The sequence below is a fragment of the Halopseudomonas sp. genome (genome assembly GCF_038130085.1).
Taxonomy (GTDB): Bacteria; Pseudomonadota; Gammaproteobacteria; order Pseudomonadales; family Pseudomonadaceae; genus Halopseudomonas.
The window spans coordinates 55,706-110,178 of the sequence record NZ_JAYPMU010000006.1 but is presented as its reverse complement, the minus strand read 5'-3'; the positions used below and the strand labels follow the sequence as shown (position 1 = coordinate 110,178).

Sequence of the window (54,473 nt, the reverse complement as noted above, 5' to 3'; positions counted from 1 at the left end):
AGAATACTGCCGAGCTTGGCGTTCAACTCCAGCAGGATATCGCGCAGAGCAAAGCCCTTGGCAGTCATGGCGTAAAACACCTCGGCCAGGGGCATTGCGCCGATCGCAGCCGACAGACCATGACCGGTGAAGTCGCCCAGCAGCAGATGCATTTCGCCCGATGGCCGATGCGCCGCCAGCAGAATGTCGCCGTTGAACATCGCGTAGGCTGACTGCAGGTAACGCAAATTAACGTCGTCCAAAGCGCCGGCGTGCGCAACCCGGTCAAATACGATCTTGGCCAACTCCTGGTCGCGCAGCAGGCCAGCGTGCTGAGCCGCTATCACATCCCGCTGGCTTTGCAGGGTCTGGTGCATCTCACGCATGCGCCTGAACGCGCGAATCTTGGCTTCCAGAATCACCGGGTTGTAGGGCTTGGTAAGAAAGTCGTCGCCACCAGCCTCAAGGCACTTCACCAGCGCATCGGTTTCGGTCAGGCTGGTCAGAAAAATGATCGGAACTAGATCTTCGCCGGCATGTTGCTTGATCTGGCACGCTGCTTCAAAGCCGTCCATGACCGGCATCAGCGCATCGAGCAAGACAATATCGGGGGAATGTTGAATGAACAGCTCGACGGCCTGCTGACCGTGCTCGGCCTGGCAAACGCGATGCCCCAGCCGCTCGACCAGACGACAAAGAATCATCCGGTCCGCGGGGTTATCGTCAGCAACCAACACCATCAAGGGCAGCTCACCCGGCTCAGATACGGCGCTGCGGGAGCTGGCCTGAGGCATGGATTACTCGATGCTGAACAGCTGTTCGAAGTTGGAGATACTCAGGACCTTGCGCACATCCGGGTTGCAATGAACGATGCGAATATCAGCGGCGTCGCCACCGGCATGATCACGCAGCAGCAGCAACATGCCTAGCGCCGAGCTATCGATATAATCGGTGTCCTGCAGATCAACCACATACTCGCTCGGTGTCAAACCACTGCGCTCGTAGGCGTTGCGAAAATCCTGATGCGCACCGAAATCAAAACGCCCCTTGACGCTGATGGTCAAGACTTGGCTATCGGCTGACATTGACGCCTGAATCGACATGATTTCTCCCTGTCAGGTAATACCGCACAGATTGCGGGCTACCATTTCGTTTTAGCACAGGGCTTGGTAGCTGTCAGGCATTATTTGCCCGCTGGGAGTGGGCGCGCTGAGACAGTTCGTCGAGCAGCTTCTGTTCCTGCCGATCCGCTCTGGCTTGCGCTTCCTGGCGGTATTTTTCGATCAACTTACGCAGTGCTTCAAGACGCTGATAGCGCTGCCGCCAGTTGCTGCGGGCCCGCTCAATGCTTTCTCCATGCCAGCGCACGGTCTGCCGCTGCTGCTCGATAGCGACCTCCATCTGCGCCATGAAGCGCTGATAGTTCATCAGCCAGTCGCGACCAACACCCTGGGCTCCGCGCTGGGTCCAGCCTTTGGCATATTCACTGCAATAGTATTCAAGGTCGCGCAGACGCACTTCGGCATCCTCGAACTGCTTCTGACACTGGCCGAGCACTTTGGCCGCCTTGCGCTCTTCCTCAAGCGCCATATCCAGCACCGGCACCAGGCGGCGAATACGGGTCTCACTCATTGGTCAGAATCTTTTCCAGCCCTGCCTGGCTGTCAGGGAGCGATACGCTTTCGTGTAGCCCCTGGCGCAGGAAACCCTGCATCGACGGCATTTTTTCCATCGCCTTGTCGGTTAGCGGGTCAGACCCGGCGGCGTAGGCGCCGACGCTGATCAGATCGCGGCTCTGCTGATAGCGGGCATACAACTGCTTGAACAGCTGCGCTTTCTGCAGGTAGTCCTGCGACACGATCTGGGGCATTGCCCGGCTGATAGACGCTTCGATATCGATGGCCGGGTAGTGCCCCTCTTCCGCCAGCCGCCGTGACAGCACCACGTGACCGTCGAGAATCGCCCGCGAGGCATCAGCGATCGGGTCTTGCTGATCGTCGCCTTCGGAGAGCACAGTGTAGAACGCAGTAATCGAGCCACCACCCTGCTCGGCGTTACCCGCGCGCTCTACCAATTGCGGCAGCTTGGCAAACACGGATGGTGGATATCCCTTGGTCGCCGGCGGCTCACCAATAGCCAACGCAATCTCGCGCTGGGCCTGGGCAAAACGGGTGAGCGAATCCATCAGCAACAACACGTTCTTGCCCTGATCACGGAAATACTCAGCAATGCGGGTGCAATACATCGCGGCGCGCAAGCGCATCAACGGCGCATCATCAGCTGGCGAAGCGACCACAACCGAGCGAGCCATGCCCTCTTCGCCAAGAATCTGCTCGATGAATTCCTTGACCTCGCGCCCCCGCTCACCGACCAGCCCGACAATGGTGATGTCCGCGTCAGTGAAACGCGTCATCATGCCCAGCAACATACTCTTGCCCACACCACTGCCGGCAAACAAACCGAGACGTTGGCCGCGGCCTACCGTCAACAGGCTGTTAATCGAGCGAATGCCGACATCCAGCGTTTCCTCAATCGGGTGGCGCTTGAGCGGGTTGATTGTCGGCCCGTTGATGTCGACCCAATCCTCGGCTTTGAAGCCGCCCTTGCCGTCCAGTGGACGACCAATGCCGTCGACCACCCGGCCAAGCATGGAGAACCCCATCGGCAGCTTGCCGCCACCGGCCGAGGGCACCACTCGGGCACCCGGTTGCAGGCCTTCCAGTCGATCCACCGGCATCAGATAGATCTTGCTGCCGGCAAAGCCCATCACCTCGGCTTCGATCTGACTCTCACCTTGCAGGGTGTCGCTGATAACCAAGCAACGGCTACCGACCGGCGCCTTGCAGCCCTCGGCTTCCAGGGTCAGGCCGACCATGCGAATCAGCCGCCCCTCGACCACCGGCTGGGACGGCAGCTGCAACGCCTGCTGGTAGCCCGACAAGCGACGGGCAAAGCTGATGCGCTCGGGCTTGTTCATTCCGGCTCCGCGGCACTATCGGGAATAGCCAGATCCGCGGCGGGCGGGTGTGTGCGTTGCTCGCGGCGCTGCTCGTAAAGCTGCTCAATCAATTGTTGCAGCCGGGTCTCCAGTGTCGCGTCCACCTGGCTGTGCTCGGTTTCGATTCGGCAGCCACCCGGCATCAACTGGTCATCTTCGAGCAGGCGCCAGCTTTCATCATGGCGCTCGCGCAGCGCCTTGATGCTGTCAAAGTCGAGGGGGTTTAGGTAAATGCGGATGTTCTCGGCACCCACCGGCAGTGCCTTCAGGGCCGAGCGCAGTACGCCCACGACCTGATCACGATCGGATTGCATCTCTCGCTGCAGTACCGCACGCAGCATCTGCTCAAGCAGCACCAGCAGCATGTCTTCAATCTGCTCATCCTGCTGTTTGAGCGGCGCCATCAGTTGGGCCATCAGCGCGTCCAGCTCGCCGGTACGCTTGGCCAACACTGCCTTGGCTTCCTGTTGCGCCTTCAATTGTCCAGCGTGGAAACCGTCCTTCTCGCCGGTGGCGAAGCCTTCGTTGTAGGCTTCCTCACGAATCTGTTCGAGCTCTTCAACGGTAAAAGGCTTGACCGTTTCCAGCTCGATCTCTTCTTCAAGCTGTTGCTCCGGCGCATCCTCCGGCGGCTGCTCGGGCTCGCGTTCCAGCGCGATCTGATGCGGCTCTGCGTCAAAGCTCGGCAGATCCCAGCGACTGAACGCCGACACATCGCTGCTGCGCAACAGCTCGCTCTCATTCTTGACCTGCGACATGACACCCTACCCCGCTTGGAAAACCCGGCCAGCATACCACCGCGTACTGCACAGGGCAGCGGCTGACAGGGTCAGATCATCTCTTCGCCACCTTTGCCACCGAGCACAATCTCGCCAGCGTCGGCCATCCGACGGGCAATCGTCAGGATCTCCTTCTGGGCCGCCTCGACTTCGCTGATACGCACCGGTCCCTTGGCTTCGAGGTCGTCCTGCAGCAGCTCGGATGCACGCTTGGACATGTTGCGGAAAATCTTTTCCTTGATCGCTTCGTCGGCGCCCTTGAGCGCGACAATCAACACCTCGGACGACACCTCGCGCAGCAGAGCCTGGATACCACGATCGTCGACATCCGCCAGGTTATCGAAGACAAACATCAGGTCTTCGATCTTCGAGGACAGGTCTTCATCAATCTCGCGAATCGACTCGATCAGCTGAGACTCGGTACTGGACTCGAGGTAGTTCATGATGTCCGCCGTGCGCTTGACCCCACCCATCGCTGCTCGCGACGTATTGGAGTTGCCCGCGAACTGCTTCTCCAGAATCTCGTTCAGCTCTTTCAGTGCAGAAGGTTGCACGGTGTTGAGTGCCGCAACGCGCAGCAGGATATCCAGACGTACCTTGTGATCGAAATAGCCGACCACCTCAGCCGCCATGTCCGGATCCAGATACGCCACAACGATGGCCTGAATCTGCGGATGCTCGAAGCGAATGACATCCGCCACTGCGCGTGGCTCCATCCACTTCAGGCTATCGAGGCCAGAGGTGCTGCCACCGAGCAGGATACGGTCAACCAGGCTGTTGGCCTTATCCTCACCCAGTGCCTGGGTGAGCATGGTGCGAATGTAGCTGTCAGCACCAACACCGAGACCCGTCTGCTCGCCCACCACCTCGATGAAGTCACCCATGACTTCCTGCACTTGATCGCGCTGGACCGTGCGCAGCCCCGCCATCGCACTGCCGACCCGTTGAACTTCCTTGGGCCCCATGTGCTTGAGAATCGCCGCAGCATCAGACTCACCGAGGCTGAGCAGGAAAATGGCCGCCTTATCCAGTTTGGACATTTTGGCCGGACGTTTGCTGGCTTCTTCACTCATCGGCGTTGATCCACTCTTTCACGACTTGTGCCACTCGGCCCGGGTCTTCTGCCAACAGGCCCTTGATGGCATTGAGCTGCTGTTCATAACCGGCGCCCGGCGGCGGCAACAGTACCGGATTGGACGACGGGCCAGACAGGCTGACCTGGTCGTCGCGCAGGGCTGCGTCCATACCATCATACCCGCCACCGGCCAGTGCCGGATAACCGTCACTGCCACCTTTGCCGGCAACCGTCAGATTTTTCAGCGCCGGGCGCAGTACCGCGAACACCAGCACCAGAACAAACAGAATACCCAGTATCTGCTTGGCAACGTCCCAGAACCAGGGTTGTTCCCAGAAAGGGATAGCCGGTAGCGGCTCCAGTTCGGTTTCCGGTACAAACGGGCTGTTAATCACACTGACGCTGTCACCACGGCTGGCATCGTAACCAACCGCATCCTGCACCAGGCGGGTCAGGCGCGCCATTTCTGCCTCGCTGATCGGCGTCCGGGTCACTTCACCGGACTGCGGATCAACTTGCGCCGGATCGTCCACCACGACCGCGACGGACAGCCGCTTGAGGCGACCTTGCTGCTGACGGGTATGACTGATCTGACGGTCCAACTCGTAGTTGCGTACCGCCTGCTCGCGTTTGTCCTGCGGCACCGCCGCCGCAACAGGCTGGCCGGTCGCGGGGTCAATAACCTGCTCCGGCACCTGAGTGGCGCCCGGCGGCTGATTTGACAGCGCGCCCGGCACACCTTGCGGGCCGGCGTTGGCAGCACGCTGCTCACTGACGACTTGCTCACTGCGCAGCGCCGCGTCGGGGCTGAACATCTCGGCAGTTGACTCGACCGCACTGAAATCTACGTCCGCCGACACCTCGGCCTTATAACGGCCCGAGCCAAGTACTGGCTGCAGAATGTTATGCACCCGGCGGGTATAGGTGTCTTCCAGACGGCGGGTGTAATCGAACTGTCGACCGGCAATGGTCAGCTCGTTCAACTCACTCTGATTCGACAGCAGATTACCGTTCTGATCGACGACGGTGACTTCGTCCTTGCCCAGCTCAGGGACACTGGTGGCGACCAGATTAACAATCGCCATGACCTGCGCAGGCTCCAAACGGCGCCCAGCGTACATTTCCAGCAGGACCGACGCACTCGGCTTGCGGTCATCACGGACAAAGACAGTGGAACGGGGAATGGCAATGTGAACGCGCGCGCCCTTGACGTTGTAGAGGCTGGAAATGGTCCGTGCCAGCTCACCTTCCAGGCCGCGGCGATAACGGGTGGTTTCCATGAACTGGCTGGTGCCAAGGCCCTGCTCACGGTCGAGAATTTCGAAACCGACGTTGCCGTCGGTTGGCGAGATACCGGCGCTGGCGAGGCGCATGCGCGCATCGGCCAGATCCTCGCTGCGAACCAGCAGTGCGCCGCTGTTAGGCTCTACCTTGTAGTCAATCCGGCTCTGCTGCAGCAGATCAACCACCTGCCCCGCATCAAAGCCGTCCATGCTGTTATAAAGCGGGCGATACTCGGGCTCCTGCGACCACAACACCACTGCAAAGCCGATCGCCACACTGGCTGCCAACCCGACCAGCAGGCCGAACTGACGGAGCATTGGCAAACGCGACAGATTCTCCAGAAAGGTCAGCCCCATCAAAGGCTTGCGGTCAGCGGCAAGCGAGTCACGGGTAGCCGGAGTGTTGCTGGCGGGATCCATTGTCATTTCCTCAGGCGATCGGGCTCAAATGAGATTAGATAGGCATTTTCATGATGTCTTCGTAGGCCGCAACCATCTTGTTGCGCACCTGCGTCATCGCCTGAAAGGCAACCGACGACTTTTGCGACGCAATCATGACCTCAGTCAGGTCGATGCCGTCGACACCACGCTCGTAGCCGGACTGCAATTCGGAGGTAGTCTTCTGCAGTTCGTTGACGCGGTCGACTGCCTGCTTGAGCAGATCGTCAAAGCCGGGACCGTTGACGCTCGGCTCGGCTGGCTTGGCCGGTTGCGGCTTGCCCATCGCCTCCATTTGCATGGTGCGCATTTGCAGCATCAATCGATTGAATTCAACACCCTGAGTCACGCTTGCCTCCAGGCCGTCCAGTTTTTTGACGGCTACAGTCGCTTTACAGGGTATTCAGCAAATATGATGCCAACAGCGCAATTGCCGCCAAACAGCAACGCCGAGACAAGCGTCAGCCGAGTAGCTGACGCTTGATGGGGAAGATGGAAGTAGGTGCGATTAAATGCCGGCGAACAGACTGCCTTCGACATCCAAACCGGCGTCACGCATCTGCGCAAGCTTGTAGCGCAAGGTGCGCGGGCTGATGCCGAGCCGTTCTGCGGCCTCCTTGCGACGCCCACGCTCGGCCCGCAAGACATTGATGATCATCTGAAACTCACGCTGACGCACACCGGTACCCAGGTCACAGCCGCTGCCCGGCAACACCGGTTCAGCAACGGCGCCAGACACCGCAGTTTCCGCCTCCGCGCTCACCGGCACTGTCCGCATCACCGGCGTGCCCGTGCCAGCCTGCAAATCAAGGCACAGGTCTGACGGCTGGATGACACCGCCCGCCTGCAGCACCAGCGCCCGCTGCAGCGCATTATCCAGCTCACGGACGTTACCCGGCCACGGGTGCGCCTCCAACGCCTGAACGGCCTGCGGCGAAAAACTGACGCTCGCCATATTCATCTTGCCCGCATGCTTGCTCAACAAACGCTCGGCAATCGGCAGGATATCCGCCGGTCGCTCGCGCAGCGCCCGCCACTGCAGCGGGAACACGCCAAGCCGGTAATACAAATCCTCGCGGAATCGACCAGCAGCCACCTCCGCCGGCAAGTCGCGGTTGGTGGTGGCGATGATGCGGATATCCAGCTGGATCAGCTTGCGCCCACCAACCCGTTCGACTTCGCGTTCCTGCAACACCCGCAGCAGCTTGGCCTGCAGCCCCAGGGGCATCTCGGAAATCTCGTCCAGCAGCAGGGTGCCGCCGTTGGCCTGCTCAAACTTGCCCGGCTGGGCGGCCACCGCGCCAGTGAAGGCGCCCTTTTCATGACCGAACAGCGTCGCCTCAAGCATGTTGTCCGGGATAGCCGCGCAGTTGATCGCAATGAACGGCTGCTCGGCGCGGGGAGATTGCTGATGAATGTAGCGCGCCAGCACCTCCTTACCGGTACCGGACTCACCTGAAATCAGCACCGTTGAGTCGCTGGCCGCAACCCGGGCGGCTAGCTCAAGCAGTTGCACACTGCCGGGATCAACCGCGACCGGGCCATCGCCGGGCGCCGCACTCAAACGTCCCTGGGCGTGCTGGGCAATCAGCTCCAGCAGCGCCTTGGGCGCAAATGGCTTGACCAGATAATCGGCAGCACCCTCACGCATCGCGCTGACTGCCTGCTGCACCGTGCCGTAGGCGGTCATCAACAACACCGGCAACTGCGGGTATTGGGCACGCAACGTACGCAGTAACGCGTGGCCATCCATGCCCGGCATGTTTACGTCACTTACCACCATATTGACCTGCTCACGCCCCAGCAGGGCCAGCGCCGATTCGGCATCAGCGGCTTGCACACAGCTGTAACCACCCAGCATCAGCGTATCGGCCAGCGCCTCACTGAGGGCAGCGTCATCTTCGACCAGCAGAACGCGGATATCAGACTTGCTCATCGGCTTGCTCCTTCGCGGCAGGCAACGCCCGCAACGGCAGCAGAATTTCGGCACTGGTGCCCCAACCGGCCTTGCTGTGCAGATGGAAAGCACCGCCATGCGCCCTGACCACCGACTTGACGACCGTCACGCCCAGGCCAGTGCCCTGCGGCTTACTGGTATTGAACGGCTCGCCAATGTGGGCCAACTGCTCCGCGGTCATACCCTGGCCGGTATCAACAACACTCAGGCTCAACTGACCTTCCATCAGCCGCGCGACCACTTTCAAGCGTGGCGCAGGCATTCCAGCCTGCAACGCGTTCTCGATCAGATTAATGACCGCGCCAACCAGCGTGTCGCGATTGCAACGCAGCATCGCGTCCTGCGGCAGCAGGTTGACCCAGCGGCACTGACCGCCACGCGAGGTAATCAGGCTCTCTGCCTGAGCCTGCAACCACTCAAGGAAGATAGAGACCGGCATAAGGTCATTGATCGGCAGGTCGCCTTTGGCGAACTGCAGCATGTCGCGAATTTGATGTTCAATGCTCTGCAAGCGGCCATGCAGGCGGCTGGAGAAACGGGTGCGATGCTCGACCGGCAAATTGGCATCGCTGAGGTGTTCGGCATAGAGCAAGGCCGAAGCCAGCGGAGTGCGAATCTGATGCGCCAGCGAGGCAACCATACGCCCCAACGCAGATAGACGTTCATTGCGCGCGAGTTCGGACTGCAGCGCCCGAGTTTCGGTCTGATCCTGAATCAGGATGAGCTGACCGGGCTCGCCCTGCAGCGAGCGTGTTGCCAGCGATACCCGACGGCCGCTGCGCAGCGATACCTCGTGATAGTCGTCCTCGCGTGGCGCAAAGCGCTGCTGAATCAGGTCACGCCAGAGCTGCCCTTCGAGCGGCTCACCAAGCAATTCGCGGGCAGCAGGGTTGGCCTCGCGCACCACACCGCGACCGTCGAGGATGATGACGCCGCCGGGCAGCAAATTCAGCACGTTCTGCAGGCGCCCCGCCAACCTCGCCTTCTCGGCCAGCTCACGAGTCCGTTGCGCCTGCGCGTTGGCCAACTGGCGCTTGAGCAACACAACCTGCTGCTCCAATAGCGCATGAGAGGCACCCAGCTGGGCAGACATCGACTGAAAGCGATCAAACGCCTGCTGCAGCTGATCGCTGTCAGCAGCGCGGTCAGACGCTAGCACCTCGCGAACGATATCGTCGAGGTGGTCTACCGGGTTTTGATTGGGTTGCACATTGGCCGACATGGGGTATCCCCTGAATACATGAAGCACACAGGGGATAAAAAGCAAACCTTATGCCAAAATATTGATTTACTTAAAAATCAAAGGGTTGGAAAAATATTTTCCGAGAGGCGTCAGTCTTCTGACGAATCAGCACCACGGTTGAGGCCGTACTTTCGCATCTTCTCAACCAGCGTGGTTCGGCGGATGCGCAACCGCTCGGCCGCTCGCGCAACCACCCCACCGCACTCATCAAGCGCCTGCTGGATCAGCGTTTGCTCGAGACCAGCCAGATACTCCTTGAGATCCAGACCTTCCGGCGGCAAGAACGCCGGACTGTCGAGGCCGACCAACCCGCTGAACGCGTCCCCGCGCTCATCCTCGGGCTCGCGCAACTGACGCAAATCATCCTGATCATCTTCCACATAGCGGAACTTGCGCGGCAGCTCGCCGACACCAATAACGCCGTGCGGGTGCATGATTGCCATGCGCTCGACCAGGTTGGCCAATTCACGTACGTTGCCCGGCCAGTCATGCTGACACAGCGAAAGAATGGCAGAGGTGCTGAAACGGATGGAGCCGCGTTTCTCGGTCTCCATACGGGTGATCAACTCGTTGAGCAGCAGCGGCAGGTCTTCGATCCGCTCGCGCATGGCTGGCATATCGATGGGGAACACGTTCAGACGATAGTAGAGGTCCTCGCGGAAGGAGCCGTCTTCAATCATTTGTTCAAGATTCTTGTGGGTCGCCGCAATCACGCGCACATCGGCACTTTGCACCTTGTTGCTGCCTACCCGCTCAAAGGTCCGCTCCTGCAACACACGCAGCAGCTTCACCTGCATCGGCAACGGCATATCGCCGATCTCATCGAGGAACAGGGTGCCGCCCTGTGCCAACTCGAAGCGCCCGGCACGGCTGGTGATTGCGCCGGTAAACGCGCCCTTCTCATGGCCAAACAGCTCACTTTCCAGCAGTTCTGCCGGAATCGCACCGCAGTTGACGGGCACGAACGGAGCGTCCTTACGGCGCGAGTGATAATGCAGGTTACGCGCTACCACTTCCTTACCGGTGCCGGACTCACCAAGAATAAGCACCGTCGCTTCAGTATCAGCCACCTGCTGCATCATCTGCCGCACGGACTGAATGGATCGGCTGGTACCCACCAGGCTGCGAAACAGATTGGGCTCGCGCTGCCGCTGACGGTTGGCGTTTTCTTCAAACACCTCGCGGTAAACCTGCGCACGGTGCAGCGCGTCGAGCAAATGGTTGTAACTGAGCGGCGGCTCCATGACCGCCAACAGACGCTGCTTCAGATGATCAGGCCAGTTAGCAGACTGAGCAGGATCAAGCAGGATCACCGGCAGGTTCTCGTCCCACTTGTCGAGCTGCCCGAGCAGCGCTGGCAGCCCCTGATCAAGGTCGCAGCGCCCAAGAATCACGCATTTGATTTCGCTCGCCGACTCGACTTGACCGGTGGCAACCTGCAGCCAATTGGCACTGTCGGCAATGATGGCGTCTTCCCCGAGAAACTCCAGAATGACGCTCAGGTCGTGACGGCTCTGAGCAGAATCATCAATCAGCAGGATATGACTGTTTGGCAGCATAGAGGGGACGCTATTCCTATCAGCGGGCTTGAGCTGTACGCAGCGTCATGATGGCGCTGCGCCACACTCTGTTATGGTCGGTTAATGTAGTCAGAAACGACTATCGAGTCAAATACTTGGCGCGCCTTTATCGGCACCAAACTCGCAGTCAAATGCCCTAGCGGAACATCTGATACACCTTCGCCCCCTGACGGCTGCGCTGCAGTCCCTGCAGCTCTTCAGCCAACTTGCCCTGTACGGCCTGACAGAGTGCTACAACCTCGCGATAGGTCTCGCTCAGCTCTTCCAGGATGGACGCGACCTGAAGGTCATCCCGGGTCGGATCTTCCATCGCCACGCGCACCTGCTCGCGGCAGGCCTTATCCAGCTCACCAACCTGTTGCCAGTCACCAGCATGGACGGCCGCGATCAGCGACGCGTGTGTTTCCTGCAGTTTTTCCACGGCATTGGCCATGCTTGCACCCTCACGATTGGCGGATACCGTCCCAGCCGGCTTTGACTTCGCGCAGCAGTTCGGCCACCTCATCCAACATGCTGACATCGTTCTGCAGGTTGGCCTGCGTCAGACGATCCTGCATGAAAGCATAAAGTCGATCAAGGTTGAGCGCCAGCTCTCCGCCTTTATCGGCATTCAGCGCCTCGCGCAGACCACCGATAATCCCCAGCGCCTTGCCGATCCGTTCGCCCTTGAGCGCAACGTTACCATGCTGCATGGCACCCTTGGCCTGGGCAATACGCTGCAGCCCACCTTCCATCAGCATCTGAATCAAGCGGTGCGGATCAGCTTCGCTGACCTGCGCGTTGACGTTGACGGTCTGGTACTGCTTCATTGCTGCGTAGGCGTTCATCTGCAAAATCCTGCGTTGCTGTGGCACATGCCCCTTTATCGGCTAGCAAGCAGAAAGCTGAAGCGCCTTTTACATAAAAAAACCGACCCATTGGGGCCGGTCTTTCGGGTACGCGTGGCATCAATCGCCATAAATCAGGCAGGCTCGATGGCGTCCCATGCTTCTTTGATCTCACCCAGCAACTGCAACACTTCATCCAGTGAGCGCGGCGTATCGTCGAGCGCCACACCAGCGAGCTTGCGGGTCATATAGTCATAAAGGGCGTCCAGGTTTTCGGCAATCTCGCCACCCATGTCCTTGTCCAGCGATGCCTGCAACGCGCCGATGATGCTGAGCGTGCTGCTGACCGCGACGCCGCGACGCTCCGGATTGCCGATCGATTGCGCGTGGCGCGCCAGCTTCAAGCGCTCAATGGCACCTGCCAGCAGCAATTGCACCGCGCGGTACTGTGATACTTCCTGGGAAACCTTGACCTGCTTATAGGTATCAATGGGGTTTGCCATCAGCTTACGACTCCTTCACTACGCCAGGCAGGTTCGCCAGCTGGCCTTCCAGATAAGTACTGGTGCTCGACAGATTCGCCACCAGCGCGTCCATTGCGTTGAATTGCGCCAGCAGGCGCGATTCGAGATTCACAAGTCGGGTATTGAGCCGCTCACGCTGATCGTCGATAGACGACAGGGTGTTTTGCAGCGAGTTGTTACGAGTCTCGATGATCCCGCCCGATTTGGCGTACGGGTCAATCTTGTTGTTGAGGCGCATCATCAGGCCGTCGTCGCCAGCCAGGAAATTGCTCAGTGCGTCATAGTTATCGGTCAGCGCGGTATCCAGCGCCTCCGCATCCAGACTCAGGGTGCCGTCACGCTCGGTGCGAATACCCAGATCCGCCAGGATGCGAATACTACCCTCGCCCGCAGCCGACATCTCGTTACGCAACCCGGACAGTACCGAGCGTACAGAGGCATCCCCGACCAGAGCGGCAGCCAGCGGCTGACCATCATCCCCACCCACTTCGGTTACCGAAGTAAGCGAATTGATGGTCGACATCATGTTGTTATAGGCATCAACAAACGACTGCAGCGATTTCTTGACGCCCGCCTTATCGGCGCCAACCGTCAAACTGACGGTCGTCGCGGCATCCAGATCTTCCTGGCTTTGCGCTTTCTTCAGGGTGATGGTCACACCGTCGATGGCATCCTCGATGGTGTTGCTGTCACTGGAAATAGTGATGCCATCGATGGCGACGCTGGCGTCACGCGCATAGGAAATAACTTTCGCCTCGCGCGGGTCAGCAGGCACTGTTGGTTCAAAGTCAGTAGTTGCAGGTGGCGTGAAGGCGAGCACACTCAGGTCGCCAGTGTCATCGCCGTCGGTAGTCACATCCACGGTGATGTCGTTGCCAGTGCCTGATGTGGTCGAACTGAGAACCAGACGCGAGCCGGCTGCGCCGCTGGGGTCGGTCACAATGGTGGCGCTGATGCCGCTGTCTTGCCCTGCAGCATTGATCGCATCGCGAATGCCGGTGAGGCTGCTGTTGCCGTCGTTGATATCGATACTGAAGGATTTGTCGCCAGCAGAGATAGTCATACTGCCGGTACCGACGGCAGCCGCCGGGTCGTCTACACCCTGCAGGGCAACCTTGCTGGTCTGCGCCAGGTTAAACACCTGCACGCTGTAGTTGCCGGTACCTGCCGTAGACTCTGCTTTGACGGAGAACAGGCTGGAATCGCCACTGGTCGCGGTGCGCTTCTCGTAGGTTTCAGCGGTACTGAGGTTCTTGAGGGTAGCCTGGAAAGTCGACAACGCACTACGGAAGGATCCGAGCGCGGTGAACTTCTCCGTCGTTGCCGTCTCAAGCCGATTCAGCTGCGCCGTCTTGGGCGCGCCATCGGCGTTCACCAATGCGCTAACGATGGAGCTGATGTCGAGGCCGGAGCCAATACCGGTAATAGCCATAGTACTTACCTCGCGACCGTTTTTTGACGAGTCGCCTGCCGAAAAGAATGTTCCGGTCTATCAGGCAAGTTGCGTGCCAGCAAAACCGGCAAGCAGAGTCAGGCCTCTGCTTCGAACAGCACGCTGCGAATTTCCGACAGGTTCTCTGCCAACCGCAACGCTTCTTCCGAGGGAATCTGGCGAATCACATCGCCACTGGTTGCCTCGGTTACATTGATCACCACCCGGCCACTGTCTTCATCAAGATTGAAGTTGATATCACGGCGTACCGACTGGACAAAACCCTGGATATCCGACACCGCCGCCTGCAATTTCTCGCGCTCGGCTTCGGGCGACTGACCGACCGCAGAACGGGTCTGGGTAGCCACCGGCTCGGATGAGGAAGAACGATTCTGTGCAGCATCCATCTGCTTAACCTGGCTCGCGCCAGCACCCGCTTCCACCGCAGCTGCGCTGTTGGCAGGACGGGTCACTTCAAACGGTTTGATAACACCCATATCCATGGTGCTTACCTCGCAACGGACAAAGCGGGGAGAAGGCCAATGCCCTCCCCCCGCAGTTTACCCCTGATCGTTTCTTAGCCCAAGAGGCTCAGAACCGCCTGAGGCAGCTGGTTGGCCTGGGCCAGGATCGCAGTACCTGCCTGTTGCAGGATCTGGTTCTTGGTCAGGTTTGCAGTTTCAGCAGCGTAGTCGGTGTCCTGGATACGACCGCGGGCAGCGGAGGCGTTCTCGGAAACGTTCTGCAGGTTGCTGATGGTGGAGTCAAAGCGGTTTTGGATCGCACCGAGGGAGGCACGAGTCACGTCCACTTCCTTCAGGGCCGCGTCGATGGTAGCGATCGCGCTCTGAGCACCGTCAACGGTAGTGATGTCAATCTTCTCTACCGAGTTGGCAGCCTGTGCGCCTTCGTCAACACCGGCAGCAGTGTCACCAGTGGTGAAGCCCAGGTTAGCTACGCCACCAACGTTACCAGTGGTATCAGTGATGGTGATGTCCGCTGCAGAACCAGTATCGGTGGTCACGAACTCCAGCTTGCCTTCACTTACGGTGGCGCGAACTTCACCGGCCAGACCGCTGTCAGCCGCAATCTTCTGGTTGATGTTGTCAGCCAGCGATTCCAGAGTGGTGTAAGTGCCAGCATCGATAGTGATGGTGGAAGCAGTGCCACCGTTTACAGCGATGTCGAACTGGTCGTTACCGACAACAGCCGGAACAGCCGGTGTACCTGCAGTACCAGTCGATCCAGAACCAGCACCAAACACTACCGCTGCATCTGCGCCGCCGACAGTAACCGCTTGACCGCTGAACAGGTTCGTGGCGTCGACCTCTGTCAGGGTAACACCAGTGCCGTTATCACTTGCTGTAACCAGACCGTCCAATGTTGTGCCGCTCAAAGCGGTGTTGATTGCCCCAGCGAGTGCAGCGTTATCTGCGTAAACACCAGACAGTGTGACGTTCTCAGTATTGCCATTGAAGGAGATCGAGAACGTAGCGTTAGCGTCGGAAGAGTCACCGTTGCTATCGTCAAAGTCCAAACGAGCCGGAGCAGCGCCTGCATAAGTGGAAGCAGTACCGTCAACCTGTGCAGAGCCCGCAGAACCAGTAGAGATAGTCAGCGAAGTCGGCTCAGCACCGGCAGTCAGAGATGCCTTGGTGGCGTCACGGCTGGCAGTGGTGCCCAGATCGGTAGTACGGAAGCTGCCGATCTTGACGCTGATGGTTTCGTTGGCTTGTGCGCCAACCTGGATGTTCTCGGCGAAGCTACCGTCGAACAGCGACTTGCTGCCGAACTTGGTGGTAGTGGAGATACGGTCCAGTTCGTTCTTCAGCTGTACGACTTCGTCGTTCAGAGCCTTACGCTCGGAGTCGCCGTTACCGCCGTTGGCAGCCTGCAGAGCCAAGTCACGCATACGCTGCAGAATGTTGGTGGACTCCTGCAGAGCGCCTTCAGCGGTCTGTGCCAGGGAGATACCGTCGTTGGCGTTCTTGACGGCAACGTTCAGACCGTTGATCTGGCTGGTCAGACGGTTGGAGATCTGCAGACCTGCGGCGTCGTCTTTGGCGCTGTTGATGCGCGAACCGGAGGACAGACGCTCCAGGGAAGTAGCCAGACTGCTGGAGGAAGAACCCAGGTTACGCTGGGCGTTCAGGGAAGCTACGTTCGTGTTGACTGTAAGAGCCATGATAAGTACCTCGACCTAGTGATGTTTGCCTGAGCTTGCGACCCTCGGGCCGGCTTTGCCCAGGCACCCATTGAGTTCGCATTCGATTACTGTATCGGCGCCTTCCGGGCGACCTTTAGCCTTTTTTGCAATCTTTTTTTCTGATTTGCCATCAATGACTTAGGCCACCTCGGCGTCTTCCTGCTGGCCACTGTCAAAAACCCAGCGCCACAACTGCATCAAAGCTGTTACCTATATCGTTCGAACCACCCCGATCTTTAGCCCTGATTAGCGCAAAAGCATGACCGCTGGTCGGGCAGGACGAACGGGAAGGTCGAGCTCCCGCTCGACCAGCTAGCCTGGATGCAACGACGTGGCCGAGTTGGAACTCGGCCCTCCCGCAACCGCACACCGGATTCGCAGGGCATAAAAAAACAAAACCCCGTTCGACCACGAACGGGGTTTGTCAGTACAGCACGTGAACGCTTTAGCCAAGCAAACTGAGCACCGCCTGCGGCAGCTGATTGGCCTGGGCGAGAATCGCCGTGCCGGCCTGCTGCAGGATCTGGTTCTTGGTCAGATTGGCGGTTTCTGCGGCGTAGTCCGTATCCTGAATCCGACCGCGGGCGGCGGAGGCGTTCTCGGCGACGTTCTGCAGGTTGCTGATGGTCGAATCGAAGCGGTTCTGAATAGCACCAAGCGAGGCGCGGGTAACGTCGATTTCACTCAGCGCCGCGTCGATTGTGCTGATCGCCGCTTGAGCGCCCGCTGCCGTGGTGATATCCAGCTGCTCCACGGAAGTATCACGCGCTCCTTCGTCCAAACCGCTGGCGGTTGCGCCATCGGTAAAGCCGAGGTCGGTCAAACCACTGTTGCCAGCCAACGCGCCCAGAGTAATGGTTGCGTCGGTACCTTTGTCGGTGGTGACAAACTGCAGTTTGCCCTCGCTGACCGTGGCGCGCACCTCACCCACCAGGGTCGCGTTGTTGGCGATCTGCTGGTTGATATTGTCTGCCAGCGATTCCAGCGTGGTGTAGTTGGCCTGATCGATATTGATGGTCTGCGCCGTGCCGGTGCCAAGCGCCAGCGTAAAGCCACCGACGCTACCACCCGTGCCGGGGGTTTCCGTACGACCAGCGCCAAATACCGCATCGGCAGCAGCACCCGTTACAGCCAGCGTTTCACCACCCAAGTTCCCCGTCTGCTGCAGGCTAAGCACGCCACCGGATTCAGATACGGTAACCAGACCATTCAGGCTGCCGCCATTAATCTGAGTCTGGATTGCGTTCGCCATGGTTGCGGCGTCGGCGTATTGCTGATCTAGCGTGATAGTTTGTGAGGTGCCGCCTAAGTCAATGGATAGACTACTGGACTGATCTGCGGGGGAAATTATGCTGGTCGGTAATCCAGCAAACGCTGCAAAGTTTTGGGAGATAAGCAAATCAGCACCAGCATCTGGATTGAGTAACCGAACACCAAAATGCCCGTTACCGTCATCAAACGCCTCAATTAAGTTACCGCCTGGATCAGCACCATAATTAGTCGTGATTTGCTGGTTGAAGTCGTCTACCAAATCCGAAACGCTACTAAACGATCCATAGGTGAAGTCAACATCCCGAATAACCGAACCGGTGGCAGTAGTGGTCACGTCTGAGTTGAAGTTGAAGTTAGAAATATCAATCACCCCCCCCCCACTCAGATCCTCCGTACCAACAACCTCCACCGCAGTAGTACTGAAGTTGGTCTGAGCCACCCCCACACCCTGCACCGATGCCGCCGTCGACGCGCCACCTGCACCCACAGTCAAACTCGCCGGCGCACTCCCCGCCACCAACGACGCAGCAGTGGCATCACGCGAGCCCTTGGTGCCCAGATCGGTGGTGCGGAAGCTGTCGATCTTGACACTGATGGTTTCGTTCGCCTGAGCGCCGACCTGAATATTTTCCGAGAAGCTGCCGTCGAACAGCGATTTGCTGCCGAACTTGGTCGTCGTGGATATCCGATCCAGCTCGTTTTTCAGCTGCACCATTTCATCGTTCAGCGCCTTGCGCTCAGAGTCGCCATTGCCGCCGTTGGCCGCCTGCAGCGCCAGATCGCGCATGCGCTGCAGAATGCTGGTGGATTCCTGCAGGGCACCTTCGGCGGTCTGCGCCAGCGAGATGCCGTCGTTGGCGTTTTTGACCGCCACGCCAAGGCCGCGAATCTGACTGGTCAGCCGATTGGATATCTGCAGGCCGGCTGCATCGTCTTTCGCGCTGTTAATCCGCGAGCCAGACGACAGCCGCTCAAGCGACGTTTGCAGGCTGCTGGATGAACTGCCCAAATTGCGCTGCGCGTTCAGCGACGCGACATTGGTATTGACGGTCAAGGCCATGGCATGACTCTCAGTGAAGACCGACTACAAAATGATGGTATCGCCAGCCTTGCTTATTAGCTGGCGCACCCTCCCCATGCCACCATTTCGGCACCACAAGAGAAAACTTTAGCGCGGCGTCAAATCACCAGCAGATGACACCCTGATGAACACGGACAGACGGCACCCCGATGCAACGCCCCTGTCATCTGGCTGGGGTTAGCTGTGGGCAACCCGCTGGCGCCCTGCGTCGGCAACCCCACTGATATCGAGGTGCCCATGTACGCTGAGAAAGCTGTTATTCGCGTGCACCGTGATTTGAAGGTGCACACCTGGTTCTACCCCAACCCCGCCAGCGACACGACCATCATTCTGGTCAACGGCTCACTGGCGACCAGCGCTTCCTTCGGCCAGACCCTGCGTTACCTGCAGCCACTGTGCAACGTGGTGTTGTTCGATCAGCCGTACAGCGGTCACTCGCGCGCATACAATCCGTCCATGCCGCTGATCGGCAAGGAAGACGAGGCGCTGATTCTGCTGGATCTGATCGAGCACTTTCGTGCCGACCAGATGCTGTCGTTCTCGTGGGGTGGCGTGGCGACGATGCTGGCACTGGCGCAGCGGCCATCGCGCATTCAACGTGCGGTGATTACCTCGTTCTCACCCATCCTGAACCCGCACATGCAGGACTATCTGAGCCGTGGCAAGACGCATCTGGCGGCCTGCGACCGGCAGGCGGTTGCCATGCTGATCAACGACACCATCGGTGAGTATCTGCCCTCACTGTACAAGCGCTGCAACTTTCGCCACGTCAGCAGCCTGGATGAACACGAGTACAGCCAGATGCTGTTCCATATTCGTCAGGTGCTGGAGCTGGATGCTGGGCAATACATGAGCTGCGTGCGCAACATCGATATTCCGCTGCTGTTCGTCAATGGCGCCTGGGACAAGTACACCAGCGCGGAGGACGCACGCTGCTTCGGGGAGTTGGCGACCAATGCGCGCTTTGTCAGCATCGCGCATACCGGGCATTTTTTGGAGATGGAGCACAAGACCGCGCTGCAGGATACCCGTGCGGCGGTGGAAGGGTTTGTGTTAGGGGAGCCAGCGCGAGTCAGCAGGCAGAAGCTGGCGTTGGCTGGCTGAACGCCGGGAAGGCCGAGTTCCAACTCGGCCACGTCGTTGCATCCCTGCCTGCTGGTCGAGCGGGAGCTCGACCTTCCCGGAAACCACCTGCCCTGCCGCCGCAGGGACGCGACATGTCGCGTCCGCGAGGTGGGGTGGTCAACGCACCCTGCCCAGGCCCCGCGTGAGGCCTGGACGTGGCGCGCCCGAGGCTTTACGGATTCATCGAGTCGAACACAGTCTGCTCGTTGTCCGCTGCCTGCGCGCGCAGAGCAATCAGTTGCTTGATCTTGCGATGCGGGAATACGTAGAACTGATCAGCCTCAACCGCCTTGACGGTCATTTCCGCTACGTCCGACGCCTGAATCTTGCCCTTGGCGACCGCGGCCTTGGTCATTTCGGAGCGCTTGAGCGCCGTTTCGCTGAGGGCGACGGTGTCGGCCTTATCGGCCGGACGGTTGCGTTCGGACTCGGAGATTCCCGTGGGGAAGAACGCCGGGCACAGGCAGGTAACGCCGATGTTGGCACCTACGTCGCGCAGGTCCAGCGCCAGCGTTTCTGACAGCGCAACAACCGAATGCTTGGTTACGTTGTAAACCGACATGTTCGGGCCGTTCACCCAACCCGCCGCAGACGCGGTGTTGACGATATGACCTTCACCTTGTTCCAGCATGATCGGGGTAAACACCTTGACGCCCCAGACTACGCCATACAGGTTAACGCCCATGACCCATTCCCAGTCATCGACAGTGTTTTCCCAGGCTGCCCCACCAACGCTGACGCCAGCATTGTTGAACAGCAGGTGCGCGCCACCAAAGCGTGATTTGCACAGATCGGCCAGCGCCTGTACCTGTTCCAGCTTGGAGACATCCAGACGCATGGTGGCGGATTCGGTGCCCGGCGCAGCTTCTTCGACCAGGCGCAGCGTTTCCTGCATACCGCGCTCGTCCACATCGCCCAACACCAGCTTCATGCCGCGTGCGGCGCAGCACAGCGCCAGTTCGCGGCCCAGGCCACTGCCGCCACCGGTGATTACTGCCACTTTGCCCTGAAGGTCCTGCATGCGATGTCTCCTCTTGAAATACGCTGCGTTACTTATGCGCAGTCTTGCTGACAATAAATAGAGTGAATAGCATGCGCCTGTCTCAGCGGCGCCACCAGCGCTATCGGTCTGCTTGATCAGTCAGCAGCAACCGGACTTATCGAAATGTTTCCGTTCGCCGATAAACCCACGGATGTAGCCTATAGTTAGCCTAGAATCCGACAGGAACCGCCATTGATGCCACGTGTGTTGCTGCTGCCACTGCTGCTCCTGCTGTCCTGCACAGGCCACGCGCAGACCATTCGCCTGAACACCGATATCTTCCCGCCCTACCAGGTACGTGAAGGCGATCGCCTGACCGGCAGTTCGGTCAAGGCGCTGGCCTGTATCTTCGACGCCATGCAGGTCGATTACGAGATTCGTGTGCTGCCGTGGGAACGAGCCGTGCAGGACGTCGCAGACGGCAAAGCCGAAGGTTTTTTTTCCGCCACCCGGATGAGTCGCGCAAGCCGCTTTGCCACCCTCTCGGCGCCGCTGGCGCTTGAGAAGTGGTACTGGTTCAGCAACAGCGCTACCCGCCCATCCAGCAACGGTCAGGGCTCGGGCCTGCAAGTCGCCGGAATTCGCGGCAGTAACGAAGTCGAATGGCTGAGCTTGCATAACTACCGTGTCGATCCGCTGGTCAGTGGCACTGGCCAATTACTGCAAATGCTGCAACGCGGGCGCATCGATGCCTTTCTGGCAGACCAACAAACCTTGCGTATCGAACTGACACGCCAACCTACTACCCTGCGCCCGCGCTTCGCACATTTTCTGCAATACACGACGCTCGGCGTCTACTTCTCGAACCGCTACCTCGGAGCCAACCCCGAGTTTCTTGAGCTGTTTAACACGCATGTGTTCAATTGCCTCCCTGAGTACGGCGTGCTGCGGGCCGACGAACGCCAGCAACTGCAACAGATGCACGACCACCTGTTCGAGCATTGGCGCAACGATCCTGGTCTGATTGCCGCAGTCAAAGCGCAGAACGCGCAGAATAAGGCCGTATCCATCCAGCAGATTCACCAACTGGACCAACAGTGGCTGGACGAACAGCGCCTGCCCAAAGACCAGCGCGAACTGACCAGCCGCGTACTCCAGAACCCGCTGGCAGACTGGTTGCGTGAGCAACAGGCGCAGCTGGATGGCATCGTCAGCGAGCTCATCGTCACCGATCAGCACGGCTTGAACGTGGCGATCAGCGAGCCCACGACCGATTACTGGCAAGGCGACGAAACCAAGTTCACCGAACCGTTCTTTTCAGAGCAGCCGTATATGAGCACCCTGACTTACGACCAGTCCACCCGCCGCTTTCAGGTGCATGTCGGTACCCGTATCGGCGACCCGCAAAGCGACGCCACCATTGGCGTGTTGATCATCGGTCTCGATATCGAACGGGCACTGCGCATGGATGAGAGCCCTACCTCCCTGAAGGCGGAGTCCCCATGATCCGCTACGTACTATTGACCTCCGCCGTGCTGCTCGGCGCCTGCGCGCAAACGCCCCTGCCGCCGCTGACGGAAAGTCAGGCACGGGTTGAACTGGACGGGGACGTAGGCAGCACGGTGCGCGCCTACCGCCTGGACGGCACACCGCAGTGGCACCTGCGTTTTGATGACCTCAGCGCTGGCCCGCACGAGCTGCAGGTACGCTACGAGTTCGAAATTCCAACCGGCGGCTCGGTGCAAGGCGTGTTCAGCAGCGGCAGACGCACCTGCATCATGGCCGTCAGCCATGCATTTGAGGGTGGGCAGCACTACCGCTTTGCATTGGCCCGCCGCGGCTGGCGTCCAGCCGGATGGCTGTATGACCAGAGCGGCAACCTGCTCGCCAGAGCCAGCGAGGTGCGCTGCGGCCCCGGGGTCTGATCAGCCGACCCAGCCGGCCGCTCGCCAGCCCTGCAGCCAGCTCAGGGTGTCATCCTCCGTCGGGCGGTATTCGGCGGCCAGCCAACCTTGGTAGTCGACCTGCGCCAGTGCCTGCATGGCAGCGGCAAAATCAATACCCCCGCTGCCCGGCGCGCCACGTCCCGGCGCATCGGCAAACTGCACATGACCGATGCGTCCAGCCAGCCGTTCGATCGATTCCGGCAGCGCCTCGCCCATCCGTACCATATGGAATAGATCAAGCTGCGCGGACAGGTTAGGGTGATCCACCTGCGCCAGCAGCGTGCGTAGTTCACGGGAGCTGGCGATCAGAAAGCCCGGCATATCCAGCCGGTTGATCGCCTCACAGCACACGCCAATGCCTAGTTCAGCAAACCGATCCGCCGCCAAGCGCAGGTTGTCTGCCAGACAGGCCTGCGCGGCTTCCCGCTCAACCCCATCGGCAAGGCGCCCCGGCAGCACATTAACGCGCTGCGGGCGCACAACCTCGGCGTAGGCCAGCGCCTGCTCCAACGCAGCAGCGAACTCGCCGCGCCGCGCTGGCACCGCGGCCAGACCCGCACCACCCTGCATCAGGTCACCTGCTGGCACATTGATCAGTACCAGCGGCAAGGCTAGCCGTTGCAGCTCGGCGCTGAGCCGCTCAGCCGCCAGCTCATAGGGAAACTGAACTTCCACGCCATCGAACCCCGCCGCATGGGCAGCCTCCAGGCGCTCAAGCAGCGGCAGCTCGGAAAACAGCATCGACAGGTTGGCGGCCAGGGACCAGGGCATAATGAGACTCCGCACAAAACCCGCAGTGTAATGGATGGCCGGCAAAATGGGATGACCGCGCCATAGCGCTTCGCCTCGTCGCATTTTTTCACTACACTGCGCACACGCCGCGCCGGGCCAGCAACGTCCGGCGCGAGTAATCCGCTATTGAACCGGAGAAAATCATGTCTTCACGCCGTCGCCCCGTCGCGCTGCTGGCAGGTCTGTGCCTGTCCGTTGCATCCCTGTTTAGTGCTGCCGCTCATGCTGAAACCACTGAGCTGCGCGTTTCTGCCATTCCTGATGAAGCCCCTACCGAGCTGCTGCGCAAGTTCGAGCCACTCGGCCACTACCTGCAGGAGCAACTGGGTATTCCAGTCGTTTTCCAGCCGGTCTCCGACTACGCGGGTGTTGTTGAAGCCCTGGGCTCCAAGCGTCTGGATATGGCCTGGCTGGGTGGTTTCACCTTCGTTCAGGCCAAGCTGCGCACCGGCAACGCCATCCCGCTGGTCCAGCGCGAGCAGGATGAAGTCTTCACCAGCACCTTTATTACTGCCGACCCGAACGTGCATAGCCATGCTGATCTGAACGGCAAGAGCTTTGCCTTTGGCTCTGTTTCTTCCACGTCCGGTCACCTGATGCCGCGCTACTTCCTGCAACAGGACGGTATCGACGCGGATACCTTCTTCAGCCGCGTTGGTTTCTCCGGCGCCCATGACGCTACCGTTGCCTGGGTCGAATCCGGCAAGGTGGATGCTGGCGTGCTGAACTCTTCGGTCTGGGAAAAACTGCTGGAGCAGAACAAGGTCGACACCAGCAAGGTGCACGTCTACACCACCACGCCGACCTACTACGACTACAACTGGACCGTACGCGGCGACCTGGAACCCGAGCTGGTTGAGCGCATCCGCGCCGCCTTCCTGGCTCTGGATCCGGCCAACCCGGCGCACAAGGCGATTCTCGACCTGCAACGTGCCTCACGCTTCGTACCGACCAGCGCCGAGAACTACGTAGGCATTGAAGAAGCCGCTCGCGCAGCAGGCCTGCTGGAGTGAGCATTCGCCTGTCCGGGGTGGGCTATACCCACCCCAACGGGCAAGCCGCACTGCACGCAGTTGACCTGACGCTAAACCAGGGCGAACAGGTCGCCATTATTGGCCCGTCCGGCGCCGGCAAGACCACCTTGCTGCGCCTGCTGGCTACCAGTCTGATGCCCAGCAGCGGCGAGCTGAGCCTGCTCGAACAACGCCCCGCACAGCTGCGCGGCAGTGCACTGCGACGCCTGCGCAGCCGCATCGGCCTGATCCACCAAAGCCCTCCTCTACCGCCACGCCAACGGGTGGTTACTGCGGTGCTAGCCGGCCGCTTGGGTCAATGGTCTCTGCTGCGCGCATTGGTCTCGCTGTGCTATCCGTTGGATATCCCGGGCGCCCGTCAGGAACTGGCTCGACTGGATCTGGCCGAGCGCCTGTTCGAGCGCTGCGACCAGCTCTCTGGCGGACAGCAGCAGCGCGTCGGCATCGCCCGTACGCTGTATCAACGCCCCGACTTGCTACTGGCCGACGAACCGGTTTCGGCGATGGACCCGGTGCTGGCCGATCACACCCTGACACTGCTTGGCGAGGTCGCCCGTGAGCGTCGCCTGCCTTTAGTGGCAAGCCTGCATGCGGTAGACCTGGCGCTAAAACACTTCCCGCGCATTGTCGGCCTGCGCGCTGGCCAGGTGCTGTTCGATAAAGCAGCCTGTGACGTCAGCGAGCAGGACCTTGCCGCGCTCTACGCCAACGATACCCTGGCAGCAAACGCAGCAAAGCCTGTCAGCCACGAAACCGCTCGCCCGGTTCGCTGCCTGTGACCACAGATTCTGCCCACTGGCGCGCCCGCGACCCTGCCGCCCTGCCCCGCGCGCTGCTGACTGCGGTGCTTTTACTGCTGCTCTGGCCTGGCCTGCAGTTAACCGAGTTCCGTCCGCAGACGCTGTTCAACAGTCAGAGCCTGGAGACCATGGGCCGCTTTCTCAGTGGCTTCTGGCCGCCGGCAACCGACGCGGCGTTTCTCCAGCTGCTGGCCCGCGCTACGCTGGAGACGCTGGCGATGGCAACCGCGGGCATGGCGCTGGCGTTGCTGTTGGCGATTCCCGCCAGCCTGATTGCCACCCGCGCGCTGTCGGTGTCCGGCTTGTTGAGCGGCCGCACCGGCTGGCTGGGACGCGCGCTGCGCTATCCGGTACGCCTGCTACTGATTGTCCTGCGCAGTATTCCGGAAATTGTCTGGGCGCTGCTGTTCGTGCGCGCCGTAGGGCTCGGCCCGACCGCCGGGGTACTGGCGATTGCCATTACTTACAGCGGCATGCTCGGCAAGGTCTACGCCGAGATTCTCGAGTCCGTTGATCAGGCGCCGGCCCGGGCACTGCTGCAAAGCGGCAGCTCACGCACCGCGGCGTTCTTTTATGGTCTGCTGCCCAGCGCGGCACAGGAGCTGACGTCCTACAGCCTGTACCGCTGGGAGTGCGCCGTGCGCGCTTCTGTGGTGATGGGCTTTGTCGGCGCCGGTGGGCTGGGGCAGATGATCGATCTGTCGATCCGCATGTTCGCCGGCGGCGAGGTGGTCAGTATCCTGCTGACCTTCCTGCTGTTGGTGCTGGTGGCTGACCAGATCAGCCTCTACCTGCGCCGGAGGCTGGCATGAAACGCTCGCTGACCAACCTGCTGACGCTGACGTTGCTCTGCGGCGCTGTTGCCGCCTCGTTTATCTGGCTGCAGCTGGACTTCAGTTCTCTGGTTACCGCTGACGGTCGTGAACAGATGGCGCGGTATGTGGCCGCATTCTTCCCGCCCAACACCACCCCGGCGTGGCTGGCAAAGCTGTGGCAAGGCGCACTGGAAACTCTCGCCATCTCGGCGATCGGCACGCTGCTGGCAGCCGTGTTTGGCGCGATCCTCAGCCTGTTGGCTGCCGGGCGCATGGGCGCCGTTGCCCGCAGCGCCTGTCGGCTGCTGCTTAATGCGCTGCGATCGGTGCCGGAACTGGTCTGGGCGGCATTAATGGTGTTGGCTGCGGGGCTCGGCCCCTTCGCTGGAACGCTGGCATTGGCGCTGCACACCACCGGCGTGCTTGGCAGACTGTTCGCCGAAGCGCTGGAAAACACGCCTACCGCACCGGCTACCGCACTGCGCGAGGCGGGTGCCGGTCGCATCGCCGCGTTTCTTTACGGAACGCTACCGGGCGTGTTGCCACAATGGCTGTCTTACACCCTGTATCGCTGGGAAAACAACATCCGCATGGCAGCGGTGCTGGGCTTTGTTGGCGCCGGCGGCCTTGGGCAGATGCTGCACGTGACCCTGAGTCTGTTCCAGCAATCCAAAGCCTCCAGCGTCATCATCGCGATGTTGGCAATGGTGCTGCTGGTCGATGCCCTGAGCGGCTGGTTACGGGCAAGACTGGGTTAACAGCAAGCGCGCCCAAGACCAGCCTGCGGCATCCGGGCCGCTGGTCGAGCAGGCGCCCGACCTCGTTCCGACCGGCAGCTGCGGTGCAATCAGCTGGCCCGTTCCTGTACCAGTACCCAAGGCCGAATCACCACAGCCCACAGGGTATCCGGGTTGCGCTCGGCCCAATCGGCGGCGCGACTGTCGGTTGCCACCTGCAACTGACCAGCGTCCATCCAGCCCTTTATGGCTTCGCTGTTGTCTTCCATCATCGCCGCCGCCACCTGCACCAGATCCAGTGCGGCGTCGACCGCCAGCAGATCGCCACGGGCAAAATGTGGCTCCAGCACCTTCCACTCAATCTGCGCCGTCGCGCCGAGAATAGCCGCGTAGGCCTCATCCGATACCGTCATACTCGATCACACTCCCCAGGATTTCAGCCGTCGAATACTAATGAGCTGACGCGTGAACGCAAGCATCGCCCACTGGATAGTTAGAGCACATTCCGGACAAATGGCTATTCTTGAACACAAGATGTCGCCATAAAGACAGATTATTGCAGTTTAAGGACATGGGTTCATTTTTTGCACAAGCCAGATTCCAAGCCCGCAGGACGATTGCTAAACTGCGCCGGTACAGTTCCGAACCGATGCTGCGCTCAGCGCAAACCGCTGCACCGGCAACCTTTTTCGGCATAACAACATAAGTGAGCAGATGACATGAAGATGGCACACAAAAAAGCACTTTCCCGGATGATCGCCGCCGCGGCGCTGGTCGGCGCCAGCACCTGTGCAGTCGCAGCGGACACCATCAAGATCGCTCTGGCAGGCCCGGTCACCGGCCCGGTTGCCCAGTACGGCGACATGCAGTTCATTGGCGCCAAGATGGCCATTGAGCAGATCAACAAGGCTGGCGGCGTGAACGGCGCCCAGCTCGAAGGTGTGGTATTCGACGATGCCTGCGACCCGAAGCAGGCCGTTGCAGTTGCTAACCGGATCGTCAACGAAGGGATCAGCTTTGTCGTTGGTCACCTCTGCTCCAGTTCCACCCAGCCGGCTTCCGACATTTATGAAGAAGAAGGCATCCTGATGATCACCGCGGCCTCCACCAGCCCGGACATCACTGACCGCGGCTACCAGATGGTGTTCCGCACCATCGGTCTGGACAGCCTGCAGGGCCCGACTGCCGGTAACTTTATCGTTGAGCAGATCAAGCCGCAGAAAGTCGCCGTGATCCACGACAAGCAGCAGTATGGCGAAGGCATTGCCACCGCCGTGCGCGATGTCCTGCTGGCCAACGACGTTGAAGTTCCGGTCTTTGAAGGTATCACCGCTGGCGACAAGGACTTCTCTGCCCTGATCGCCAAGCTGCGCCAGGCCGGTGTCGACTTCGTCTACTACGGTGGCTACCACCCGGAGCTCGGCCTGATCCTGCGTCAGGCTGGCGAACAAGGTCTGGATGTTCGCTTCATGGGTCCGGAAGGTGTCGGCAACACCGATATCTCTGCCATCGCTGGCGAATCCTCCGAGGGTCTGCTGGTTACCCTGCCTAAGGCGTTTGACCAGGATCCGAAGAACGCCCACCTGGTAGAAGCGTTCCAGGCCAAGAATGAAGACCCATCCGGCGCCTTCGTCTTCCCGGCCTACGCTGCGGTTCAAGTCATCGCCGACGGCATCAAGCTTGCCGACAGCACCGACACCGAAGCCGTTGCAGAAGCACTGCGCAGCAACAGCTTTGAAACCCCCACCGGCACCCTCAGCTTCGATGAAAAGGGCGACCTGAAGGATTTCAACTTCGTCGTCTATGAATGGCACGCTGACGCCAGCAAGACCGCACTGACCGAGTAATCGACCCACAACGGGCCTGCCCAACATATCGTTGGCAGGCCCGCTTTTTTATTGTCGAACGCACGCCTGTGCGGACCAGCACTGTTTCCCTTGCCCCTTCGGTGTCATGGCCATGCCAGAGTCCCTTTACTACCTTATTCAACAGCTGATCAACGGTCTGACCGTCGGCAGCACCTACGCCCTGATCGCCATTGGCTACACCATGGTCTACGGCATCATCGGCATGATTAACTTCGCCCACGGCGAGGTTTACATGATCGGCAGCTACATTGCCTTCATCGTTATCGCCGCCCTGGCGATGTTCGGTATCGAGTCGGTACCGGTGATGATCGTTGCTGCCTTCGCCATCAGCATGATGGTCACCAGCGCCTACGGCTACAGCATTGAGCGCGTCGCCTATCGCCCGCTGCGTGGCGGCAATCGCCTGATTCCGCTGATCTCGGCCATCGGTATGTCGATCTTCCTGCAGAACCTCGTGCGTATTGCTCAGGGTTCACGCGATATCGCCATGCCCACGCTGATCTCCGGTGGCGTTGATATCGGCCCACAGGAAGGCTTCCACGCCACCCTGTCTTACATGCAGATGATCATCTTCGTGGTCACCCTGATCACCATGACCCTGCTCACCCTGTTCATCTCCCGTTCACGCATGGGCCGCGCCTGCCGCGCCTGCGCCGAAGACCTGAAGATGACCAACCTGCTGGGCATCAACACCAATGCCGTGATCGCCCTGACCTTCGTCATCGGCGCCGCTCTGGCCGCCGTTGCCGGTGTGCTGCTGGGCATGTATTACGGCGTGATTAACCCGTACATCGGCTTTATGGCCGGCCTGAAAGCCTTCACCGCAGCTGTTCTGGGCGGTATCGGCAGCATTCCCGGTGCAGTACTGGGCGGCCTGCTGCTGGGGGTCACCGAATCGATTACTGCCGGTTATTTCAGCACCGAGTATAAGGATGTGGTTGCCTTTGGCCTGCTGATCCTGATCCTGCTGTTCCGCCCGAGCGGCATCCTCGGTCGTCCGGAGGTGGAGAAGGTATGATCCGTGCGAACCTGAAACCGGCGGTGATTTCCGCCGTTGTCGTCGCCATCCTGACCGGCCTGCTGCTGGGCGTGCGTCTGGAACAACAGGGTACGACCCTTGGCCTGACCGGCGCCGGTCCGGATGTGTACTGGAAGATCGCTGCCGCTGCCGCCTTTCTGTTCTTCTTCAACCTGTTCCGCGATCAGCTGAGTGCGCTGTGGAAAGGCCTCCCGGGCCTGCCCAAAGCGCCAGAAAAGCTGACCAACCTCGGCGACAAGCCGGCGCTGCGTCGCCTGTTCTGGTGCTTCATGATCGCCGCGGCGATCATCTGGCCATTCCTGTCCAACCGCGGTGGTACCGACCTCGGCACCCTGGTACTGATTTACGTGATGCTGGGCCTGGGCCTGAACATCGTGGTGGGTCTGGCCGGCTTGCTGGATCTGGGCTACGTCGGCTTCTACGCAGTCGGAGCCTACGGCTATGCGTTAATGGCGATGTATTTCGATGTTGGCTTCTGGACCGGTCTGCTGATTGCCGGCTGTCTGGCGGCCCTGTTCGGCTTCCTGCTGGGCTTCCCGGTACTGCGCCTGCGTGGCGACTATCTGGCCATCGTGACGCTGGGCTTCGGCGAGATCATCCGCATCCTGCTGAACAACATGACCTGGCTTACCAACGGCCCGAACGGCATCGGCGGCATCCCCAAACCAACTCTGTTTGGTCTGGAATTCAGTCGCCGCGCCAGCGAAGGCATGCAGAGCTTCCACGAGTTTGTCGGCATCAGCTACAGCTCCGAGCATCGGGTGATCTTCCTCTATCTGCTGGCTCTGCTACTGGTGCTGATCACCCTGTTCGTGATCAACCGCCTGCTGCGCATGCCGATTGGCCGCGCCTGGGAAGCCCTGCGCGAAGACGAGATCGCCTGCCGTGCACTGGGCATCAACCCGACCGCCGTTAAACTCGGCGCCTTCACCATCGGCGCCAGCTTCGCCGGTTTTGCTGGCTGCTTCTTTGCTGCGCGTCAGGGCTTCATCAGCCCGGAATCGTTCACCTTCATCGAGTCCGCCATCATCCTCGCCATCGTGGTGCTGGGTGGCATGGGGTCACAGATCGGCGTCATTCTGGCGGCGATCATCATGACCATCCTGCCGGAGATGGCCCGCGAATTTGATGAATACCGCATGCTGCTGTTCGGCCTGATGATGGTCCTGATGATGATCTGGCGACCCCAGGGTCTGCTGCCGATGAGCCGTCCGCACCTGGAGTTACGTACATGAGCCGCCCCCTTCTGGATGTATCGGGCCTGACCATGCGCTTCGGCGGCCTGCTGGCCGTTGACGGCGTTCACCTCAGTGTCCAGCCCGGTCAGATCGTCTCGATGATCGGCCCCAACGGGGCCGGCAAGACTACCGTGTTCAACTGCCTGACCGGTTTTTACAAGCCGAGCGGCGGCAAGATCGTGTTCGATGGCCGCGAGATTCAGGGCATGCCCGGTTTCAAGGTTGCCCGTCGCGGCATGATCCGCACCTTCCAGCACGTGCGCCTGTTCAAGGAAATGACCGTGGTGGAAAACCTGCTGGTCGCTCAGCACCAGCATATGAACACCAACCTGCTGGCCGGTCTGTTCAAGACCCCGGGCTACCGCCGCAGCGAGCAGGAAGCCATGGAACGCGCCGCGTACTGGCTGGACCGGGTTGAGCTGCGCGAGTTTGCCAACCGCCCGGCCAACACCCTGGCCTACGGTCAGCAGCGCCGTCTGGAAATCGCCCGCTGCATGGTGACCCAGCCCAAGCTGCTGATGCTGGATGAGCCCGCAGCGGGTCTGAACCCGAAGGAAACCGACGACCTCAAGGCGCTGATCAGCGAGCTGCGCGATGAGCACCAGATCACCGTGCTGCTGATCGAGCACGACATGAAGCTGGTGATGAGCATCTCCGACCACATCGTCGTGATCAACCAGGGCCGTCCGCTGGCCGCCGGCACCCCGGATGAGATCAAGCAGAATCCGGACGTCATCAAAGCCTATCTGGGCGAGACCTGAGGGAAAGCACCGCATGCTGTACATGAAGAACGTGTCGACCCATTACGGGAAGATTCAGGCGCTGCATGACGTCAACCTTGAGGTACGTCGCGGCGAAATCGTTACCCTGATCGGCGCCAATGGCGCCGGCAAGACTACTCTGCTGATGACCCTGTGCGGCGATCCGCGTGCCACCACCGGCAGCATTCGCTATGAAGGCGACGAACTGACCGGCATGACCACGGCCGAAATCATGCGCAAGGACATCGCCATCGTGCCGGAAGGCCGCCGCGTGTTCTCGCGCCTGACGGTCGAGGAAAACCTGAGCATGGGCGCCTTTTTCAGCGACAAGGAAACCCGGCAGACTCAACTCGACACCGTGCTGACGCTGTTCCCACGGCTGAAGGAGCGGTATCAGCAACGCGCCGGCACCATGTCTGGCGGTGAGCAGCAGATGCTGGCGATCGGCCGCGCATTGATGAGCAAGCCGCGACTGCTGCTACTGGATGAGCCGTCGCTGGGCCTGGCGCCGATCATCATTCAGCAGATCTTCGACATCATTGAGCAACTGCGGCAACAGGGCGTTACCGTGTTTCTGGTCGAGCAGAACGCCAACCAGGCGCTCAAACTGGCCGACCGCGGCTACGTGATGGAGCACGGTCACATCGTGCTGGAAGATACCGGTGAGGCGCTGCTGGCCAACCCGGATGTGCGCAAGGCCTACCTCGGGGGCTAAGCCAACCGGCTATCAGGGTGTGGCAATCACACCCTGATAGCCACATCCACGCTGCTGTTCGCCGTTGACCAGCAAGGTCGCGCGCAGGTGGAAGTAATCCCCGGTGACCGGGTCTTGGCAGGCCTGCGGATACAACCACAACTGCAGCTGGTGATCCGGCAACGAAGCGGCATTCAACGCGCCGTCCGGCAACTGCTCAATCACCACCGAGCGCGCCGGATAGGTCAGCTCACCATCAGAACGCACCAACCCTGCTGGCGACAGCCATGCCTGCCACGCCGGCTGGTAACCCAGCGCCACCCACTGCACACCTACCGCGCTTTCATCACTGCATCCACGCCCGTGCGACTGCATGCGCAGCACCTGGTCCGGGTGCAACTGACCATGCCTGTCCAGGCGTCCGATCAGGTCAGCGAAGATTGCCATCTGCCCCGGCTGGGTTGCCTGCTCGTATATCGCCGCTACCTGCTCAGCGTCGACCAGCGGGATCAGCGCCTGGCTACCGCATTCGCGCAGCACGAAGCCGTCGTTTGCGCGCTCCAGCAAGCCGCTCAGACGCTGAGGCTCACTCCCCCAGAACCCCTGCATGACGCCACAACCAGTCAGCAGCAACGGCGACAGCAACGCAGCCATACCCCAGCGAAAAGCACTCAATCTGTGAACTCCTTTGCGTTAAGCGGACTCAGGCATGAATCATGACATACGGCAGCTCACAAACCACCAAGCCAGTGGTACTCTTTGCCGCATCAACCGCTTGCGATCACGGCAAGCGCTTTTGGTTCCCGACCTGCGTGTGGATAGATAACAATGAAACTGCTTTCTGCCATTGCACTTGGAAGTGCCCTGATCCTGCTGACCGGCTGCTCCAGCACCAAAGCCACTCCCCCACCGCCACCGCCACAGGTCACCCCCTGGGCCCACCTGCATATGGACGAACTGCGCGCCATCGCCGCGGAAGAGCGCTACGACATCGAGCACGACGGCGATGATGTCCGCCTGATCATCCCGGTCAACGGCAACTTCCACCCCAAGCGCACCCTGTTGCTGCCCTCTGGTCTGGTGCCCCTGTCCCGCGTAGCCAAGCTGCTCCGCGGCGCAACTGACAGCCATATCAAGGTTACTGGCTACAGCGATAGCTCCGGCGATGACAGCCTGAACCAGCGCCTGAGCTTGGAACGCGCTCAGGCGGTTGCCAGCGTACTTCAGCTCGGCGGCGTCAGCCGTCGCAACATGGAGCTGATCAGCCTCGGTGAAGCTGATCCGCGCGCCGACAACAGCACTGCCGCCGGCCGTGAACAAAACCGCCGCGTCGTCATCAACATCTCGCCGCGCACGCCCGCTTCGGCCGTTGCCCTGGCCCCGTGATCCAGCCGTTGGCGGGCCCGAGCGCCCGCCAACTCCCGACCAGCTGTTCCCTCCCACCTGACAGCCTCTGCTAAACTGCGCGGTTATCGTCGGGCGATCCGACGCATTCCTTCTGCTGTCAGAGACAATCTCATGCCAACACCCGCTCAACCCAGGGCCTCCGCCCTGCTGCCGCTTTTGCTGTTCCTGCTGATCTTTCTCGGCAGCGGCATCTACTACAGCCTGGCAGGCACCGACTTCGCGTTCTACCAGATCAAGGCACCCGTAGCGATACTGCCGGCCATCATTCTCGGTCTGCTACTGGCCAAACCGAGCTACCGCGAGAATCTGCAAACCTTTATCGACGGCATCGGTGATCGCAACATTATCACCATGGCGCTGGTATTTTTGCTGGCTGGCGCCTTCTCCAGCGTCACCAAGGCCATCGGCGGCGTTGATGCGACCGTCAACATGGGTCTGAGCGTCCTGCCGCCAAGTCTGATTCTGCCCGGCCTGTTCATGATTGCCGTGTTTATTTCTACCGCGATGGGCACCTCCATGGGCACCATCGGCGCGCTGGTACCCATCGCATTGGGTTTCGCTGAAGCCACTGGCTTATCGATTCCGCTGGCGGTCGGTGCGGTTATCGGCGGCGCCATGGCCGGCGACAACCTGTCGATCATCTCCGACACGACCATTGCCGCGACCCGCACCCAGGGCGTTGGCATGCGCGACAAGTTCCGCCTCAACCTGATCATTGCCGTGCCGGCCATGCTGCTGACCCTGGCGGTGCTGTTTGTGGTTGGCGATGCCCACGGCGCCGCCGCCGTTGAGGACTACAACCCTTGGCTGGTGCTGCCTTACCTCAGCGTGCTTGTGCTTGCCCTGTGCGGGCTCGACGTCATGATCGTGCTGATGACCGGGATCATCCTGTCCGGGGTGACCGGCATGCTGCTCAAGCCCGACTACGCCCTTGCCAGCTACGGCAACGACATCTATCAGGGCTTTGCCGGGATGCTGGAGATCACCATCCTGTCGATGCTCATCGGCGGCCTGTCAGCGATCATGAAGCAGGAAGGTGGACTGGATTGGCTGCGCGAGCGCATTCAGGCATTCACATCACGCTCTGCCGGCCGTCGCAGCGGCGAAACGGGCATCGCCGGACTGGTGAGCCTGACTAACCTGTTCGTCGCCAACAATACCGTAGCGATCATCATCAGCGGCAGTGTTGCGAAGGACCTGGCCGAGCACTACGACGTGGACCCGCGCCGCAGCGCCAGCCTGCTCGATATCTTTTCCTGCGTGATTCAGGGCCTGATCCCGTACGGTGCGCAGATTCTGCTGGCCGGCTCGCTGGCGGCGCTGTCACCGATGGTGCTGATTGGTCAGGTGCACTACTGCTGGCTGCTCGGACTGATGGCGGTACTGGCGATCATCTTCGGCCTGCCGCGTCTGAAAACCACGAGCGCCGAATAAGCAGTCAAACCCCGAAAGCGGGCACAGCGTGCTGTGCCCCTACTGGTCCCAAGGCTCGCCACGGGTGCGCGGCTCACGACGCAGCTTCTCGTGCATGGCAGCCTTGGCCAGCATGTTGGCGCTGACTGGCGCGGTGAGGAACAGAAAGAAGGTGATCAGCAGCTCATGCAGGCTGATGCTACCGCTCTGAGTACTGAAATACGCCATCGAGCCCAACACCAGCGCGCCCACGCCCAGCGTCGTTGCCTTGGTCGGCCCATGCAGGCGCATGAAAAAGTCTGGCAGTTTGAACAGACCGATTGCGCCGATCAGTGCAAACACACTGCCTGTCAGCAGCAGCGCTGCAATCAGCCATTCAACCCAGCTCGTATCGCTCATAACGCGCTCCTATTCGATGATGTTGCCACGCAGCAAATGCTTGGCGATGGCCACCGTGCTGACAAACCCCATCACCGCAATCAGCAGCGCCGCTTCGAAAAACAGGTTGGAGTCCAGATATAGGCCAAGCAGCATGATCAGCGCGATGCCGTTGATATAGAGGGTGTCGAGCGCCAGGATCCGATCCGGCAGATCCGGTCCCTTGATCAGACGGGCAAAGGTCAGCAGCAGGGCTACGGTGATAATGCCCAGACAAATCAGAACTACGGTGTCGAGCATTCGAAAATCTCCCGAATGGGTTCTTCATACCGCTGGCGGATATGGTCGATCAGCGCCTGCTCATCGCCTACGTCCAGCCCATGAATCAATAAGGTCTTGCGATCCGGGCTAATGTCAGCCGACACCGTACCGGGAGTCAGCGAGATGGTGCTGGCCAGCACGCTGATCGAGAAGTCGTGCTGCAACTGCAACGGATAGTTAACGAAGGCCGGGCGGAGCTGCCGGCGCGGCCCAAGAATCAACTTGGCCACCTGCAGGTTGGCCAGCACGATATCGGTAAGCACCCGGCTGACAAACAGAACCAGCCGACCGAAGCGCAAGCGGTAAGGCGAACGCGGCCAGAACACATGGGTAAGCCACGGAATCAGGCAGGCCAGCACCGCCGCCATGAGCAGGTTGCCGAACGACACCGAATTCATCAGCAGCAACCAGCCGATCAGCAGCGAGACGCTCAGCCACGGGTGGGGAAACACGCGATCAGGCAACCTCATTGAGTACCTCCCGTAGCGGGCGCTACAGACAACACCGCATCGATATACAACTGCGGCATCAGCAGTTGATCGGCCGTCTGCCCCAGGTACCCCAGCAGCGGCCCGGCAAAGATAACCAGCACCGGACTGCCGGCCAGCAACAACAGCACCGCGCCCAGGCGCGCGCCGTCAATCGGCTCACCACTGGCCGTCTGATCAGACTGCCGCCAAAACAGCGTACTGCCAGCGCGGCTGAGCGCTACCAGACCAAGCAAACCACCACCCAGCACGGCCGAATACAGCCAAGCCGCCTCGGCACCCTGCCCTGCAGCGCCCAATAGCATCAGTTTGCCAAGAAAACCTGACAGCGGCGGCATGCCAACGATGGACATGGCAACCAGGAAAAACACACCTCCCAAGAGCATCGGGAACGGCAGCTGCGGCCCGGCAATCAACCGTGCGGAAAAGCGCGGACCGCGAACCCGCTGGATGATGCCGGTAAACAGGAACAAGGCACCGGTGATCCAGGTCGAGTGCACCAGGTAGAACAGCGTCGCCTGCAGCGCATCGGCGCTACCCAGCGCCACACCTGCCAACATGGTGCCAACCGAGACCACTACGAGGTAGGCCGTAAGCGAGCTCAGGGTGCTGGCGGCCAGCGCTCCAATTGCACCCAACAGCAGGGTTACCAGCGCCAGCGGCCACAACCAGTAAAGCGCCATATTCGCCAGCTCGCCGGCATCGGAGCCGAAGATCAGCGTGTACACGCGCACAATTGAATACAGCCCCACCTTGGTCATAATCGCGAACAGCGCCGCCACCGGCGCTCCCGCAGCGGCGTAGGCGCGCGGGAGCCAGAAGTACAGCGGAAACACCGCGGTCTTCAGACCAAAGACCACCAACAGCAGCATGCCCGCAGCACCGACCAGGGGCGCATCCGCTGGAGAAAGCTCACGCACCTTGAGCGCCATATCGGCCATATTCAGAGTGCCAGTCACGCCATACAGGGTGCCAACCGCGATCAGGAACAGCGCCGAACCGGTGAGATTGAGCAGCAGGTAATGCAGACCTGAGCGTACGCGCGCAGAACCCGCGCCGTGCAACAACAGGGCGTAGGAAGAAATCAGCAGAATTTCGAAGAAAACGAACAGGTTGAACAGGTCGCCCGTCAGAAAGGCGCCGTTGATCCCCATCAGTTGGAATTGAAACAACGGGTGAAAATTGCGGCCAGCGGCATCGTCGCCGCGCACCGCGTAGATCAGCGCAGCAGCGGCCAGCACCGCGGTCACCAGCAGCAGCAAGGCGCTGAGGCGATCCACTACTAGCACGATGCCGAACGGCGGCATCCAGTTACCCAGTGCGTAGACACTGATCCCTGAGCCTGCCTCGACCAGCAGCATTGCCGCCAGCGGAATCTGCAGAAACGTAGCGAGCAGCGACAGCGCGCGTTTGGTGTCCATACTTGCGCCCAGCACCAGCAGCAAGGCGCCGGCGAACATCGGCACCAGTACAGGCAAAATCGGCAGGTGACTCATTAATGGTCTCCCTTGCCGTCAACGTGATCGCTGTCCAACTCACCCTGCGCGCGCAGTGCCAACACCAGCGCATAGGCAGTCATGGCAAAGCCGATAACAATGGCGGTCAAAACCAGCGCCTGCGGCAGCGGGTCGGCATACACCTCAGCTTTGCCGAGCACCGCCGGAGCGGCATCGCCCAAGCGCCCCATCGCGAACAGAAACAGGTTCACCGCGTAACTCAGAAGCGCCAGGCCCACCACCACCGGGAAGGTACGGGCACGCAGCATCAGATAGACCCCACAACTGGTGAGTACGGCAAGGGCCACGGCATACAGTAGCTCCATCAGAATTCTCCTCCTGCTACCCGCGACTGCGACAACTTGCCGAGATTCGCCAGAATCAGCAGCGTTGCACCCACCACCGTGAGGTAGACGCCCAGATCAAACAGCATCGCGGTAGCCAGCTCGATATCGCCTACCAGCGGAATATGGAAATGGTCAAAGGCACTGGTCAGGAAGGGGTAACCGAACACCCAGCTGCCGATGCCCGTAGCGCCAGCAATCAACACACCGGCGCCAGCCAACCAGTGATAGTTCACCGGCCAGCGCTGGGCCGTACAGGCCTCGCCACTGGCAACGTACTGGAGTATCAGCGCCACCGCGGTGATCAAGCCGGCGATGAAACCGCCGCCCGGCAGGTTATGACCGCGCAGGAAGATATACACCGAGATCATCAACGCCAGCGGCAGCAGCACATGGGACAGGTTGACCAGCATCAGCAGGTCGCCACGCTGGGCCCACGGTTTGCCGAGGCTATCGGCGCCGGGAATGCGCAGACGCAGGCCGTCGATCAGCGCATAGATGGCAATGGCAGCAATCGCCAGTACGCTGATCTCACCCATCGTATCGAAGCCACGGAAGTCGACCAGAATGACGTTCACCACGTTGTGGCCACCGCCACCAGTAACGCTGTTGGCGAGGAAGAAGTCGGCGATGCTGTCGTACGGCCGGGTCAGCACTGCGAACGCCAGCGCGCCGACCAGCGTGCCGCACAGCAGCGCGATGATCAGGTCGCGGCTGCGACGTAGACCAGAGGATTCACGCGGGGTACGTGCTGGCAGGAAGAACAGTGCCAGCATCAGCAAAACGATGGTCACCACCTCGACCGAGATCTGGGTCAGCGCCAGGTCCGGCGCGGCAAAGCGGGCAAAGGCCAACACCACCCCCAGCCCGACCACGCTGAGCATGACCAGCGAGACCAGCCGCAGACGGTGCCAATAGACAGTCGCAACTGCACTCAACATCATCACTATTGCCCCAGCCAGCGTGACACCATCAACCGGCGTCAGCGCCACCGGGCCACGCAGTGCCGGCAACTGCACCAGCCAGAAACCGGAGACCACCAGCGCAGCCAGCAGCAAACAGAGCAGGTAGCGCTGCAGGGAGGCGTTCTCCAGCAGCAGGGTCACCCGACCCGCGCCACGCACGGTCATCTGTACCGCACCTTCAAACACCAGCTTGGCATCCACGTCACGCTGACGCGCGTACCAATCAAACAGCGGACGGCGCAGCGAGTAGACCAGAATGCCCAGCACCATAGCGGCAAAACTCATCAACAACGGCAGATTGAAGCCGTGCCAGATCGCCAGACTGTATTCAGGCAGCGAGTTGCCAACCGTCGACTCGGCGGCGACCGCCAGCAAACCGGCAACCGTAAAGCCCGGAGCCAAGCCCACCGCCAGACACATGACCACCAGAATTTCGACAGGCACGCGCATGTAGCGCGGCGGCTCGTGCGGCGGGTACTTCGGAAGGTTGACCGGCTTGCCGTTGAAGAACACGTCATGCACGAAGCGCAGCGAGTAGGCAACCGAGAACACCCCGCCAAGGGTGGCACCTAGCGGAATCAGCCAGCTCCAGTTACCGAGCATGTGCTGTTCCAAGGTCTCGGTGAAGAACATTTCCTTGCTCAGGAAGCCGTTCAGCAGCGGCACACCGGCCATCGCCGACGCCGCCACCATCGCCAGCACCGCCGTATGCGGCATGAACCGCAACAGACCATTGATGCGCCGCATGTCGCGGGTGCCGGTCTCATGGTCGATGATCCCCGCCGCCATGAACAACGAGGCCTTGAAGGTCGCGTGGTTGATGATGTGGAACACCGCTGCAACCGCCGCCAGACGCGTATCCAGACCGAACAGCAGGGTAATCAGGCCCAGATGGCTGATGGTCGAGTACGCCAGCAGGCCCTTGAGGTCGTGCTGAAACAGCGCGGTGCAGGCACCGACCAGCAGGGTTGCCATACCGGCGCTGCTGACGATGTAGAACCACAGATCGGTGCCCGCCAACGCCGGATACAACCGCGCCAGCAAAAACACCCCAGCCTTAACCATGGTCGCAGAGTGCAGATAGGCGGAAACCGGGGTTGGCGCCGCCATCGCGTGCGGCAACCAGAAGTGGAACGGAAACTGAGCCGACTTGGTAAACACGCCGAGCAACACCAGGACCAACACCACCGGATACAGCGCGTGCTGGCGAATCTGCTCGCCGGCTGCAAACACATCCGTCAGCTCATAGCTGCCGACAATCTGCCCCAGCAACAAGATGCCCGCCAGCAGTGCCAAACCGCCGGCACCGGTCACCGCCAGCGCCATGCGCGCGCCCTTGCGGGCGTCGGTGGAGTGCGACCAGTAGCCGATCAACAGGAACGACGACAGGCTGGTCATTTCCCAGAACACCATCATCAGCAACAGGTTCTCGGACAACACCACGCCCAGCATCGCGGACATGAACAACTGCAAATAGCAGAAGAAGCGCCCCATCGGGTCGTTCTTGGAGAGATAGTAGCGGGCGTAGAGGATGACCAGCAGGCCGATACCCTGAATCATCAGGGCGAACAGGAAACTCAGGCCATCAAGACGGAAACTGAAATTCAATCCCAGCTCGGCCAACCAGGGCCAGGACTGGATCAGTGTTTGCCCGGCGAACACCGCGTCGGCGTGACGCCAGAGCAATGCCAGACCAACAACGGGAGCCACCATCGCCATCGCTGCACAGAGCGAGCGGCCTTGGTTCTTGAACAACAGTGGAAGCAGGCTGCCAAGCAGCGGGAGAATGACGATGAGCGCCAGGGTCATGCAGGACTTACTCCTAATATGGCCGTTGCGGCCTCCATTCCAGCACCATTGCCACCGCAGCATAACCGTATTGCGAGGCACAACTGGTCAAGAAGCGCACGCCATTATAGGGGCAACCTGCCATCGACGAGCAACGCAAGCCGCTGAATCCGTTACAAAATGCGTAACCTTCGTACGACGGCAGCTTATGGCTGCCGCCATACCGGGCGCCGATTGCGCTATTTGACGACGCGAGACTGACCGTTAACCGACATGATGCGCACCCGGTCACCCGGTGCGAAGTTAACGCCTTCGGCCACTTCCTGAACATAGGCCCGAGTATAGCCGCCGTCTTCATTCACGGTGATCTCGACACCTTGCGTGCGCGTAATACCTTCCTCTGCCGCGGCGCCAGCCATACCGCCTACCAACGCACCGACAATGGCTGCAATGGTGCTGCCGCGACCACCACCCACGCCGCTGCCGGCAACACCACCAATAGCTGCACCCGCGGCCGGGCCGATCACCGTTTTAGTCCCTTCGATCTGCACCAGGCGCACCGACTCGACGGTACCCATACGCACGGTCTGCGGGGCGCGCGCATCATCACGGCTATAGACATCACCGGTCAGGGAAGAGGCACAACCACCCAGCGTCAGCACGGCGCCAAGCATCAACGTCACCAGATACCGCTTTTTCATATTGCTACCTCACTCTTTTGCCTTGCGTTAAGGCCTGTTCCACAAGGGTGCGCGTTGTCTCGCCGGGAGGCAATACTGGCAATCTTGAGGGTTAACCGTTGATCGGATTTTGACCAATCCGAGTCGAATTTAATCGCGTCGTGGCATAACATCGGCCGCGCTTATCAGTAGACGCGCTGAGAAAGGTGCGTCTGATCATTCTTTTTGCGTTTCGTCGTAACCACAAAAAACCAATAGAACAGCCTGGTTGCCCGAATCCGAGACACCGGAGGTTCTGCCGTGTTCCCATTGCAGGCAGCTTGGTTGTATTACCTTGAAAATCCGGCACTGGTCCTCAACGGACTGGCGCTGTTCTTCGCCGTCAATGGCAGCTGGCTGTGGATTGCCACCCAACTGCGCAGCAGCCTGGGCCGTCAGCGTCTGGCCACCCTGCCCTCAAGCGAGTCCGACATCAGCCTGCAGCGCGATCAGCGCATCAACCGTCTGTTTTACAGCGTTGGTGCGGTCTGTTTGACCCTGGCTGTGGTCCTGACCCTGATCAGCACTCGCGTGTGACCAACGGCCGGCGTTACGCGCCGGCCTGCTCTCCCAGTACCCGCAACCGGCTGTGCACCGGATTGGCATATTGCAGCAGCCAGAATGGGCGCTGTGCCGGCGGCAAAGCCATCAGGCGTTCAGTAAAGCGACGCTCTTCTGCGGCCAGTTCGCTGGCAGAGAAATCGTTACGCCAACCTGCGAGTTCGGCCGGCAGACTGCCGCCACCCTGCTCAAACGCCAGGAAGTTGCTCGGATACAGTCGGTAGTGGCCGAGGATCTGCCGGTCGACCGCTGCAGCAACCAGCTTGGCATCCTCCATTGCCTCCGTCAGCGGCTTGCCGAAGGCAACGTGTACCCGGCCCTTGTAACCGGTCAGGCCCATGGCGATGGAGCGATCATCCTCTCCCGCCTCCTTGGTATAGCTGCCTTCACGCGCCCGCTGCTCCAGCTCGCGCGCCTTCATTGCGTCGCAGGGATCCCATTCGTAGGAGATCGACACCGGAACCATGCTCAGCGAACGAATGACATCAGCAAACGGCTCGCTCTTGCGGCTCATACAAAACATCTTGATGATCGCCGAGTCGGTTTCGTCCAGACCGTCTTTAGCACGCCCCTCAGCCTGCGCGATCCAGATCGACTGCCCTTCGGCAATCGAGTGGCTGATGTACGCCGACATGGTCTGATAAGCCTGCAGCTTCTCGCGGCGCCCGGTGAGCGAGCGGTGCACGATAAAGCTTTTGTTCAAACGCATCAGGTCCGCGACGAAGGGGCGTTGCAGCAAGTTGTCGCCAATGGCGATACGCGGGGTCGGGTGCCCGGCGTGATACAACGCGTAGTTGACGAACGCCGGGTCCATGACGATGTCACGGTGGTTGGCAATAAACAGGTGGGCCTGATCACTACGCAGGTTGTCGAGACCGCTGTAGGTCACGGCCAGCGTGCTGCTCTCGATCAGGCGATCAAGGTAGGGTTCCAGCTTGTGCTGCAGATCATCGACGGACTTGACGCCGCGCGCTTCGCGCTTCAGCGCAAGCTGCACCAGTGACCGGGCCAGACCAGGCAGAAATCGATTGAGTCGCGGCAGTCGATAGCCCGCGAGCATCCGCATCAGGTCCTGGTCGGCCAGCAGACGCTGCAGCACGCCCGGTACCTCGGCATCGTTGTAGGGGCGAATGCCCTCAAACTCACTCATGTCACCCTCAGAGTCTTGTCGTCAGCCGCGCATTATGCGTTGCCGACCGTGGTTTCGCCAGATTGACGATCCCGCTACACTCCATGTCACATACAAGGCGTGCGGAGTAATTACGGTGCAGGCACTGGAAGAAGCCAATCTGGTCTGCCCTCACTGCGGCGAACCTATCACCCTGCTGCTCGACCTGAGCGGCGGAGCCCAATCCTATACCGAAGACTGTCAGGTCTGCTGCCAGCCGATCCTCGTCAATCTCTGGATCGATGAAGACGGCAACGACTACCACGTGGATCTGCGCCGGGAACAGGACTGAACATGCAGTGCATCTACCATCCCGCCGATCTGGCGGAGGCCACGCTGCTGTCCGCGGTGCTGGCCGACCACCATATTCGCTGTCACATCAGCGGCGGCTACCTGCAAGGCGCTATCGGCGACCTGCCTGTGCATGACCTGCTCGGCATCTGGGTCGCCGACGAAGACGTCAGCCGCAGCACCGAGCTGGTGTATGCCTATCTAGGGGCCAGCCCCATCAATGACGAGGATCTGGAGTCCCCCCTGCCATGAGCGGTCGCCTGGCCCAATTCAATGCACCTCACGCCAACATGCCCAGCGGCTGGCAGCCGCAATGGAATATTGCTCCAGGTAAGCCGCTGCTGATTCTGCGCAAGACCGCAGGCCAAATGGAGTGCGCCTCGGTGCTGTGGAACCTGACGCCGGGCTGGCTGAAGGATTTGAGCCGCGCAACCTTTTCCGCACGGGCCGAATACCTGCACGAAAAACCGATGTTCCGCCAGGCCTTTGCCCAACGGCGCTGCCTGATTCCGGTCGATGGCTACTTTCTCTGGCTGCAACAGGGGCAGCGCAAGCAGCCATGGTATCTGCGGCGCAAGGAGGGAGGTCTGGCGCTGGCGGGGTTGTGGGAGCGTTATCAACTGGACGACGGCCAGTACTGGGACAGCTGTGCACTGATTACGGTGCCGGCAAAGGGCCTCGCCAGCCGCCTCAGCGACCGCATGCCCGTGGCGCTTAACGCTGGCGAGCAGGCCATCTGGCTGGCCGAGCACACGGCTGTCAGTGCCCTGCAGCCGCTGCTGCTGAACGCCGACAGCCGCATCGAAATGACCTATCCAGTCAGCACCGCAGTCAGCAACCCTGCCACCCAGGGGCCGCATTGCTGCAGCCCCGCGGGTCCGGCTCAGACTTTGAACTGATTGATCAGTCGGCGTTGATGTTCGGCCAGTTTGGTCAGCGATGCGCTGGCCTGTGAGGCCTCACCTGCACCCTTGGCCACATCCTTGGCCACGGTATCGATGGTGGTGACGTTACGGTTGATGTCTTCGGCAACCGCGCTCTGCTCTTCGGCGGCGCTGGCGATCTGATTGTTCATATCGTTGATCACCGACACCGCCTGGGTGATGGACGTCAGCGCCGCATCCGCCTCTTCCGCCTGCAGCACACTCTGGTCGGTACGTGCACGGCTCTGCTCCATGACCTTGACCGTCTCGCGGGTGCCATTCTGCAGCTGCTCGATCATCTGCTGAATTTCCTCGGTCGAGCTCTGAGTCTTCTGCGCAAGGTTGCGTACTTCATCGGCAACCACGGCAAACCCGCGGCCCTGCTCACCCGCCCGTGCCGCCTCGATGGCTGCGTTCAACGCCAGCAGATTGGTCTGCTCGGCAATTCCGCGAATGGTGTCGAGAATACCGGTGATATTTTCGCTGTCGCGCGCCAGTGCCTGCACGCTGTCCACAGCGCGCTGGATATCCTGCGAGAGATTTTGAATGGTCTCGGACGTTGCCCGCACCACCTCACGGCCATGCGAAGCCGAACCATCAGCATTCTGCGCCGCACTGGCCGCCTGCGAAGCATTACGTGCTACGTCTTGCGCGGTCGCGGTCATTTCGGTCACGGCGGTCGCGACCAGGTCGATCTCACTGAGCTGACGTTGCACGCCGTCATTGGTGCGCAGCGCGATATCGGCCGTGTGCTCCGACGCATCGGTCACCTGCTGCACCGAGCCAACGACCTCCCGGATCATGCCCTGCAGCTTATCGAGGAAGGCATTGAACCCACGCGCAATAGCGCCCAGCTCGTCCGCTCGATCCACGTTCAAGCGCTTGGTCAGGTCGCCGTCACCCTTGGCGATATCATCCAGCATCGCTACCAGTTGGCGGGCCGGCTTGGCCAAGCCATAGGCCAGCAAAATCATCACACCCAGACCAGCCAGAGCGACCAGCAGACCGATGCCGGCCAGCAGCATGGAATCCTGATGGCGCATGTCTGTCAGCTCAGCATCCAACTGGTTGAAGTCCTGCATAACCACATCCATTGGCAGCGTGATCAGCAACGCCCAGCGGACGTCGGTACCTGGCAAGGTTATAGGCATGGCCAGTTCAATGTGCTGGCCCTGCTCATCTACGTCGTAAATGGGTTGATCGCCAAGCCGCGCAATATTGGCCAGTTCACTTTCATCCAGCACGGTAGCGGCCGAATCTCCGGGCTTGGCACCCTCGCCGGTATAGGCAACAAGGCGCCCAGTGGAACTGACCAACGCCTGCTCGCCCTTGCCGTCGTAGAGTTCGGCATCATTCTCATGCAGCATCTGCTGCAGAAACTCCATCGACAGGTCGGCACCCGCGGTGCCCATAAACTCGCCATCGCTGATGATCGGTACAGTGAACGATGCCAGCAGCACGGTCTTGCCGCCAACCTCATACGGTGCAGGGTCAATCACGCACGGCTTGAGGGTTTCTTTCGGACACAGGTAGTACTCACCAGTGCGCACGCCATTTTCCAGAATGGTTTCGTCTTCCAGGTCTCCCAGGGCCTCCAGGGCCAACCCACCATTCTCGTCGCGGTACCACATTGGCATGTAGCGACCACTGCCGTCGTAGCCGTCGGTTTCAATACCCTCAAAGAAGTTGTCGAGGTTATCCAGCGAGTTGGGCTCCCAGCCGACATAGGCATCCCACAACGTCGGGTTCTGCTCGAGCGTCATGCGAATAACTCGGGTCATCTCTTCGCGCCCCATCATCAGGGCTGGCATGCCATCGTCCTGAATCTGCCCAAGCATCGAGTTCAGCTGGGCAAGCTGTGATGCAACGGTAAGCGGATACTCCAGGTAGCGGCGGATGCGCGCCTGCTCCCCGGTCGCGATCGACAGCAAACGGTCCTTCACCAGACCGTCAATCGACACCCGCGAGCGCTCTTGAACCAAGTTTTGACTGCGTTCGGCAGAATAAACCGAGTACAACGTCATAACGCCAACAGCAACAAATAGACAGGCGCCGGCCAGTACGGCGATGGAAAGCTGGATTGACCTGAATTTCATGTAATACCTCGGCGTTGGGACAACGGAGCGGCGAAGGATACCGGTTACTCGGCTATATCGGCCACCGGACAAATTTCTGCAGCCTGTTGCATACAATTGCCCAAATGATGGTCCAATCGCTTAAGATTTTCCGGTCGCAGCGGCCACGCAGGGCGGAACCCGCGACAGACCACGCAATCCAACGTCTGATGAGAGAATAGAGCATGAAGAAATCACTGGTACTGCTGCTGTCTGTTTTGCTCGGTGCTGCCAGCCTGGCCGGATGCAACACCATGGAAGGCCTGGGCAAGGACATCCAGAAGATGGGCGACAGCATCGAAGACGCCGCCAAGTGAGACAGCGCCGGTGCTGCAGACCAAGGCACCGGCAGCATTTCATCCCGACATAGCAAGGAAAAGCACCATGCGACTGCGATTTACCCTCCTACTTCCCGTTGTTCTGCTGGCCGGTTGCCAAAGCGTGCAGACCACCCAGGGCGGCAATGTTGGCGTCAACCGCACCCAGTACATGATGAGCGGCCTGTCCAGCGAGCAGGTCAATCAGATGGCTGCCGAGTCGTATCAGGAGACCTTGGCCGAGGCCAAGAAGCAGGGGCTGCTGAACACCAACGCATCGACTGTGCGCCGCCTCAATCGTATTGCCGCCAAGCTGATCACCCAGGTACCGAACTTCCGCCCCGATGCCGCCAGTTGGGACTGGGAAGTCAATCTGATCAAAAACGACCAGCTGAATGCGAGCTGCTCTCCCGGCGGCAAGATCCTGTTTTACTCCGGCATCATCGATCGCCTAGAACTGACCGATGCGGAAATTGCCCAGATCATGGGCCATGAGATTGCGCACGCTCTGCGTGAACACGGCCGCGAAGCTATCTCCCGCGCCTACGCCACGCAAATGGGTACCCAACTGGCCAGCGCCCTGCTCGGCCTCGGTCAAGGCGGCAGCCAGGCCGCGCAGATGGCAGTTCAGTACGGCCTGACCCTGCCCAACAGCCGCTCCAATGAGAGCGAGGCCGATCTAATCGGTCTGGAGCTGGCGGCCCGCGCCGGCTACGACCCGCAAGCCGCGGTCACTCTGTGGCAGAAGATGCAGTCTGCATCCCAAGGTGAGCCGCCGGCGTTCATGAGCACCCACCCTTCTTCCTCCGGCCGCATTCAGGCCCTGCGCTCCGCCGCGCCGCGCGTACAGGCCCTCTACGAAGCTGCCAAGTAAGCGCATTCCGGCCGGCGGGCCTGCGCCCGCCGGTCGGAAAGCAACGAATACGCTGGTCAATCAGCGCAAAACCAGTACAATTGCGCGCCGTTCGACCCCGAACGATATGGGTTCCCTCACCCCATTTGACAAAACGGCGAGCCAGCAGGCTCGAATCGTAAAAAAGGACATACCATGACCGCACTTACGTCCGGCATGCAGCGCCGCGCGCTTGCACTGCTGATCAGTTTTCACATCGTTATCATCATCGCCAGCAACTATCTGGTGCAGTTGCCGATCACCATGTTCGGCTATCACACCACGTGGGGCGCATTCAGCTTTCCGTTCATCTTCCTGGCTACCGACCTGACCGTTCGCCTGCTCGGCAAACAGGCTGCACGCCGCGTCATCGCCCGCGTAATGCTGCCGGCGCTGGTTGCGTCGTATGTGGTTTCGGTGGTGTTCCAGGAAGGCAGCTATCGCGGTATCGACGCACTGCTGTCGTTCAACGACTTCGTACTGCGTATCTCGCTGGCCAGCTTCGTCGCCTACGTGATTGGCCAGTTGCTGGACATTCAGGTATTCGACCGCCTGCGCCGTATCAAGGCCTGGTGGATCGCGCCGAGTCTGTCGACCGTGCTGGGCAACCTGGCTGATACCTTCGCCTTCTTCTCGGTTGCCTTCTGGCAGAGCAGCAATCCGTTCATGGCCGAGCACTGGGTCGAGATCGCTACCGTCGACTACGCCATCAAGCTGATAATCAGCATGCTGCTGTTCCTGCCGCTGTACGGCGTGCTGTTGCGTACGCTGATGAACCGTCTCGGCGGCCCCGCGCCTTCGACTGCCTGAGTCGGCTCAGGGCACCAGCCCTGACCATCCCAGTACAAGCCCTGCTGCTGCACTCAGCAGCAGGGCTTGCAGCACTGTCCAGCCCCGTCCGAACAGCAGTCCCGCGGCGACCAGCGCGATCCCCAGCGCCAGCCAGTCAGGCGTGCTCGCAGTGCCCGGCATAAACACGTGCCAGGCGAAGAACAGCGCCAGATTCACAATCACCCCCACCACTGCCGCACTCACCCCGGTCAGCGCCGCATTCAGGCGCAGCTCACCACGGGTCGCCTCGATCAGTGGCGCGCCCCCCAGCACAAACAGAAAGGACGGCAAAAAGGTAAACCAGCAGACCAGCAGCGCCGCCAGCATGCCTCCAGCCAGCGGCTGTCCAGCACCGATCAGTTCGCCCTGATAGCCACCGAGAAAAGCGACAAATACGACCACCATGATCAGTGGCCCTTCCCAGCCTTGCCAGAGCATCAGTACCCCCATCGGCAGACACCAGAGCAGCGCGCCGATCACCAGCAGCATCAACAGCCGCGACAGGCGGAAGCGAGCGTGTTCAGGGGCAGCGCTGGCGTCGTTGATCAGCGCTTCGGTATCAGTGTCGGCCTTATCACCGGCGTGAGCAGCTGGGGCAAAAGCTGTGGGCCGCAACCGCCCGCCGACAGCACCTGCGACGGCTGCCGCTAGCACGATCAGCGGGAACGGTAACCCCAGTGCAAAGATCGCCGCAAAGGCAGCCAGCGCAATCGCCCAGAGCCAGCGGTTGCGCAGCACCCGACCACCGATGCGCCAAGCGGCCTGAAACACCACGACCACGACCACCGGTTTGATCGCATACAACACCCCCGCAATCAGCGGCAGATCGCCGTAGACCAGATACACCCACGCCAGCAGCATCAGCAGCACCAGCGACGGCAGAATAAACAGCAGCCCCGCAACCACCCCACCCCAGCTGCGGTGAAGCAACCAGCCCAGATAGGTCGCCAACTGCTGCGCCTCCGGCCCCGGCAGTAACATGCAGTAGTTCAGTGCGTGCAGAAAACGCCGCTCGGACAACCAGCGACGCCGGGCAACCAACTCCTCGTGCATCAGCGCGATCTGCCCGGCGGGCCCGCCGAAACTGATAAAGCCCAGCTTCAGCCAAAAAAGAAAGGCCTCGCGGCGGCTGATCTCGACAGAGCCCGATGGCTGATTTTCAGGTGGTTGTGTGGCGGTCATGAGTACCTTCTTCAACTACGTCCGTAAGCCTCAGGATGACACACCAACATTGCAGCGGTGCTGCACGCTTGGCCAATCTCGCATCAACGGGCATGATACCGACACGATGGCAGGCTTGAACCCGCCTCGTTCAGGGATAAGAACGACAACAGTCCAGCGACAAGGAAAGCATCATGGCGACCTGTGCAGCCTGCAACAAGACCATCCTCTTCGGCGGAGTACGCGAAGAAGGGTATCGATTCTGCAACAAGCGCTGCCTGGCAGAGGGGCAAATCGCCCTGGCAGCGGCGCGAGTCCCTGCATTCGAGCGCATGAAACTGGTGCAGTCGGTCTATCGCGGCTCGTGCCTAGGGATGCACTGATCGATTCCGCATGCCCTCTGGCGTTCAGGCCGAGCCGCAATCAAGGCGTTGTTTCGAAGGCATGTCAGGACCTGTCGAGAAATCACAACGCAGAGTGCGGCTCGGCCCGAACGCCCCGCAGGGCGAGCGCTCAAGCATGCATCTGCGGCGTCGCGCTGCTTGCCAATAGAACCACTATTGGCTGCACATTGCTCCTTGCAGCTACACGCCTGAGCACTCGCAGAGGGCGTGTGGAATCGATCAGTGCATCCCTATCTGCAAGGCCGCCGGCCCGATTGACCTCTACCAGTCACACTTCGTGCAGTCTTTTATTCTGATGACCCGCTGGGGCAGCAACAATCTGATCTGCTGCCGCCGCTGTGCCCTCAAGCGCCAGGCAAGCGACTTTCTGCAATCGATGCTGCTCGGCTGGTGGGGTATTCCATTCGGCGTACTGATGACGCCGGTTCAGTTGCTGCGCAATGCCTACGCCATGCTGTTCCCACCCAGCACGACCGAACCGTCGGAAGCCTTCCAGCAGGTGGTTATTGAACGGCTGATGCGACAGGCCATTGAGCAGCAGAATACGCCTGCTGCTCCGGCCCCCAAGCAAGGCCGCTGGGCCGAGTAATCAGGCCGGCGTTGCCTCACGGCCGGCAATTTCGCGCAGCGCCTGCACCAGATAATCCGGCTCTTGGGCACCGGAAATCAGGTACTGGCCGTTGATCACAAAGGCCGGTACCGACGAGATGCCAGCCTGCTGCCAGCGCGCCTCATCCGCACGGACGATATCGGCAAAGCGGTCGCCATCCAGCACCTTCTCTGCCTCTGCCGCATCCAATCCGGCAGCGCGTACGGCATCGAGCAGCACAGCCTTATCGGCAACGTTCAGCGCTTCGCCGAAATAGGCATCAAACAGCGCCTGCTTCATCTCGGTCTGCCGGTCATGTTCGGCAGCCCACTTCACCAGCCGATGCCCATCGAAGGTATTGGCGGTGTAACGCTCCTGCATATTCGTGAAGTTCAGGCCAAGACCGGTAGCGATGCGGATCATATCGTCCTGCGCTGCCCGCACTTCCGCCTCGTTGCGGCCGTACTTGCGACACAGCGCCTCGACAATCGGCATCGGCCGCTGATCCGGATCAGGATTCAGTTCGAAGGCATGCCACTCCACCTTGCCTTCAACCTCCCCTTGCAGCGTGTTCAGTGCCTGCTCCAGTCGGGCGTAGCCAATGGCACACCAGGGGCAGGCAATGTCGGAAACGATATCAATGGTCAGGTTCTGCATGGCGTCGCTCACAGTTCAGTAAAGTCAGAGCGTCAGACTACACCCATGACCGGCAGGTTTCACCGGGCATTGGCCGCTGCTATAACATCAGATAACGCCACCGAGGGTATCTGCCATGCTGCAACTGCGCCCAAACTGCGAGTGCTGCGACCGGGACCTGCCGCCCGATGCGGACAACGCCTTGATCTGCAGCTTCGAATGCACGTTCTGCCGCGACTGCGCTGACCAGCGCTTTGCCGGGCGCTGCCCCAACTGCGGCGGTAATTTGGTTGCCCGTCCAATTCGACCGGCCGCACTGCTTGAGCGCTACCCCGCCAGCAGCCAAAGGGTGCTCAAGGAGCACAATCACGGATGAGCATTGCTGGGCTGCTGTCACTGTTTCTTGCCCTGACTGCGCTGGCGGCCCTGCCAAGCGGTAGCGTCGCACTGGTGGTTGTGCGCAGTGCGCAGTTCGGCGTGAGCCAGGGGCTCGCCGCGGCACTGGGTATCACCCTTGCCGACCTGCTGCTGGCCGCATTGGCGCTGGCCGGCTGGCAGGTCGTAATGGAGAGTCTGGGTGGACTGTTCAGCCTGCTGCGCTGGCTGGCAGCCGGCTATCTGATCTGGTTTGGCTGGACACTATGGCGCTCCCGCCAGCCAGCTGCACCCGAACTCGGCACTCGCGGTGGTTGGTGGAGCAGCCTGCTGGCCGGCCTGATGCTGACCTTGGGAGACATCAAGGCGCTGGTGTTCTACGCCAGCTTCTTTCCATTATTCGTGACTGCGCCGCTGACGCCGCTGGTCTGCCTGCAGTTGCTGACGACCACCGCCGCCGCTTTGCTGCTGGTCAAAAGTATCTACGCTCTGCTCGGCAGTCGCTTGGCGATGCGTCTTCCGAGCCGCCCGCTGCAACGACTCGGCGGCAGCCTGATGATAGGCTGCGGCCTTTGGCTTGCCAGCCGCTGATCCGTCCAGAGAACGCCATGACCCAGATCGCCAATACCCCAAAGCCGCCCTACTACACCGTGATTTTCACCTCCCAGCGCACCGACCACGATGATGGGTATGCGCAGACCGCCGAGCGCATGCTGGAACTGGCGGCAGAACAGGAGGGTTTTCTAGGCGTTGAATCGGCCCGCGACGGGCTTGGTATTACCCTTTCGTACTGGCGCGACCTGGCCGCCATTCGCCGCTGGAAACAGCAAGGCGAGCACCTTGAAGCGCAACGGCGAGGACGCAGCGACTGGTACAGCCAATACCGGGTGCGCATCGCCCGCGTCGAGCGGGAATACGGTTTCGATAGTCAAGCCGCTGCCGGAAGGCCTCATCCGCAAGGCTGAGCTATATTATTTTTTGCGCCGCCGCAGACGCGTCGGCAGGCTATCCAGACAAAACCTACAACACAGGAGCCACACAGCATGAGCGCAGCCATCCTACTGCTGATCGGGCTGGGTTTGATGACCCTCGGGTACTTCATCTACTCCCGTTTCATTGCCGCCCGCATCTATCGCCTCGACCCGGACTTTCGTACCCCGGCGCACGAGTTCGAGGATGGTATCGACTTCGTGCCAACCAACCGTTTCGTGCTCTGGGGCCACCACTTCACCTCGGTCGCCGGGGCCGCCCCCATCGTCGGCCCTGCGATTGCAGTGATCTGGGGCTGGCTGCCCGCCTTCATCTGGGTGGTTATGGGCACCATCTTCTTTGCCGGCGTGCACGACATGGGCGCAATCTGGGCCAGTGTGCGCAACAAGGCCAAATCGGTCGGATCGCTGACCGGCGACGTCGTCGGCAAGCGCGCTCGCAGCATCTTTATGATCGTCATCTTCCTGGTGCTGCTGATGGTCAACGCGGTATTCGCCGTCGTCATCGCCAAGCTGATGATGAGTTTCCCGACCGCGGTGCTGCCGGTCTGGGGCGCGATTGCCGTGGCGCTGATCGTCGGCCAGTTGATCTATCGCCGGATGATCAGCCTGCCGGTAGTGTCGGTCATCGGCGTGGTAGCGCTCTATGCGCTGATCTGGGCAGGCCCGAGCGTACCGGTTCAGATGCCGGCCGAGGTCGCGGGCATGTCGGGCAACGCGGTCTGGATTTTACTGCTGTTTCTCTACGCCGGTATCGCCTCGGTGCTGCCGGTGTGGATGCTGCTGCAGCCACGTGACTACATCAACGGCCTGCAGCTGTTTGTCGGCCTGCTGATTCTCTATGGCGCCATCATGTTCCTCAATCCGGCGCTGGTCGCCCCGATGATCAATGACGACGTGCCCGCCGGTACGCCATCCATTGTGCCTCTACTGTTCGTCACCATCGCCTGCGGCGCCATCTCCGGCTTCCACGGACTGGTCTCCTCCGGCACCACCTCCAAGCAGTTGAACAAAGAAACCGACGCCCGTTTTGTCGGCTACTTCGGCGCCATCGGCGAAGGCTGCCTGTCGCTGGCGGCGATTCTGGTTGCCTGTGCCGGTTTCGCCAGCCTCACCGACTGGAAAGCCATGTACTCGGCATTCGGCCAGGGCGGCGTCACCGCCTTCGTTCAGGGCGGCGCCTACGTCATCCACAACGGCCTGGGCCTGCCTGAAGTTACCGCCGCAACCCTGCTGACCGTGATGGCAGCGCTGTTCGCCGGCACCACCATGGATACCGGCCTGCGTCTGCAGCGCTACATCTTCCAGGAATGGGGCGAGATCTATCATCAGGAATGGATGAAGAAGCCCCTGCCCGCGACCCTGCTGGCCATCGGCAGCTGCCTGCTGCTGGCGTTC

60 protein-coding genes (2 of these 60 running past the window's edge) are annotated in these 54,473 nt (G+C 60.6%); 27 read left to right on the top strand and 33 right to left on the bottom strand.

What is annotated here, in order from left to right; all coding sequences use genetic code 11:
- The 18 genes from AAFM31_RS06685 to AAFM31_RS06600 all read right to left on the bottom strand — a co-directional run.
- On the bottom strand, positions 1-773 hold the 5' portion of the coding sequence (locus AAFM31_RS06685) for a fused response regulator/phosphatase (RefSeq protein WP_341707120.1). The gene continues 961 nt to the left of window position 1, outside the view; only the first 773 of its 1,734 coding nucleotides appear in the window; the start codon lies at positions 771-773; the stop codon falls past the left edge of the window.
- Positions 774-776: 3 nt separating this feature from the next.
- Entirely contained in the window at positions 777-1,082 is a 306-nt protein-coding gene (locus AAFM31_RS06680; RefSeq protein ID WP_341707119.1) for an STAS domain-containing protein, read from the bottom strand.
- 73 nt (positions 1,083-1,155) lie between these two features.
- Positions 1,156-1,611: a flagellar export protein FliJ gene (fliJ, locus tag AAFM31_RS06675; protein WP_341707118.1), complete on the bottom strand. Its 456-nt coding sequence runs from the start codon at positions 1,609-1,611 to the stop codon at positions 1,156-1,158.
- A complete protein-coding gene (fliI, locus tag AAFM31_RS06670; RefSeq protein WP_341707117.1) occupies positions 1,604-2,956 on the bottom strand; it encodes a flagellar protein export ATPase FliI in 1,353 nt (450 codons plus the stop codon). Before fliI ends, fliJ begins: the two co-directional genes overlap by 8 nt.
- The gene (gene fliH, locus AAFM31_RS06665; RefSeq protein WP_341707116.1) at positions 2,953-3,735 is read right to left on the bottom strand and encodes a flagellar assembly protein FliH; all 783 of its coding nucleotides are present in this window, start codon (positions 3,733-3,735) and stop codon (positions 2,953-2,955) included. The genes fliI and fliH overlap by 4 nt, the downstream gene beginning before the upstream one ends.
- A gap of 71 nt (positions 3,736-3,806) precedes the next feature.
- Positions 3,807-4,829, bottom strand: coding sequence for a flagellar motor switch protein FliG (gene fliG, locus AAFM31_RS06660; protein ID WP_341707115.1), 1,023 nt, complete (start codon positions 4,827-4,829; stop codon positions 3,807-3,809).
- Positions 4,822-6,540, bottom strand: coding sequence for a flagellar basal-body MS-ring/collar protein FliF (gene fliF, locus AAFM31_RS06655; RefSeq protein ID WP_371833018.1), 1,719 nt, complete (start codon positions 6,538-6,540; stop codon positions 4,822-4,824). Before fliF ends, fliG begins: the two co-directional genes overlap by 8 nt.
- Before the next feature lie 28 nt (positions 6,541-6,568).
- Positions 6,569-6,901, bottom strand: a complete 333-nt coding sequence (gene fliE, locus AAFM31_RS06650; RefSeq protein WP_341707113.1) for a flagellar hook-basal body complex protein FliE — start codon at positions 6,899-6,901, stop codon at positions 6,569-6,571.
- A gap of 159 nt (positions 6,902-7,060) precedes the next feature.
- Positions 7,061-8,488, bottom strand: coding sequence for a sigma-54 dependent transcriptional regulator (locus AAFM31_RS06645; protein ID WP_341707112.1), 1,428 nt, complete (start codon positions 8,486-8,488; stop codon positions 7,061-7,063).
- Complete coding sequence (locus AAFM31_RS06640; RefSeq protein WP_341707111.1) at positions 8,475-9,731, bottom strand: ATP-binding protein; 1,257 nt, start codon at positions 9,729-9,731, stop codon at positions 8,475-8,477. The genes AAFM31_RS06645 and AAFM31_RS06640 overlap by 14 nt, the downstream gene beginning before the upstream one ends.
- Positions 9,732-9,841: 110 nt before the next feature.
- Positions 9,842-11,311, bottom strand: coding sequence for a sigma-54 dependent transcriptional regulator (locus AAFM31_RS06635; RefSeq protein WP_341707110.1), 1,470 nt, complete (start codon positions 11,309-11,311; stop codon positions 9,842-9,844).
- A gap of 157 nt (positions 11,312-11,468) precedes the next feature.
- The gene (gene fliT, locus AAFM31_RS06630) at positions 11,469-11,765 is read right to left on the bottom strand and encodes a flagellar protein FliT (RefSeq protein WP_341707109.1); all 297 of its coding nucleotides are present in this window, start codon (positions 11,763-11,765) and stop codon (positions 11,469-11,471) included.
- A gap of 10 nt (positions 11,766-11,775) precedes the next feature.
- Positions 11,776-12,159, bottom strand: a complete 384-nt coding sequence (fliS, locus tag AAFM31_RS06625; RefSeq protein ID WP_341707108.1) for a flagellar export chaperone FliS — start codon at positions 12,157-12,159, stop codon at positions 11,776-11,778.
- Positions 12,160-12,293: 134 nt separating this feature from the next.
- Positions 12,294-12,662, bottom strand: coding sequence for a flagellar export chaperone FliS (fliS, locus tag AAFM31_RS06620; protein WP_341707107.1), 369 nt, complete (start codon positions 12,660-12,662; stop codon positions 12,294-12,296).
- 4 nt (positions 12,663-12,666) lie between these two features.
- Positions 12,667-14,115, bottom strand: coding sequence for a flagellar filament capping protein FliD (gene fliD, locus AAFM31_RS06615; protein ID WP_341707106.1), 1,449 nt, complete (start codon positions 14,113-14,115; stop codon positions 12,667-12,669).
- 98 nt (positions 14,116-14,213) lie between these two features.
- Positions 14,214-14,618 (bottom strand): flagellar protein FlaG, encoded by a 405-nt coding sequence (locus tag AAFM31_RS06610; RefSeq protein WP_235005704.1) that lies wholly within the window; start codon positions 14,616-14,618, stop codon positions 14,214-14,216.
- Positions 14,619-14,692: 74 nt separating this feature from the next.
- Positions 14,693-16,300, bottom strand: a complete 1,608-nt coding sequence (locus AAFM31_RS06605; protein ID WP_341707105.1) for a flagellin — start codon at positions 16,298-16,300, stop codon at positions 14,693-14,695.
- Positions 16,301-16,766: 466 nt separating this feature from the next.
- Complete coding sequence (locus AAFM31_RS06600) at positions 16,767-18,653, bottom strand: flagellin (RefSeq protein ID WP_341707104.1); 1,887 nt, start codon at positions 18,651-18,653, stop codon at positions 16,767-16,769.
- A gap of 258 nt (positions 18,654-18,911) precedes the next feature.
- Between AAFM31_RS06600 and AAFM31_RS06595 the strand changes: the two genes are divergently transcribed.
- Positions 18,912-19,778, top strand: a complete 867-nt coding sequence (locus AAFM31_RS06595) for an alpha/beta hydrolase (RefSeq protein ID WP_341707103.1) — start codon at positions 18,912-18,914, stop codon at positions 19,776-19,778.
- A gap of 193 nt (positions 19,779-19,971) precedes the next feature.
- Here AAFM31_RS06595 and AAFM31_RS06590 read toward each other — a convergent pair whose 3' ends face one another.
- Positions 19,972-20,820, bottom strand: coding sequence for an SDR family NAD(P)-dependent oxidoreductase (locus tag AAFM31_RS06590; RefSeq protein ID WP_341707102.1), 849 nt, complete (start codon positions 20,818-20,820; stop codon positions 19,972-19,974).
- A 216-nt stretch (positions 20,821-21,036) separates the two neighbouring features.
- Here AAFM31_RS06590 and AAFM31_RS06585 point away from each other — a divergent pair, with 216 nt between their 5' ends.
- Entirely contained in the window at positions 21,037-22,287 is a 1,251-nt protein-coding gene (locus AAFM31_RS06585; RefSeq protein WP_341707101.1) for a transporter substrate-binding domain-containing protein, read from the top strand.
- The gene (locus tag AAFM31_RS06580) at positions 22,284-22,706 is read left to right on the top strand and encodes a hypothetical protein (RefSeq protein ID WP_341707100.1); all 423 of its coding nucleotides are present in this window, start codon (positions 22,284-22,286) and stop codon (positions 22,704-22,706) included. The genes AAFM31_RS06585 and AAFM31_RS06580 overlap by 4 nt, the downstream gene beginning before the upstream one ends.
- Here the strand turns inward: AAFM31_RS06580 and AAFM31_RS06575 are convergent, their stop codons facing one another.
- The gene (locus tag AAFM31_RS06575; RefSeq protein WP_341707099.1) at positions 22,707-23,498 is read right to left on the bottom strand and encodes a TIM barrel protein; all 792 of its coding nucleotides are present in this window, start codon (positions 23,496-23,498) and stop codon (positions 22,707-22,709) included.
- Positions 23,499-23,662: 164 nt separating this feature from the next.
- Between AAFM31_RS06575 and AAFM31_RS06570 the strand changes: the two genes are divergently transcribed.
- Genes AAFM31_RS06570 through phnE form a run of 4 tightly spaced genes read left to right on the top strand, consistent with a single transcriptional unit; the run spans position 23,663 to position 26,926 of the window.
- Complete coding sequence (locus AAFM31_RS06570) at positions 23,663-24,532, top strand: putative selenate ABC transporter substrate-binding protein (RefSeq protein WP_341707098.1); 870 nt, start codon at positions 23,663-23,665, stop codon at positions 24,530-24,532.
- Positions 24,529-25,332, top strand: coding sequence for a phosphonate ABC transporter ATP-binding protein (locus AAFM31_RS06565; RefSeq protein ID WP_341707097.1), 804 nt, complete (start codon positions 24,529-24,531; stop codon positions 25,330-25,332). The genes AAFM31_RS06570 and AAFM31_RS06565 overlap by 4 nt, the downstream gene beginning before the upstream one ends.
- Entirely contained in the window at positions 25,329-26,165 is an 837-nt protein-coding gene (locus tag AAFM31_RS06560) for an ABC transporter permease subunit (protein WP_341707096.1), read from the top strand. The genes AAFM31_RS06565 and AAFM31_RS06560 overlap by 4 nt, the downstream gene beginning before the upstream one ends.
- Positions 26,162-26,926 carry a phosphonate ABC transporter, permease protein PhnE gene (gene phnE, locus AAFM31_RS06555; protein WP_341707095.1) on the top strand — a complete coding sequence of 255 codons (765 nt, stop codon included), beginning with the start codon at positions 26,162-26,164 and terminating at the stop codon, positions 26,924-26,926. Before AAFM31_RS06560 ends, phnE begins: the two co-directional genes overlap by 4 nt.
- 89 nt (positions 26,927-27,015) lie before the next feature.
- Here phnE and AAFM31_RS06550 read toward each other — a convergent pair whose 3' ends face one another.
- A complete protein-coding gene (locus tag AAFM31_RS06550) occupies positions 27,016-27,318 on the bottom strand; it encodes a DUF2288 domain-containing protein (protein WP_341707094.1) in 303 nt (100 codons plus the stop codon).
- A gap of 306 nt (positions 27,319-27,624) precedes the next feature.
- On the opposite strand from AAFM31_RS06550, the gene AAFM31_RS06545 reads away from it, so the two are divergent.
- The 5 genes from AAFM31_RS06545 to AAFM31_RS06525 all read left to right on the top strand — a co-directional run bounded on the left by AAFM31_RS06545 (position 27,625) and on the right by AAFM31_RS06525 (position 32,526).
- Entirely contained in the window at positions 27,625-28,752 is a 1,128-nt protein-coding gene (locus AAFM31_RS06545) for a branched-chain amino acid ABC transporter substrate-binding protein (RefSeq protein ID WP_371833017.1), read from the top strand.
- Between the two features lie 112 nt (positions 28,753-28,864).
- Entirely contained in the window at positions 28,865-29,791 is a 927-nt protein-coding gene (gene livH, locus AAFM31_RS06540; RefSeq protein WP_341707093.1) for a high-affinity branched-chain amino acid ABC transporter permease LivH, read from the top strand.
- Complete coding sequence (locus tag AAFM31_RS06535; RefSeq protein WP_341707199.1) at positions 29,791-31,047, top strand: high-affinity branched-chain amino acid ABC transporter permease LivM; 1,257 nt, start codon at positions 29,791-29,793, stop codon at positions 31,045-31,047. The genes livH and AAFM31_RS06535 overlap by 1 nt, the downstream gene beginning before the upstream one ends.
- Complete coding sequence (livG, locus tag AAFM31_RS06530; RefSeq protein ID WP_088273542.1) at positions 31,044-31,811, top strand: high-affinity branched-chain amino acid ABC transporter ATP-binding protein LivG; 768 nt, start codon at positions 31,044-31,046, stop codon at positions 31,809-31,811. The genes AAFM31_RS06535 and livG overlap by 4 nt, the downstream gene beginning before the upstream one ends.
- A gap of 13 nt (positions 31,812-31,824) precedes the next feature.
- Complete coding sequence (locus AAFM31_RS06525; RefSeq protein WP_341707092.1) at positions 31,825-32,526, top strand: ATP-binding cassette domain-containing protein; 702 nt, start codon at positions 31,825-31,827, stop codon at positions 32,524-32,526.
- A gap of 12 nt (positions 32,527-32,538) precedes the next feature.
- Here AAFM31_RS06525 and AAFM31_RS06520 read toward each other — a convergent pair whose 3' ends face one another.
- The gene (locus AAFM31_RS06520; RefSeq protein ID WP_341707091.1) at positions 32,539-33,180 is read right to left on the bottom strand and encodes a hypothetical protein; all 642 of its coding nucleotides are present in this window, start codon (positions 33,178-33,180) and stop codon (positions 32,539-32,541) included.
- 153 nt (positions 33,181-33,333) lie between these two features.
- Between AAFM31_RS06520 and AAFM31_RS06515 the strand changes: the two genes are divergently transcribed.
- Together AAFM31_RS06515 and AAFM31_RS06510 are read left to right on the top strand one after the other, a co-directional pair.
- Positions 33,334-33,891: an OmpA family protein gene (locus AAFM31_RS06515; protein ID WP_341707090.1), complete on the top strand. Its 558-nt coding sequence runs from the start codon at positions 33,334-33,336 to the stop codon at positions 33,889-33,891.
- Between the two features lie 132 nt (positions 33,892-34,023).
- Positions 34,024-35,346: a Na+/H+ antiporter NhaC family protein gene (locus tag AAFM31_RS06510; protein WP_341707089.1), complete on the top strand. Its 1,323-nt coding sequence runs from the start codon at positions 34,024-34,026 to the stop codon at positions 35,344-35,346.
- Positions 35,347-35,385: 39 nt separating this feature from the next.
- Here the strand turns inward: AAFM31_RS06510 and AAFM31_RS06505 are convergent, their stop codons facing one another.
- The 7 genes from AAFM31_RS06505 to AAFM31_RS06475 all read right to left on the bottom strand — a co-directional run bounded on the left by AAFM31_RS06505 (position 35,386) and on the right by AAFM31_RS06475 (position 41,806).
- Entirely contained in the window at positions 35,386-35,724 is a 339-nt protein-coding gene (locus AAFM31_RS06505) for a Na+/H+ antiporter subunit G (RefSeq protein ID WP_341707088.1), read from the bottom strand.
- Positions 35,725-35,733: 9 nt separating this feature from the next.
- The gene (locus AAFM31_RS06500) at positions 35,734-36,003 is read right to left on the bottom strand and encodes a K+/H+ antiporter subunit F (RefSeq protein ID WP_341707087.1); all 270 of its coding nucleotides are present in this window, start codon (positions 36,001-36,003) and stop codon (positions 35,734-35,736) included.
- Positions 35,988-36,494, bottom strand: coding sequence for a Na+/H+ antiporter subunit E (locus AAFM31_RS06495; protein ID WP_341707086.1), 507 nt, complete (start codon positions 36,492-36,494; stop codon positions 35,988-35,990). The genes AAFM31_RS06500 and AAFM31_RS06495 overlap by 16 nt, the downstream gene beginning before the upstream one ends.
- Complete coding sequence (locus AAFM31_RS06490) at positions 36,491-38,008, bottom strand: monovalent cation/H+ antiporter subunit D (RefSeq protein ID WP_341707085.1); 1,518 nt, start codon at positions 38,006-38,008, stop codon at positions 36,491-36,493. Before AAFM31_RS06490 ends, AAFM31_RS06495 begins: the two co-directional genes overlap by 4 nt.
- Positions 38,008-38,334 carry a Na+/H+ antiporter subunit C gene (locus AAFM31_RS06485; protein WP_341707084.1) on the bottom strand — a complete coding sequence of 109 codons (327 nt, stop codon included), beginning with the start codon at positions 38,332-38,334 and terminating at the stop codon, positions 38,008-38,010. Before AAFM31_RS06485 ends, AAFM31_RS06490 begins: the two co-directional genes overlap by 1 nt.
- Entirely contained in the window at positions 38,334-41,126 is a 2,793-nt protein-coding gene (locus tag AAFM31_RS06480) for a monovalent cation/H+ antiporter subunit A (protein WP_341707083.1), read from the bottom strand. The genes AAFM31_RS06485 and AAFM31_RS06480 overlap by 1 nt, the downstream gene beginning before the upstream one ends.
- Before the next feature lie 218 nt (positions 41,127-41,344).
- Complete coding sequence (locus AAFM31_RS06475) at positions 41,345-41,806, bottom strand: glycine zipper 2TM domain-containing protein (protein WP_341707082.1); 462 nt, start codon at positions 41,804-41,806, stop codon at positions 41,345-41,347.
- A 279-nt stretch (positions 41,807-42,085) separates the two neighbouring features.
- On the opposite strand from AAFM31_RS06475, the gene AAFM31_RS06470 reads away from it, so the two are divergent.
- The gene (locus tag AAFM31_RS06470; protein ID WP_341707081.1) at positions 42,086-42,361 is read left to right on the top strand and encodes a hypothetical protein; all 276 of its coding nucleotides are present in this window, start codon (positions 42,086-42,088) and stop codon (positions 42,359-42,361) included.
- 13 nt (positions 42,362-42,374) lie between these two features.
- Here the strand turns inward: AAFM31_RS06470 and AAFM31_RS06465 are convergent, their stop codons facing one another.
- Positions 42,375-43,535 (bottom strand): 1-acyl-sn-glycerol-3-phosphate acyltransferase, encoded by a 1,161-nt coding sequence (locus AAFM31_RS06465; protein ID WP_341707080.1) that lies wholly within the window; start codon positions 43,533-43,535, stop codon positions 42,375-42,377.
- A 115-nt stretch (positions 43,536-43,650) separates the two neighbouring features.
- Here AAFM31_RS06465 and AAFM31_RS06460 point away from each other — a divergent pair, with 115 nt between their 5' ends.
- From AAFM31_RS06460 to AAFM31_RS06450, 3 genes are read left to right on the top strand one after another with little or no spacing between them, the layout of a single operon-like run.
- Positions 43,651-43,845 (top strand): CPXCG motif-containing cysteine-rich protein, encoded by a 195-nt coding sequence (locus tag AAFM31_RS06460; RefSeq protein WP_341707079.1) that lies wholly within the window; start codon positions 43,651-43,653, stop codon positions 43,843-43,845.
- A 2-nt stretch (positions 43,846-43,847) separates the two neighbouring features.
- Complete coding sequence (locus AAFM31_RS06455) at positions 43,848-44,096, top strand: DUF2007 domain-containing protein (RefSeq protein ID WP_341707078.1); 249 nt, start codon at positions 43,848-43,850, stop codon at positions 44,094-44,096.
- Positions 44,093-44,743, top strand: a complete 651-nt coding sequence (locus AAFM31_RS06450) for an SOS response-associated peptidase (RefSeq protein ID WP_341707077.1) — start codon at positions 44,093-44,095, stop codon at positions 44,741-44,743. Before AAFM31_RS06455 ends, AAFM31_RS06450 begins: the two co-directional genes overlap by 4 nt.
- On the opposite strand, the gene AAFM31_RS06445 is transcribed toward AAFM31_RS06450, so the two are convergent.
- Positions 44,728-46,863, bottom strand: a complete 2,136-nt coding sequence (locus AAFM31_RS06445; protein ID WP_341707076.1) for a methyl-accepting chemotaxis protein — start codon at positions 46,861-46,863, stop codon at positions 44,728-44,730. The two genes, AAFM31_RS06450 and AAFM31_RS06445, sit on opposite strands and share 16 nt — an antisense overlap.
- Before the next feature lie 203 nt (positions 46,864-47,066).
- Between AAFM31_RS06445 and AAFM31_RS06440 the strand changes: the two genes are divergently transcribed.
- From AAFM31_RS06440 to AAFM31_RS06430, 3 genes are all read left to right on the top strand, one after another.
- The gene (locus tag AAFM31_RS06440) at positions 47,067-47,198 is read left to right on the top strand and encodes an entericidin A/B family lipoprotein (RefSeq protein WP_341707075.1); all 132 of its coding nucleotides are present in this window, start codon (positions 47,067-47,069) and stop codon (positions 47,196-47,198) included.
- 67 nt (positions 47,199-47,265) lie between these two features.
- Positions 47,266-48,072 carry a M48 family metallopeptidase gene (locus AAFM31_RS06435; protein ID WP_341707074.1) on the top strand — a complete coding sequence of 269 codons (807 nt, stop codon included), beginning with the start codon at positions 47,266-47,268 and terminating at the stop codon, positions 48,070-48,072.
- 174 nt (positions 48,073-48,246) lie between these two features.
- Entirely contained in the window at positions 48,247-48,900 is a 654-nt protein-coding gene (locus AAFM31_RS06430; protein ID WP_341707073.1) for a 7-cyano-7-deazaguanine/7-aminomethyl-7-deazaguanine transporter, read from the top strand.
- A 6-nt stretch (positions 48,901-48,906) separates the two neighbouring features.
- Here the strand turns inward: AAFM31_RS06430 and AAFM31_RS06425 are convergent, their stop codons facing one another.
- A complete protein-coding gene (locus AAFM31_RS06425) occupies positions 48,907-50,103 on the bottom strand; it encodes a chromate transporter (protein ID WP_341707072.1) in 1,197 nt (398 codons plus the stop codon).
- Between the two features lie 173 nt (positions 50,104-50,276).
- Between AAFM31_RS06425 and AAFM31_RS06420 the strand changes: the two genes are divergently transcribed.
- Positions 50,277-50,465, top strand: a complete 189-nt coding sequence (locus AAFM31_RS06420) for a hypothetical protein (RefSeq protein ID WP_341707071.1) — start codon at positions 50,277-50,279, stop codon at positions 50,463-50,465.
- A gap of 298 nt (positions 50,466-50,763) precedes the next feature.
- Complete coding sequence (locus AAFM31_RS06415) at positions 50,764-51,075, top strand: hypothetical protein (RefSeq protein WP_341707070.1); 312 nt, start codon at positions 50,764-50,766, stop codon at positions 51,073-51,075.
- Here the strand turns inward: AAFM31_RS06415 and AAFM31_RS06410 are convergent, their stop codons facing one another.
- A complete protein-coding gene (locus tag AAFM31_RS06410; protein WP_341707069.1) occupies positions 51,076-51,732 on the bottom strand; it encodes a DsbA family oxidoreductase in 657 nt (218 codons plus the stop codon). It lies immediately after the preceding gene.
- A 115-nt stretch (positions 51,733-51,847) separates the two neighbouring features.
- On the opposite strand from AAFM31_RS06410, the gene AAFM31_RS06405 reads away from it, so the two are divergent.
- The 4 genes from AAFM31_RS06405 to AAFM31_RS06390 all read left to right on the top strand — a co-directional run.
- Positions 51,848-52,087, top strand: coding sequence for a DUF1272 domain-containing protein (locus AAFM31_RS06405; RefSeq protein WP_341707068.1), 240 nt, complete (start codon positions 51,848-51,850; stop codon positions 52,085-52,087).
- A complete protein-coding gene (locus AAFM31_RS06400) occupies positions 52,084-52,677 on the top strand; it encodes a LysE family transporter (RefSeq protein WP_341707067.1) in 594 nt (197 codons plus the stop codon). Before AAFM31_RS06405 ends, AAFM31_RS06400 begins: the two co-directional genes overlap by 4 nt.
- 17 nt (positions 52,678-52,694) lie before the next feature.
- Complete coding sequence (locus AAFM31_RS06395) at positions 52,695-53,051, top strand: antibiotic biosynthesis monooxygenase (protein WP_341707066.1); 357 nt, start codon at positions 52,695-52,697, stop codon at positions 53,049-53,051.
- Between the two features lie 78 nt (positions 53,052-53,129).
- Positions 53,130-54,473 carry the 5' portion of a carbon starvation protein A gene (locus tag AAFM31_RS06390; RefSeq protein ID WP_341707065.1) on the top strand. The gene runs 342 nt beyond the window's last position, so 1,344 of the gene's 1,686 nt are visible here — the first part of the coding sequence; its start codon is at positions 53,130-53,132; the stop codon falls past the right edge of the window.

What these genes read in the sequence shown, in the direction of transcription:
- AAFM31_RS06680 (WP_341707119.1), bottom strand. Translation starts at nt 1,082, where the DNA reads ATGTCGATTCAGGCGTCAATGTCAGCCGATAGCCAAGTCTTGACCATC.
- fliJ (WP_341707118.1), bottom strand. Translation starts at nt 1,611, where the DNA reads ATGAGTGAGACCCGTATTCGCCGCCTGGTGCCGGTGCTGGATATGGCG.
- fliI (WP_341707117.1), bottom strand. Translation starts at nt 2,956, where the DNA reads ATGAACAAGCCCGAGCGCATCAGCTTTGCCCGTCGCTTGTCGGGCTAC.
- fliH (WP_341707116.1), bottom strand. Translation starts at nt 3,735, where the DNA reads ATGTCGCAGGTCAAGAATGAGAGCGAGCTGTTGCGCAGCAGCGATGTG.
- fliG (WP_341707115.1), bottom strand. Translation starts at nt 4,829, where the DNA reads ATGAGTGAAGAAGCCAGCAAACGTCCGGCCAAAATGTCCAAACTGGAT.
- fliF (WP_371833018.1), bottom strand. Translation starts at nt 6,540, where the DNA reads ATGACAATGGATCCCGCCAGCAACACTCCGGCTACCCGTGACTCGCTT.
- AAFM31_RS06645 (WP_341707112.1), bottom strand. Translation starts at nt 8,488, where the DNA reads ATGAGCAAGTCTGATATCCGCGTTCTGCTGGTCGAAGATGACGCTGCC.
- AAFM31_RS06640 (WP_341707111.1), bottom strand. Translation starts at nt 9,731, where the DNA reads ATGTCGGCCAATGTGCAACCCAATCAAAACCCGGTAGACCACCTCGAC.
- AAFM31_RS06635 (WP_341707110.1), bottom strand. Translation starts at nt 11,311, where the DNA reads ATGCTGCCAAACAGTCATATCCTGCTGATTGATGATTCTGCTCAGAGC.
- fliT (WP_341707109.1), bottom strand. Translation starts at nt 11,765, where the DNA reads ATGGCCAATGCCGTGGAAAAACTGCAGGAAACACACGCGTCGCTGATC.
- fliS (WP_341707108.1), bottom strand. Translation starts at nt 12,159, where the DNA reads ATGAACGCCTACGCAGCAATGAAGCAGTACCAGACCGTCAACGTCAAC.
- fliS (WP_341707107.1), bottom strand. Translation starts at nt 12,662, where the DNA reads ATGGCAAACCCCATTGATACCTATAAGCAGGTCAAGGTTTCCCAGGAA.
- fliD (WP_341707106.1), bottom strand. Translation starts at nt 14,115, where the DNA reads ATGGCTATTACCGGTATTGGCTCCGGCCTCGACATCAGCTCCATCGTT.
- AAFM31_RS06610 (WP_235005704.1), bottom strand. Translation starts at nt 14,618, where the DNA reads ATGGATATGGGTGTTATCAAACCGTTTGAAGTGACCCGTCCTGCCAAC.
- AAFM31_RS06605 (WP_341707105.1), bottom strand. Translation starts at nt 16,300, where the DNA reads ATGGCTCTTACAGTCAACACGAACGTAGCTTCCCTGAACGCCCAGCGT.
- AAFM31_RS06600 (WP_341707104.1), bottom strand. Translation starts at nt 18,653, where the DNA reads ATGGCCTTGACCGTCAATACCAATGTCGCGTCGCTGAACGCGCAGCGC.
- AAFM31_RS06595 (WP_341707103.1), top strand. Translation starts at nt 18,912, where the DNA reads ATGTACGCTGAGAAAGCTGTTATTCGCGTGCACCGTGATTTGAAGGTG.
- AAFM31_RS06590 (WP_341707102.1), bottom strand. Translation starts at nt 20,820, where the DNA reads ATGCAGGACCTTCAGGGCAAAGTGGCAGTAATCACCGGTGGCGGCAGT.
- AAFM31_RS06585 (WP_341707101.1), top strand. Translation starts at nt 21,037, where the DNA reads ATGCCACGTGTGTTGCTGCTGCCACTGCTGCTCCTGCTGTCCTGCACA.
- AAFM31_RS06580 (WP_341707100.1), top strand. Translation starts at nt 22,284, where the DNA reads ATGATCCGCTACGTACTATTGACCTCCGCCGTGCTGCTCGGCGCCTGC.
- AAFM31_RS06575 (WP_341707099.1), bottom strand. Translation starts at nt 23,498, where the DNA reads ATGCCCTGGTCCCTGGCCGCCAACCTGTCGATGCTGTTTTCCGAGCTG.
- AAFM31_RS06570 (WP_341707098.1), top strand. Translation starts at nt 23,663, where the DNA reads ATGTCTTCACGCCGTCGCCCCGTCGCGCTGCTGGCAGGTCTGTGCCTG.
- phnE (WP_341707095.1), top strand. Translation starts at nt 26,162, where the DNA reads ATGAAACGCTCGCTGACCAACCTGCTGACGCTGACGTTGCTCTGCGGC.
- AAFM31_RS06550 (WP_341707094.1), bottom strand. Translation starts at nt 27,318, where the DNA reads ATGACGGTATCGGATGAGGCCTACGCGGCTATTCTCGGCGCGACGGCG.
- AAFM31_RS06545 (WP_371833017.1), top strand. Translation starts at nt 27,625, where the DNA reads ATGAAGATGGCACACAAAAAAGCACTTTCCCGGATGATCGCCGCCGCG.
- livH (WP_341707093.1), top strand. Translation starts at nt 28,865, where the DNA reads ATGCCAGAGTCCCTTTACTACCTTATTCAACAGCTGATCAACGGTCTG.
- livG (WP_088273542.1), top strand. Translation starts at nt 31,044, where the DNA reads ATGAGCCGCCCCCTTCTGGATGTATCGGGCCTGACCATGCGCTTCGGC.
- AAFM31_RS06525 (WP_341707092.1), top strand. Translation starts at nt 31,825, where the DNA reads ATGCTGTACATGAAGAACGTGTCGACCCATTACGGGAAGATTCAGGCG.
- AAFM31_RS06515 (WP_341707090.1), top strand. Translation starts at nt 33,334, where the DNA reads ATGAAACTGCTTTCTGCCATTGCACTTGGAAGTGCCCTGATCCTGCTG.
- AAFM31_RS06510 (WP_341707089.1), top strand. Translation starts at nt 34,024, where the DNA reads ATGCCAACACCCGCTCAACCCAGGGCCTCCGCCCTGCTGCCGCTTTTG.
- AAFM31_RS06505 (WP_341707088.1), bottom strand. Translation starts at nt 35,724, where the DNA reads ATGAGCGATACGAGCTGGGTTGAATGGCTGATTGCAGCGCTGCTGCTG.
- AAFM31_RS06500 (WP_341707087.1), bottom strand. Translation starts at nt 36,003, where the DNA reads ATGCTCGACACCGTAGTTCTGATTTGTCTGGGCATTATCACCGTAGCC.
- AAFM31_RS06495 (WP_341707086.1), bottom strand. Translation starts at nt 36,494, where the DNA reads ATGAGGTTGCCTGATCGCGTGTTTCCCCACCCGTGGCTGAGCGTCTCG.
- AAFM31_RS06490 (WP_341707085.1), bottom strand. Translation starts at nt 38,008, where the DNA reads ATGAGTCACCTGCCGATTTTGCCTGTACTGGTGCCGATGTTCGCCGGC.
- AAFM31_RS06485 (WP_341707084.1), bottom strand. Translation starts at nt 38,334, where the DNA reads ATGGAGCTACTGTATGCCGTGGCCCTTGCCGTACTCACCAGTTGTGGG.
- AAFM31_RS06480 (WP_341707083.1), bottom strand. Translation starts at nt 41,126, where the DNA reads ATGACCCTGGCGCTCATCGTCATTCTCCCGCTGCTTGGCAGCCTGCTT.
- AAFM31_RS06475 (WP_341707082.1), bottom strand. Translation starts at nt 41,806, where the DNA reads ATGAAAAAGCGGTATCTGGTGACGTTGATGCTTGGCGCCGTGCTGACG.
- AAFM31_RS06465 (WP_341707080.1), bottom strand. Translation starts at nt 43,535, where the DNA reads ATGAGTGAGTTTGAGGGCATTCGCCCCTACAACGATGCCGAGGTACCG.
- AAFM31_RS06455 (WP_341707078.1), top strand. Translation starts at nt 43,848, where the DNA reads ATGCAGTGCATCTACCATCCCGCCGATCTGGCGGAGGCCACGCTGCTG.
- AAFM31_RS06450 (WP_341707077.1), top strand. Translation starts at nt 44,093, where the DNA reads ATGAGCGGTCGCCTGGCCCAATTCAATGCACCTCACGCCAACATGCCC.
- AAFM31_RS06445 (WP_341707076.1), bottom strand. Translation starts at nt 46,863, where the DNA reads ATGAAATTCAGGTCAATCCAGCTTTCCATCGCCGTACTGGCCGGCGCC.
- AAFM31_RS06440 (WP_341707075.1), top strand. Translation starts at nt 47,067, where the DNA reads ATGAAGAAATCACTGGTACTGCTGCTGTCTGTTTTGCTCGGTGCTGCC.
- AAFM31_RS06435 (WP_341707074.1), top strand. Translation starts at nt 47,266, where the DNA reads ATGCGACTGCGATTTACCCTCCTACTTCCCGTTGTTCTGCTGGCCGGT.
- AAFM31_RS06430 (WP_341707073.1), top strand. Translation starts at nt 48,247, where the DNA reads ATGACCGCACTTACGTCCGGCATGCAGCGCCGCGCGCTTGCACTGCTG.
- AAFM31_RS06425 (WP_341707072.1), bottom strand. Translation starts at nt 50,103, where the DNA reads ATGACCGCCACACAACCACCTGAAAATCAGCCATCGGGCTCTGTCGAG.
- AAFM31_RS06420 (WP_341707071.1), top strand. Translation starts at nt 50,277, where the DNA reads ATGGCGACCTGTGCAGCCTGCAACAAGACCATCCTCTTCGGCGGAGTA.
- AAFM31_RS06410 (WP_341707069.1), bottom strand. Translation starts at nt 51,732, where the DNA reads ATGCAGAACCTGACCATTGATATCGTTTCCGACATTGCCTGCCCCTGG.
- AAFM31_RS06405 (WP_341707068.1), top strand. Translation starts at nt 51,848, where the DNA reads ATGCTGCAACTGCGCCCAAACTGCGAGTGCTGCGACCGGGACCTGCCG.
- AAFM31_RS06400 (WP_341707067.1), top strand. Translation starts at nt 52,084, where the DNA reads ATGAGCATTGCTGGGCTGCTGTCACTGTTTCTTGCCCTGACTGCGCTG.
- AAFM31_RS06395 (WP_341707066.1), top strand. Translation starts at nt 52,695, where the DNA reads ATGACCCAGATCGCCAATACCCCAAAGCCGCCCTACTACACCGTGATT.